This is a genomic window from Streptomyces sp. NPDC055962 (assembly GCF_042270185.1).
Taxonomy (GTDB): Bacteria; Actinomycetota; Actinomycetes; order Streptomycetales; family Streptomycetaceae; genus Streptomyces.
This window is the reverse complement of the sequence record NZ_JBHJYN010000016.1, coordinates 56,681-112,315: the sequence shown is the minus strand read 5'-3', so window position 1 is coordinate 112,315 and position 55,635 is coordinate 56,681. Positions and strand designations below refer to the sequence as shown.

At 72.8% G+C, this 55,635-nt stretch carries 54 protein-coding genes (2 of these 54 only partly in view); 33 read left to right on the top strand and 21 right to left on the bottom strand.

The features are described from left to right. The 3 genes from ACFC51_RS32185 to ACFC51_RS32175 all read left to right on the top strand — a co-directional run. Window positions 1-943 carry the 3' portion of a DMT family transporter gene (locus ACFC51_RS32185; RefSeq protein WP_376369214.1) on the top strand. 5 nt of this gene lie to the left of the window's left edge, so only the last 943 of its 948 coding nucleotides appear in the window; its start codon lies beyond the left edge, outside the window; it ends in the stop codon at window positions 941-943. A gap of 87 nt (window positions 944-1,030) precedes the next feature. Beyond that, on the top strand, window positions 1,031-1,549 hold the full coding sequence (locus ACFC51_RS32180; protein ID WP_376369213.1) for a DinB family protein: 519 nt from the start codon (window positions 1,031-1,033) through the stop codon (window positions 1,547-1,549). 94 nt (window positions 1,550-1,643) lie between these two features. Beyond that, window positions 1,644-1,811, top strand: a complete 168-nt coding sequence (locus ACFC51_RS32175; protein ID WP_376369212.1) for a hypothetical protein — start codon at window positions 1,644-1,646, stop codon at window positions 1,809-1,811. 15 nt (window positions 1,812-1,826) lie between these two features. Here ACFC51_RS32175 and ACFC51_RS32170 read toward each other — a convergent pair whose 3' ends face one another. After that, window positions 1,827-2,261, bottom strand: coding sequence for a PIN domain-containing protein (locus tag ACFC51_RS32170; protein WP_376532152.1), 435 nt, complete (start codon window positions 2,259-2,261; stop codon window positions 1,827-1,829). Then, window positions 2,258-2,500, bottom strand: a complete 243-nt coding sequence (locus ACFC51_RS32165; RefSeq protein ID WP_376369210.1) for a ribbon-helix-helix protein, CopG family — start codon at window positions 2,498-2,500, stop codon at window positions 2,258-2,260. The genes ACFC51_RS32170 and ACFC51_RS32165 overlap by 4 nt, the downstream gene beginning before the upstream one ends. A gap of 103 nt (window positions 2,501-2,603) precedes the next feature. Here ACFC51_RS32165 and ACFC51_RS32160 point away from each other — a divergent pair, with 103 nt between their 5' ends. Beyond that, window positions 2,604-2,966 (top strand): signal peptidase I, encoded by a 363-nt coding sequence (locus tag ACFC51_RS32160; protein ID WP_376532150.1) that lies wholly within the window; start codon window positions 2,604-2,606, stop codon window positions 2,964-2,966. 168 nt (window positions 2,967-3,134) lie between these two features. On the opposite strand, the gene ACFC51_RS32155 is transcribed toward ACFC51_RS32160, so the two are convergent. After that, complete coding sequence (locus ACFC51_RS32155; RefSeq protein WP_376532149.1) at window positions 3,135-3,437, bottom strand: hypothetical protein; 303 nt, start codon at window positions 3,435-3,437, stop codon at window positions 3,135-3,137. A 379-nt stretch (window positions 3,438-3,816) separates the two neighbouring features. On the opposite strand from ACFC51_RS32155, the gene ACFC51_RS32150 reads away from it, so the two are divergent. The 10 genes from ACFC51_RS32150 to ACFC51_RS32105 all read left to right on the top strand — a co-directional run bounded on the left by ACFC51_RS32150 (window position 3,817) and on the right by ACFC51_RS32105 (window position 15,023). Beyond that, window positions 3,817-4,623: a TIGR03084 family metal-binding protein gene (locus tag ACFC51_RS32150; protein WP_376369207.1), complete on the top strand. Its 807-nt coding sequence runs from the start codon at window positions 3,817-3,819 to the stop codon at window positions 4,621-4,623. After that, window positions 4,620-6,323 (top strand): acyclic terpene utilization AtuA family protein, encoded by a 1,704-nt coding sequence (locus ACFC51_RS32145; protein WP_376532148.1) that lies wholly within the window; start codon window positions 4,620-4,622, stop codon window positions 6,321-6,323. Before ACFC51_RS32150 ends, ACFC51_RS32145 begins: the two co-directional genes overlap by 4 nt. After that, window positions 6,320-7,915 carry an acyl-CoA carboxylase subunit beta gene (locus ACFC51_RS32140; RefSeq protein ID WP_376532146.1) on the top strand — a complete coding sequence of 532 codons (1,596 nt, stop codon included), beginning with the start codon at window positions 6,320-6,322 and terminating at the stop codon, window positions 7,913-7,915. Before ACFC51_RS32145 ends, ACFC51_RS32140 begins: the two co-directional genes overlap by 4 nt. A gap of 8 nt (window positions 7,916-7,923) precedes the next feature. After that, a complete protein-coding gene (locus ACFC51_RS32135) occupies window positions 7,924-9,987 on the top strand; it encodes a biotin carboxylase N-terminal domain-containing protein (protein ID WP_376532144.1) in 2,064 nt (687 codons plus the stop codon). Next, window positions 9,984-11,147: an acyl-CoA dehydrogenase family protein gene (locus ACFC51_RS32130; protein WP_376369203.1), complete on the top strand. Its 1,164-nt coding sequence runs from the start codon at window positions 9,984-9,986 to the stop codon at window positions 11,145-11,147. The genes ACFC51_RS32135 and ACFC51_RS32130 overlap by 4 nt, the downstream gene beginning before the upstream one ends. Before the next feature lie 83 nt (window positions 11,148-11,230). Then, window positions 11,231-12,808 carry a 4-coumarate--CoA ligase family protein gene (locus tag ACFC51_RS32125; RefSeq protein WP_376532142.1) on the top strand — a complete coding sequence of 526 codons (1,578 nt, stop codon included), beginning with the start codon at window positions 11,231-11,233 and terminating at the stop codon, window positions 12,806-12,808. Beyond that, window positions 12,805-13,539, top strand: a complete 735-nt coding sequence (locus ACFC51_RS32120; protein ID WP_376369201.1) for an enoyl-CoA hydratase family protein — start codon at window positions 12,805-12,807, stop codon at window positions 13,537-13,539. Before ACFC51_RS32125 ends, ACFC51_RS32120 begins: the two co-directional genes overlap by 4 nt. Next, window positions 13,527-14,129: a TetR/AcrR family transcriptional regulator gene (locus ACFC51_RS32115; protein WP_376369200.1), complete on the top strand. Its 603-nt coding sequence runs from the start codon at window positions 13,527-13,529 to the stop codon at window positions 14,127-14,129. Before ACFC51_RS32120 ends, ACFC51_RS32115 begins: the two co-directional genes overlap by 13 nt. Before the next feature lie 97 nt (window positions 14,130-14,226). Then, window positions 14,227-14,673 carry an SRPBCC domain-containing protein gene (locus ACFC51_RS32110; RefSeq protein ID WP_376532140.1) on the top strand — a complete coding sequence of 149 codons (447 nt, stop codon included), beginning with the start codon at window positions 14,227-14,229 and terminating at the stop codon, window positions 14,671-14,673. Beyond that, entirely contained in the window at window positions 14,670-15,023 is a 354-nt protein-coding gene (locus ACFC51_RS32105; protein WP_376532138.1) for an ArsR/SmtB family transcription factor, read from the top strand. The genes ACFC51_RS32110 and ACFC51_RS32105 overlap by 4 nt, the downstream gene beginning before the upstream one ends. 25 nt (window positions 15,024-15,048) lie before the next feature. Here the strand turns inward: ACFC51_RS32105 and ACFC51_RS32100 are convergent, their stop codons facing one another. Continuing rightward, entirely contained in the window at window positions 15,049-16,158 is a 1,110-nt protein-coding gene (locus tag ACFC51_RS32100; RefSeq protein ID WP_376532136.1) for a citrate synthase 2, read from the bottom strand. Between the two features lie 259 nt (window positions 16,159-16,417). Between ACFC51_RS32100 and pdxH the strand changes: the two genes are divergently transcribed. After that, window positions 16,418-17,050 (top strand): pyridoxamine 5'-phosphate oxidase, encoded by a 633-nt coding sequence (gene pdxH / locus ACFC51_RS32095; RefSeq protein WP_376377999.1) that lies wholly within the window; start codon window positions 16,418-16,420, stop codon window positions 17,048-17,050. A gap of 388 nt (window positions 17,051-17,438) precedes the next feature. Next, complete coding sequence (locus tag ACFC51_RS32090; protein ID WP_376532134.1) at window positions 17,439-18,824, top strand: PAS domain-containing protein; 1,386 nt, start codon at window positions 17,439-17,441, stop codon at window positions 18,822-18,824. Window positions 18,825-18,894: 70 nt separating this feature from the next. On the opposite strand, the gene ACFC51_RS32085 is transcribed toward ACFC51_RS32090, so the two are convergent. Then, window positions 18,895-19,650: an SIS domain-containing protein gene (locus ACFC51_RS32085; RefSeq protein ID WP_376378004.1), complete on the bottom strand. Its 756-nt coding sequence runs from the start codon at window positions 19,648-19,650 to the stop codon at window positions 18,895-18,897. Window positions 19,651-19,860: 210 nt separating this feature from the next. Between ACFC51_RS32085 and ACFC51_RS32080 the strand changes: the two genes are divergently transcribed. Then, complete coding sequence (locus tag ACFC51_RS32080; RefSeq protein WP_376378005.1) at window positions 19,861-20,553, top strand: metal-dependent transcriptional regulator; 693 nt, start codon at window positions 19,861-19,863, stop codon at window positions 20,551-20,553. Between the two features lie 732 nt (window positions 20,554-21,285). Further along, window positions 21,286-22,179, top strand: coding sequence for an alpha/beta fold hydrolase (locus ACFC51_RS32075; RefSeq protein WP_376532170.1), 894 nt, complete (start codon window positions 21,286-21,288; stop codon window positions 22,177-22,179). A 44-nt stretch (window positions 22,180-22,223) separates the two neighbouring features. On the opposite strand, the gene ACFC51_RS32070 is transcribed toward ACFC51_RS32075, so the two are convergent. From ACFC51_RS32070 to ACFC51_RS32060, 3 genes are read right to left on the bottom strand one after another with little or no spacing between them, the layout of a single operon-like run. Then, entirely contained in the window at window positions 22,224-23,867 is a 1,644-nt protein-coding gene (locus ACFC51_RS32070; protein WP_376378008.1) for a transporter, read from the bottom strand. Then, window positions 23,864-24,688 carry an ABC transporter ATP-binding protein gene (locus ACFC51_RS32065; RefSeq protein ID WP_376532132.1) on the bottom strand — a complete coding sequence of 275 codons (825 nt, stop codon included), beginning with the start codon at window positions 24,686-24,688 and terminating at the stop codon, window positions 23,864-23,866. Before ACFC51_RS32065 ends, ACFC51_RS32070 begins: the two co-directional genes overlap by 4 nt. Window positions 24,689-24,726: 38 nt before the next feature. Then, complete coding sequence (locus tag ACFC51_RS32060; RefSeq protein ID WP_376378014.1) at window positions 24,727-25,404, bottom strand: bifunctional DNA primase/polymerase; 678 nt, start codon at window positions 25,402-25,404, stop codon at window positions 24,727-24,729. Between the two features lie 255 nt (window positions 25,405-25,659). On the opposite strand from ACFC51_RS32060, the gene ACFC51_RS32055 reads away from it, so the two are divergent. Together ACFC51_RS32055 and ACFC51_RS32050 are read left to right on the top strand one after the other, a co-directional pair. Then, a complete protein-coding gene (locus ACFC51_RS32055) occupies window positions 25,660-27,042 on the top strand; it encodes a transcriptional regulator (protein WP_376378016.1) in 1,383 nt (460 codons plus the stop codon). Window positions 27,043-27,202: 160 nt separating this feature from the next. Then, window positions 27,203-28,663, top strand: coding sequence for a hypothetical protein (locus ACFC51_RS32050; protein ID WP_376532130.1), 1,461 nt, complete (start codon window positions 27,203-27,205; stop codon window positions 28,661-28,663). A gap of 57 nt (window positions 28,664-28,720) precedes the next feature. On the opposite strand, the gene ACFC51_RS32045 is transcribed toward ACFC51_RS32050, so the two are convergent. Further along, window positions 28,721-29,989 (bottom strand): ABC transporter substrate-binding protein, encoded by a 1,269-nt coding sequence (locus tag ACFC51_RS32045; protein ID WP_376532128.1) that lies wholly within the window; start codon window positions 29,987-29,989, stop codon window positions 28,721-28,723. 174 nt (window positions 29,990-30,163) lie between these two features. Between ACFC51_RS32045 and ACFC51_RS32040 the strand changes: the two genes are divergently transcribed. Beyond that, the gene (locus tag ACFC51_RS32040; protein WP_376378069.1) at window positions 30,164-30,610 is read left to right on the top strand and encodes a hypothetical protein; all 447 of its coding nucleotides are present in this window, start codon (window positions 30,164-30,166) and stop codon (window positions 30,608-30,610) included. A 28-nt stretch (window positions 30,611-30,638) separates the two neighbouring features. Then, window positions 30,639-31,538, top strand: a complete 900-nt coding sequence (gene purU, locus ACFC51_RS32035) for a formyltetrahydrofolate deformylase (RefSeq protein ID WP_376378023.1) — start codon at window positions 30,639-30,641, stop codon at window positions 31,536-31,538. A 30-nt stretch (window positions 31,539-31,568) separates the two neighbouring features. On the opposite strand, the gene ACFC51_RS32030 is transcribed toward purU, so the two are convergent. Continuing rightward, window positions 31,569-32,861 (bottom strand): maleylpyruvate isomerase N-terminal domain-containing protein, encoded by a 1,293-nt coding sequence (locus tag ACFC51_RS32030; protein WP_376378026.1) that lies wholly within the window; start codon window positions 32,859-32,861, stop codon window positions 31,569-31,571. Beyond that, the gene (locus tag ACFC51_RS32025; protein WP_376378029.1) at window positions 32,858-33,460 is read right to left on the bottom strand and encodes an RNA polymerase sigma factor; all 603 of its coding nucleotides are present in this window, start codon (window positions 33,458-33,460) and stop codon (window positions 32,858-32,860) included. Before ACFC51_RS32025 ends, ACFC51_RS32030 begins: the two co-directional genes overlap by 4 nt. Window positions 33,461-33,748: 288 nt before the next feature. Here ACFC51_RS32025 and ACFC51_RS32020 point away from each other — a divergent pair, with 288 nt between their 5' ends. The 3 genes from ACFC51_RS32020 (at window position 33,749) to ACFC51_RS32010 (ending at window position 35,859) form a co-directional block, all read left to right on the top strand. After that, window positions 33,749-34,123 (top strand): STAS domain-containing protein, encoded by a 375-nt coding sequence (locus tag ACFC51_RS32020; protein WP_376378033.1) that lies wholly within the window; start codon window positions 33,749-33,751, stop codon window positions 34,121-34,123. Window positions 34,124-34,205: 82 nt separating this feature from the next. Then, on the top strand, window positions 34,206-34,742 hold the full coding sequence (locus ACFC51_RS32015; protein ID WP_376378036.1) for an EF-hand domain-containing protein: 537 nt from the start codon (window positions 34,206-34,208) through the stop codon (window positions 34,740-34,742). A gap of 655 nt (window positions 34,743-35,397) precedes the next feature. Continuing rightward, on the top strand, window positions 35,398-35,859 hold the full coding sequence (locus ACFC51_RS32010) for an ATP-binding protein (RefSeq protein ID WP_376378039.1): 462 nt from the start codon (window positions 35,398-35,400) through the stop codon (window positions 35,857-35,859). A gap of 87 nt (window positions 35,860-35,946) precedes the next feature. Here ACFC51_RS32010 and ACFC51_RS32005 read toward each other — a convergent pair whose 3' ends face one another. After that, window positions 35,947-36,936: a GlxA family transcriptional regulator gene (locus tag ACFC51_RS32005; RefSeq protein ID WP_376532126.1), complete on the bottom strand. Its 990-nt coding sequence runs from the start codon at window positions 36,934-36,936 to the stop codon at window positions 35,947-35,949. A 254-nt stretch (window positions 36,937-37,190) separates the two neighbouring features. Between ACFC51_RS32005 and ACFC51_RS32000 the strand changes: the two genes are divergently transcribed. The 3 genes from ACFC51_RS32000 to ACFC51_RS31990 all read left to right on the top strand — a co-directional run bounded on the left by ACFC51_RS32000 (window position 37,191) and on the right by ACFC51_RS31990 (window position 40,421). Then, on the top strand, window positions 37,191-37,532 hold the full coding sequence (locus tag ACFC51_RS32000; RefSeq protein WP_376532124.1) for a DUF2809 domain-containing protein: 342 nt from the start codon (window positions 37,191-37,193) through the stop codon (window positions 37,530-37,532). Between the two features lie 66 nt (window positions 37,533-37,598). After that, window positions 37,599-38,939 carry an MFS transporter gene (locus tag ACFC51_RS31995; RefSeq protein ID WP_376378048.1) on the top strand — a complete coding sequence of 447 codons (1,341 nt, stop codon included), beginning with the start codon at window positions 37,599-37,601 and terminating at the stop codon, window positions 38,937-38,939. A gap of 135 nt (window positions 38,940-39,074) precedes the next feature. Next, entirely contained in the window at window positions 39,075-40,421 is a 1,347-nt protein-coding gene (locus tag ACFC51_RS31990; RefSeq protein WP_376378051.1) for a hypothetical protein, read from the top strand. A 55-nt stretch (window positions 40,422-40,476) separates the two neighbouring features. Here the strand turns inward: ACFC51_RS31990 and ACFC51_RS31985 are convergent, their stop codons facing one another. The 5 genes from ACFC51_RS31985 to ACFC51_RS31965 form a co-directional block, all read right to left on the bottom strand. After that, complete coding sequence (locus ACFC51_RS31985; RefSeq protein WP_376378054.1) at window positions 40,477-41,661, bottom strand: flavin-containing monooxygenase; 1,185 nt, start codon at window positions 41,659-41,661, stop codon at window positions 40,477-40,479. 90 nt (window positions 41,662-41,751) lie between these two features. Then, window positions 41,752-42,342 (bottom strand): hypothetical protein, encoded by a 591-nt coding sequence (locus ACFC51_RS31980; protein ID WP_376378057.1) that lies wholly within the window; start codon window positions 42,340-42,342, stop codon window positions 41,752-41,754. 10 nt (window positions 42,343-42,352) lie between these two features. Further along, window positions 42,353-43,264 carry a zinc metalloprotease HtpX gene (gene htpX, locus ACFC51_RS31975; protein WP_376378060.1) on the bottom strand — a complete coding sequence of 304 codons (912 nt, stop codon included), beginning with the start codon at window positions 43,262-43,264 and terminating at the stop codon, window positions 42,353-42,355. A 69-nt stretch (window positions 43,265-43,333) separates the two neighbouring features. After that, entirely contained in the window at window positions 43,334-43,999 is a 666-nt protein-coding gene (locus ACFC51_RS31970) for a pyridoxal 5'-phosphate synthase (protein ID WP_376378063.1), read from the bottom strand. A gap of 144 nt (window positions 44,000-44,143) precedes the next feature. Then, complete coding sequence (locus ACFC51_RS31965; protein ID WP_329231657.1) at window positions 44,144-44,791, bottom strand: TetR family transcriptional regulator; 648 nt, start codon at window positions 44,789-44,791, stop codon at window positions 44,144-44,146. Window positions 44,792-45,225: 434 nt separating this feature from the next. On the opposite strand from ACFC51_RS31965, the gene ACFC51_RS31960 reads away from it, so the two are divergent. Together ACFC51_RS31960 and ACFC51_RS31955 are read left to right on the top strand one after the other, a co-directional pair. Then, window positions 45,226-46,020, top strand: a complete 795-nt coding sequence (locus ACFC51_RS31960; RefSeq protein WP_376381246.1) for a VOC family protein — start codon at window positions 45,226-45,228, stop codon at window positions 46,018-46,020. A gap of 204 nt (window positions 46,021-46,224) precedes the next feature. Beyond that, a complete protein-coding gene (locus ACFC51_RS31955; RefSeq protein WP_376381249.1) occupies window positions 46,225-48,588 on the top strand; it encodes a PQQ-binding-like beta-propeller repeat protein in 2,364 nt (787 codons plus the stop codon). Window positions 48,589-48,603: 15 nt separating this feature from the next. Here ACFC51_RS31955 and ACFC51_RS31950 read toward each other — a convergent pair whose 3' ends face one another. Further along, window positions 48,604-49,275 (bottom strand): hypothetical protein, encoded by a 672-nt coding sequence (locus tag ACFC51_RS31950; RefSeq protein ID WP_376381252.1) that lies wholly within the window; start codon window positions 49,273-49,275, stop codon window positions 48,604-48,606. A 216-nt stretch (window positions 49,276-49,491) separates the two neighbouring features. On the opposite strand from ACFC51_RS31950, the gene ACFC51_RS31945 reads away from it, so the two are divergent. Then, window positions 49,492-50,028 carry a hypothetical protein gene (locus ACFC51_RS31945; protein WP_376532122.1) on the top strand — a complete coding sequence of 179 codons (537 nt, stop codon included), beginning with the start codon at window positions 49,492-49,494 and terminating at the stop codon, window positions 50,026-50,028. Between the two features lie 125 nt (window positions 50,029-50,153). Here the strand turns inward: ACFC51_RS31945 and ACFC51_RS31940 are convergent, their stop codons facing one another. The 3 genes from ACFC51_RS31940 to ACFC51_RS31930 form a co-directional block, all read right to left on the bottom strand. Beyond that, window positions 50,154-50,327 carry a hypothetical protein gene (locus ACFC51_RS31940; RefSeq protein ID WP_376374593.1) on the bottom strand — a complete coding sequence of 58 codons (174 nt, stop codon included), beginning with the start codon at window positions 50,325-50,327 and terminating at the stop codon, window positions 50,154-50,156. A 192-nt stretch (window positions 50,328-50,519) separates the two neighbouring features. Beyond that, window positions 50,520-53,489, bottom strand: coding sequence for a BTAD domain-containing putative transcriptional regulator (locus tag ACFC51_RS31935; protein ID WP_376532120.1), 2,970 nt, complete (start codon window positions 53,487-53,489; stop codon window positions 50,520-50,522). A 267-nt stretch (window positions 53,490-53,756) separates the two neighbouring features. After that, window positions 53,757-53,960, bottom strand: a complete 204-nt coding sequence (locus ACFC51_RS31930; protein WP_003967102.1) for a cold-shock protein — start codon at window positions 53,958-53,960, stop codon at window positions 53,757-53,759. Between the two features lie 287 nt (window positions 53,961-54,247). Between ACFC51_RS31930 and ACFC51_RS31925 the strand changes: the two genes are divergently transcribed. After that, window positions 54,248-55,126, top strand: coding sequence for a menaquinone biosynthetic enzyme MqnA/MqnD family protein (locus ACFC51_RS31925; protein ID WP_376374599.1), 879 nt, complete (start codon window positions 54,248-54,250; stop codon window positions 55,124-55,126). A gap of 390 nt (window positions 55,127-55,516) precedes the next feature. Beyond that, a protein-coding gene (locus ACFC51_RS31920) for a protein kinase (RefSeq protein ID WP_376374601.1) crosses the window boundary here: on the top strand, window positions 55,517-55,635 show its 5' portion. 1,552 nt of this gene lie beyond the right edge of the window; the window shows 119 of its 1,671 coding nt (coding positions 1-119); it begins with the start codon at window positions 55,517-55,519; the stop codon falls past the right edge of the window.

The following is a 55,635-nucleotide window of genomic DNA, read 5'->3' as shown; positions in this document are numbered from 1 at the left end:
CGACCCCCGCGTTGCCACAGAGTCGGCCGCAGCCGTCGCCGTCCCCGAGGCGGTGTCCGCGCTCGACGATCCGGGCCGCGGTCCGGCTCGTCGCGGCGCCGCGCTCGGTCCGGTCGCGCTGGTGGTGGCGGGCGGGCTCTCCGTCCAGTTCGGCGCGGCGGTCGCCGTCCTGCTGATGCCGAAGGCGGGCGCACTCGGCGTCGTCACCCTGCGTCTCGCCGCCGCCGCCCTCATCCTGCTGGTCGTCTGCAGGCCGAAGCTGCGGGGGCATTCGCGCGCCGACTGGGGCACCGTGGTCGCCTTCGGCATCGCGATGGGCGGCATGAACATGCTGTTCTACCAGGCCGTCGACCGCATTCCGCTGGGCGCCGCCGTCACCCTGGAGGTGCTGGGCCCGCTGGTCCTGTCCGTCGTGGCCTCGCGCCGGCTGGTCAGTCTCGTCTGGGCGGCCCTGGCGCTGGGTGGGGTCGTCCTGCTCGGCGGCGGGGGCTTCGACCGCCTCGACCCGGCCGGGGCGGCCTTCGCCCTGGGTGCGGGCGCCATGTGGGCGGTGTACATCCTCTTCAGCGCCCGTACGGGCCGCCGCTTCCCGCAGGCGGACGGACTGGCCCTGGCCATGGTGGTCGCGGCCGTCCTCTCGCTGCCGCTCGGCATCATGGAATCCGGCTCGAAGCTCGTGGTCCCGTCCACGCTGGCCCTGGGTCTCGCCGTGGCGCTGCTGAGCTCCGTCCTGCCGTACACCCTCGAACTCATGGCCCTGCGGCGGCTGCCCGCACCCACCTTCGCCGTCCTGATGAGCCTCGAACCGGCCATCGCGGCCACGGCGGGCTTCCTCCTCCTCGACCAGGCCCTCTCCTCGACGGACGCCCTGGCCATCGCCCTGGTCATCGGGGCGAGCATCGGCGCCGTGCGCAGCCAGGGGCGGAGATCCCGCAAGCGGTGAGCCCGCCGGCCCGGGTGTCCTTCCGTTCTCCTGCGCGGCCGGGCGTCCGATCCTAGGGTGGTCGCGACGGCCCACCTGGAGGAAATCATGCCGGAACGCGACGATCTGCTCGCGCTCGTCACCGATCAGCGCACCAACTTTCTCTACACCGTCGCGGAGCTCGACGACGCCGGGGCCCGCGCCCGGACGACGGTCAGCGAGCTGACCCTCGGCGGCCTCCTGAAGCACCTCGGACTCGTGCAGCGCAGCTGGCTCGACGTCGTCGAGGGCACCGCCCCCGCCAAGGTCGACTGGGCGGACCTCGACCCCGACGGCAACCGGATGACCGACGGCGAGACCGTGTCCGGGCTGCTGGAGGCCTTCCACGCGGCGGCGGCCGCGTTCGACCGCACGGTGCGGGAGGAGGCCGACCTCGACCGCGAGGTCACGCTGCCCTCGTACCCCTGGTCGCCCCCGGAGCCGGACGTCTGGACGGTCCGCCGCGTCCTGTGGCACATCTTCCGGGAGATCGCCCACCACAGCGGCCACGCGGACATCATCCGCGAGGCGCTGGACGGTGCCAGCACCACGGCGAAGATGGCCGAGGCGGCGTCGAAGGGGCAGTGACGATCTCCTCGCGCCCGCTCCCCGCGCGCGGCCGCCGTGCCCGGAGCGGACGCGAGGAGCACGATGGAAGGGAGCGAAGGAAGGAGGCCCGCGCATGGGAACCACCAAGGAGACCGAGGAGTACGCCGGGCTGTACTCCCACACCCCCTCCCAGGCCGAGGGCGAACGCGACGAGCCGGCGGAGCGCGGCCGGGCCTCCGAGACGCACCCCGACGTTCCCCGGACCGAACCCTCGCAGGCCGAGGGGGGCCGCGCGGAGTAGCGGTGGGGGCGTGGTTCAGGCGTCGACCGGAAGGATCCGGAACGCGGTCAGGCCGAGGGTGAGCGGTGTGATCGCCCGGAAGTCACGCTGGTCCAGTGTGAAGATGCGGTCCGTCCTGTAGCGGTCGGCGAGGACGACGCCGACCGCGTCCGCGAGGTCCAGCCGGAGTCCTTCGTACGTCTGACGCACCTCGTGCGCCGCTCTCAGATCGGCGGGCTTCAGGTCGGCGAGCCGGTACTGGCCGTCCGCCATGCGCGAGTTGAGTGCCTCCATCACCTGCATGGTGGCTGGGAAGCCGAGATCCCGGTGGACGAGGTGGTCCAGTTCCGTGACGACCAGCGGGGAGATGGCCAGTGTCTCGTCGGCGAGGATCTTCGCCGCACCGGCGTGCTCCGGCTGCGCGGAGTCGAAGGCCGCGTAGAGGGCGGAGGTGTCGGCGACGATGATCAACGGCGCGCCGCTCGTTCCTTGATGTGCGCGTACACCGCGTCGTCCATGGCCTCGGGGGTGAGGGGTCGCCCGCTGTCGAAGACCGGGAGCTTGTCGCTCCGCTTGGGTCGCTCCGCGTTGTCGAGGACCAGGGCGATACCCCGCCTGATGAGCTCCGCCTTGCTGACTCCGGTTGCCGACGCTTCGGCGTCCAGCCGTACTTCCAGCTCCTCCGGGAGGTACACCGTCGTCTTTATCATGGTTTCACCCTACCACCCTGCCCTACGTAGGGCAGGGTGGTAGTCGGAGTCGCGTGAGAGCACGCGGACCACGAAACGCCGGTCGCCTGTTACGTTCCGGATCATGGACGACGGTGTGTACGTGGGGCATGCGGCGGCGGACGCGGCCCTGGACCACGGGTGGCTGCTGGGTCACTTCAAGGACCCCTCCGACCCGCGCCACAGTGAGGCCCTGGAGATCAAGTGGGGCGTCCACCCGCAGGGCGACGAGCGGCCGGAGTGGGTGCGGGGCGAGGAGCGCACGGCGCTGCTCGTGCTCATCCGCGGGCGCTTCCGGATGCGGTTCCCCGAGCGGGAAGTGCTGTTGGAGCGCGAGGGCGACTACGTCGTGTGGGGCCGGGGCGTGGACCACTCGTGGTGTGCGGAGGAGGAGTCCGTGGTGCTGACGGTGCGCTGGCCCTCGGTCCCGGGCTACCGGGCCGGCTGACACATGCGGTGAGGGCCGGGGCGCGTCCGTGTGCCGGCCCTCCGTCCCCGGCTGCCGGCGCCGGCTGACGCGTGCGGTGAGCGCCGGAGTGAGTGTCCGTGTGCTGCCGCCCGGAATGAGTCCGTGTGCCGCCGCCTGGAGCGGCCGGGCGGCAGCACCCAGGGTGCATCAGACGGTCGTCGCCAGCCAGCCCACCTGCTCGACCGTGTGCTTGCCGTCGCTCTTGACGCCGGCGTTCACGTTGACCTCGTTGAGCCGGATCAGGAAGCCGCGCTCCGTCACGTCGTGCACACGGATGCCAGGTGTCTCCGGGCCGTTGAACGTCTGCGTCAGCGGCAGCACGATGACGTCCGACCCCGAGGGGAACGGGGTCGGGAACGAGACGCGGGTGAAGGTCGAGGTGTTGCCCCCCGACGTCTCGATCGCGCTGTCGGAGCTGAGGTCGACCTTGCCGGTCTGGAACGTCGCCATGACGTACTCCTGTACTTGGACTTCCGGTGCCGCTCCTGGGCGGCCACCGGCGACCTGTCCACCCGGCCCCCGCCCCATGCGGTCGTCCGTCTGACGAGTGATCGGATTCCGGCCGTGGAATGCGCGGGGAAGCGTGTCCGGGAGCCCGTACCGCAGAGGGCCCCGCGCGGACGCGGCCGGACGCGGGCGCCCGGATGCGGTGGTGCACGGTGGGTCGGGAACGTCTGAAACCCGCCCCTGGGCGGGTTTCCTGCCGCCGTGCGGCGCGGTGGGCGGAGAGGCGGGTCCGTCCGGAAGAAATCATGCAAGCACGCTTGCTTGTTTTATGGGCCGCTGGCATGCTCCGGGGCACACCGCCACGCCCCGAGGGGAGCGCACCGTGCCCGACGCATCGGCCGTGACCGCCGCCGTGCTCGACGACCTGCGTGAGGAGAGCGACGAACTCGACCTGCTGGTAGCCGGGTTGAGTGCGCCCGAGTGGTCCACGCCGACGCCCGCCGAGGGCTGGACCGTCGCCCACCAGATCGCCCACCTCAACTGGACCGACGAGGTGGCCCTGATCGCCGCCACCGGGCCCGACGCCTTCGCCGCCGAGGTCGACAGAGCCCTGGCCGCGCCCGGGTCGTTCGTCGACGAGGCCGCCGACGAGGCCGTCACCGCCCTCACGCCCCAGGCGCTGCTGGTGGAGTGGCGGGCCGGACGGGCACGGTTGCAGGAGGCCCTGCGCGCGGCCCCCGCCGGGACGAAACTGCCCTGGTACGGCCCGCCCATGAGCGTCGCCTCGATGGCGACCGCCCGGCTCATGGAGACCTGGGCGCACGGCCAGGACGTCGCCGACGCGCTCGGGGTGACCCGCAAGCCCACCGCCCGGCTCCGGCACGTCGCCAGGATCGGCGTACGGGCCCGGGACTACGCCTACGCCGTCCGGGGCCTGCGGCCCCCGGCCGAGCAGTTCCGGGTGGAACTGCGGGCGGACGACGGCGCACTGACCGTGTACGGGCCCGAGGACGCCGCCCAGCGGGTCACCGGACCGCTCCTCGACTTCTGCCTGCTCGTCACCCAGCGCGCCCACCGCGACGACCTCGCCGTCGAGGCGGTGGGCGACGACGCCGGGCAGTGGCTGGACATCGCGCAGGCCTTCGCCGGACCCGCGGGACCCGGCCGCACCCCGAAGGCGGGCCGATGAAGAGGCCGTTGCGCATAGGGAACGCGTCCGGCTTCTACGGCGACCGCTCGGACGCCGTGCGCGCCATGCTCACCGACGGGCCGCTGGACGTCCTCACCGGTGACTACCTCGCCGAACTCACCATGCTGATCCTCGGCCGGAGCCGTCTCAAGGACCCGAAGCGCGGCTACGCCACGACCTTCCTGCGGCAGCTGGAGGAGAGCCTCGGGCTCGCCCACGAGCGCGGCGTGAAGATCGTCACCAACGCCGGCGGGCTGAACCCGGCCGGACTCGCCGACGCCGTGCGGGAGCTGGCGGAACGGACCGGCGTACCCGTGCGCGTCGCGCACGTCGAGGGCGACGGCCGCCCCGTGCCCGAGGGCTTCCTCACCGCCAACGCCTACCTGGGCGGCGGGGGCATCGCCGCCTGCCTGCGGGCGGGGGCCGACGTCGTCGTCACCGGCCGCGTCACCGACGCCGCCCTCGTCAGCGGGCCCGCCGCCGCGCACTTCGGCTGGGGCCCGGACGCCCACGACGCCCTCGCGGGAGCCGTCGTCGCCGGGCACGTCCTCGAGTGCGGGACGCAGGCCACCGGCGGCAACTACGCCTTCTTCGGCGACCACGACGTCCGCCGCCCGGGGTTCCCGCTCGCCGAGATCCACGAGGACGGCAGCAGCGTCATCACCAAGCACGACGGCACCGGCGGGGTCGTCGACCTCGGCACCGTCACCGCGCAGCTGCTGTACGAGACCGGCGGCGCCCGCTACGCCGGACCCGACGTCACCGCCCGGCTCGACACCGTACGGCTCACGCAGGACGGACCCGACCGGGTGCGCATCGACGGCGTACGCGGCGAGGCCCCGCCGCCCATGCTGAAGGTCGGGCTCAACCGGCTCGGCGGATGGCGCAACGAGGTCGTCTTCGTGCTGACCGGCCTCGACATCGAGGCCAAGGCCCGGCTCGTGCAGGGCCAGTTCGCCGACGCCCTCGACCGGGCGGGCCCGAAGCCGGAAGAGGTGCGGTGGGAGCTCGCCCGCACCGACCGGGCCGACGCCGCCACCGAGGAGACCGCGAGCGCCCTGCTCAGGCTCGTCGTGCGCGACCCCGATCCGGAGGCGGTCGGACGCGCCGTGTCCGGGGCCGCCGTCGAACTCGCCCTCGGGAGCTACCCGGGCTTCCACGTGACCGCCCCGCCCGGGAAGGGCGCGCCCTACGGGGTGTTCGAGGCCGCGTACGTGCCGGCCGGCGAGGTCGAACACGTCGCCGTGCTCCCCGACGGGTCCCGGGAGACCGTGCCGGCGGCCGGCCCGTACCGGGAGCTCGCCGAGGTCGCCGAACCGGACCTGCCCGAACCGCTGCCCGCGGGGCCCACGCGTGCCGTGCCGCTCGGGCGGCTGGCGGGCGCCCGCAGCGGCGACAAGGGCGGGGACGCCAACGTCGGGTTGTGGGTCCGCTCGGACGAGGCCTGGCGGTGGCTGGCCCACGAACTGACCGTCGCCCGCTTCCAGGAGCTGCTCCCGGAGACCGCCGGACTCACCGTCGTACGCCACGTCCTGCCCCGGCTGCGGGCGCTCAACTTCGTCGTCCACGGCCTCCTCGGCGAAGGCGTCGCCGCACAGGCGCGCTTCGATCCGCAGGCCAAGGCGCTGGGGGAGTGGCTGCGCTCCCGCCACGTCACCGTCCCCGTGCAGCTGCCCGCCGACCCGGAGGTGACCGCATGACGGTCCTGTCCACCGCCCTCGACACCGCAGGGCCCGAGTACGCCGCCCACCGCGAGGCCATGCTCGCGAAGCTCGCCGAGCTGGAGACCGAGCACGCCAAGGCCCTGGCGGGCGGCGGCGAGAAGTACACGGCCCGCCACCGGGCGCGCGGCAAGCTCCTCGCCCGCGAGCGGATCGAGCTGCTCGTCGACCCCGACACCCCCTTCCTGGAACTGTCCCCGCTGGCCGCCTGGGGCAGCGACTACGCGACCGGTGCCTCGCTGGTCACCGGGATCGGCGTCGTCGAAGGCGTCGAGTGCCTGATCACCGCCAACGACCCGACCGTGCGCGGCGGCGCCTCCAACCCGTGGACCCTGAGGAAGGCCCTGCGCGCCAACGAGATCGCCTTCGCGAACCGGCTGCCCTGCATCTCCCTGGTGGAGTCGGGAGGCGCCGACCTGCCCTCGCAGAAGGAGATCTTCATCCCCGGGGGCGCCCTCTTCCGCGACCTCACCCGGCTCTCCGCCGCCGGAATCCCCACCGTGGCGGTCGTGTTCGGGAACTCCACGGCCGGCGGGGCGTACGTCCCCGGGATGTCCGACCACACCGTCATGATCAAGGAGCGGTCCAAGGTCTTCCTCGGCGGGCCGCCCCTGGTGAAGATGGCCACCGGCGAGGAGAGCGACGACGAGTCGCTCGGCGGCGCCGAGATGCACGCCCGTACCTCGGGCCTCGCCGACCACTACGCCGTCGACGAGCACGACGCGCTTCGCCAGGCCCGCAGGATCGTCGCCCGGCTCAACTGGCGCAAGGCGCACCCCGATCCGGGCCCCGCCGAGCCGCCGAAGTACGACGAGGACGAACTGATCGGGATCGTGCCCGGTGACCTCAAGATCCCCTTCGATCCGCGCGAGGTCATCGCCCGCCTCGTCGACGGCTCCGACTTCGACGCCTTCAAGCCGCTCTACGGCACCAGTCTGGTCACCGGCTGGGCGCGCCTGCACGGCTACCCCGTCGGCATCCTCGCCAACGCGCAGGGCGTGCTGTTCAGCGAGGAGTCGCAGAAGGCCGCGCAGTTCATCCAGCTGGCCGACCAGCGCGACATCCCGCTCCTCTTCCTCCACAACACCACCGGCTACATGGTCGGCAAGGAGTACGAACAGGGCGGCATCATCAAGCACGGCGCGATGATGATCAACGCGGTGGCGAACAGCCGGGTCCCGCACCTGTCCGTGCTGATGGGCGCCTCCTACGGAGCCGGCCACTACGGCATGTGCGGCCGGGCCTACGACCCCCGCTTCCTCTTCGCCTGGCCCAGCAGCAAGTCCGCCGTCATGGGCCCCCAGCAGCTCGCGGGCGTCCTCTCGATCGTCGCCCGCGCCTCCTCCGCCGCGAGGGGGCTGCCCTACGACGACGAGGCCGACGCCGGGCTGCGCGCCATGGTGGAGCAGCAGATCGAGTCCGAGTCGCTCCCGATGTTCCTCTCGGGGCGGCTGTACGACGACGGGGTCATCGACCCACGCGACACCAGGACCGTCCTCGGGATGTGCCTGTCCGCGATCCACACGGCACCGGTCGAAGGCGCGCGCGGCTTCGGCGTCTTCCGGATGTGAGGCAGAGGATGATCACCGCACTGCTTGTCGCCAACCGGGGCGAGATCGCCTGCCGGATCTTCCGCACCTGCCGTGAGCTGGGCATCGCCACCGTCGCCGTGTACTCCGACGCGGACGCCGGCGCCCTGCACGTACGGGAGGCCGACACCGCCGTACGCCTGCCGGGTTCCGCCGCCGCCGACACGTATCTGCGCGGCGACCTCGTCGTCGCCGCCGCGCTCGCCGCGGGCGCCGACGCCGTGCACCCCGGGTACGGCTTCCTCTCGGAGAACGCCGGCTTCGCCCGGGCCGTTCAGGACGCGGGACTCGTCTGGGTGGGCCCGCCGGTCAAAGCCGTCGAGCTGATGGCGTCCAAGACCCGGGCCAAGGAGCTGATGGCCGCCGCCGGGGTACCCCTTCTCGCCCCCGTCGACCCCGGGAGCGCCACCGCGTCGGACCTCCCCCTGCTGCTCAAGGCGGCGGCGGGCGGGGGCGGGCGCGGGATGCGGATCGTCCGGGAGCTCTCCGCGCTGCCCCAGGAGCTGACGGCCGCCTCCGCCGAGGCCGCCTCGGCCTTCGGGGACGGCGAGGTCTTCGCCGAGCCCTACGTGGAGCGGGGCCGCCATGTCGAGGTCCAGGTCATGGCGGACGGGCAGGGCACGGTGTGGGCGCTCGGCACCCGTGACTGCTCGCTCCAGCGCCGCCACCAGAAGGTGATCGAGGAGGCCCCTGCGCCCGGCCTCGACGAGGAGCTGCGGGGCATGCTGCACGACGCGGCGGTCGCTGCCGCGCAGGCGGTGGGCTACCGGGGTGCGGGGACCGTCGAGTTCCTCGTATCGGCTGAGGGGCGACCGTACTTCCTGGAGATGAACACCCGCCTCCAGGTCGAGCACCCGGTCACGGAAGCGGTGTTCGGCCTCGACCTGGTCGCCCTCCAGCTGCGTGTCGCGGAGGGCGGGCCGCTGCCCGCCGCTGCGCCACCGGCGCCGGCCGGGCACGCCGTCGAAGCCCGGCTCTACGCCGAGGACCCGGCCCGTGACTGGCAGCCGCAGACCGGAGCACTGCTCACCCTCGACGTGCCCGACGCCCCCGGCATCCGCCTCGACACCGGATACACCGGCGGCGACACGGTCGGGGTGCACTACGACCCGATGCTCGCCAAGGTCATCGCCCACGCCCCCACCCGCACCGAGGCCGTACGCCTCCTCGCGCGGGCCCTCGAACGCGCCCGCATCCACGGCCCCGTCACCAACCGGGAGCTGCTCGTACGCTCGCTGCGCCACCCCGACTTCGTCGCGGGGGACCTGGACACCGGCTTCTACGACCGGCACCTGGGCACCCTCACGGCGACCGGAACCCGCGGAGACGACGCCCGCCGCCTCGCCGCCACGGCGGCGGCGCTGGCCGCGGCCTCGGCCGCCGGCAGCGGACCGGGCCCCTCCCGCTTCGGGGCCTGGCGCAACCTCGCCTCGCAGGCACAGACCAGGCGCTACCGCGCCGAGCCCGACGGGGCCGAGTACGACATCGCCTACCGCACCGGCCGGGACGGCACCCCCGCACCCGTGACGGGCGAGCGGGTCCTCGCCGTCCGGCCGGACGCCGTCACCCTCGAAACGGGCGGTGTGACACGGCAGTTCACCGTCACCGCGCACGGCGCCCGCGTCCACGTGGACACGGCCGCCGGCGCGCACACCTTCACCGCCCTGCCCCGCTTCACCGACCCCGCCGAACGCACCGAACCCGGCTCCCTGCTCGCCCCCATGCCCGGCACCGTCGTACGTCTGGCCGACGGACTCGCCCCGGGCGCGCCCGTCGAGGCCGGGCAGCCGCTGATCTGGCTGGAGGCGATGAAGATGGAGCACCGCATCCTCGCCCCCGCCTCCGGCACTCTCACCGCGCTCCACGCCGCCCCCGGACTCCAGGTCGAGGTCGGCGCTCTGCTCGCCGTCGTACAGGACGCATCCACGCACGCATCCGAGGCGCCCACGCACGCATCCGACGCGCCCACGCACGCATCCGACGTGTCCGGCGCATCCGCGCCCGCATCCGCGCCCGCGCCCGCATCCGCGCACCAGGAGGAGACGACCCCATGAGCACCGTCCTCGAAACCGAAGAGCACAAGGCCCTCCGCGCCGCCGTCGCCGCACTCGGCAAGCGATTCGGGCGCGACTACACCACCGGCCTGGCCCGCAAGGGCGAACACCCCCGCGAACTCTGGGACGCGGCGGGCGAGCTCGGCTACCTCGGAGTCAACCTCCCCGAGGAGTACGGCGGCGGGGGCGGCGGCATGGCCGAGCTCTCCATCGTCCTGGAGGAGCTCGGCGCGGCAGGCAGCCCCCTCCTCATGCTGGTCGTCTCCCCGGCGATCTGCGGCACCGTCATCGCCCGCTTCGGCACCGAGGCCCAGAAGCGGGCCTGGCTCCCCGGTCTCTCCGACGGCTCGCTGACCATGTCCTTCGGCATCACCGAGCCGGACGCCGGCTCCAACTCCCACCGCATCACCACCACCGCGCGCCGGGACGGCGACGACTGGATCCTCAGCGGCCGCAAGGTCTTCATCTCCGGCGTCGACATATCCGACGCCACCCTGATCGTCGGCCGCACCGAGGACGCGAGGTCCGGCAGCCTCAAGCCCTGCCTCTTCATCGTCCCGCGCGAGGCCCCCGGCTTCACGCACACCCGCATCGACATGGAACTCCAGGCGGCGGAGAAACAGTTCGAGCTGGTCCTCGACGACGTACGCCTGCCGGCCGACGCCCTCGTGGGTGACGAGGACGCGGGTCTCCTCCAGCTCTTCGCCGGACTGAACCCCGAACGCATCATGGGTGCCGCCTTCTCCATCGGCATGGGCCGCTACGCCGTCGAACGGGCCGTGGACTACGCGAGGACCCGCACCGTCTGGAAGGGCGCACCCATCGGCTCCCACCAGGCCATCGCCCACCCGCTCGCCCAGGCGCACATCGAGCTGGAACTCTCCCGGCTGATGATGCAGAAGGCCGCGCGGCTCTACGACGAGGGCGACGACATCGGCGCGGGCGAGGCCGCCAACATGGCGAAGTACGCCGCGGCGGAAGCCTGCGTCAGGGCCGTCGACCAGGCCGTCCACACGCTCGGCGGCAACGGCCTGACCCGCGAGTACGGGCTCGCCTCCCTCATCACCGCCGCGCGCGTCTCCCGCATCGCACCCGTCAGCCGCGAAATGATCCTGAACTACGTCTCCCATCAGACCCTGGGCCTGCCGAAGTCGTACTGACCTGTCCGGCCGTGTCCCAGGTCTCCCCAACCGCCCCCGAAGGGGCGATTCTGGCTCTCCCACCCGCGTCGAAGGGGACCGCCATGGTGTTCCACAGCGAGTACGCAGACGTCCCGCCCCTCGAAACCCCCATCCACGAAGCCGTTCTCGGCACGGCCGCGGACTTCGGTGACACCCCGGCCCTGATCGACGGGACCAACGGGATGAGCGTCACCTACGTCCAGCTCGACACCTTCCACCGGCGTATCGCCGCGTACCTCGCCGAAGCGGGGCTGCGCAAGGGAGACGTCCTCGCCCTGCACAGCCCCAACACGATCGCCTACCCGCCCGTCTTCTACGGGGCGACGAGGGCCGGTGCCACCGTCACCACCATCCACCCCCTGGCTACTCCCGAGGAGTTCGCCAAGCAGCTCCAGGACTCGGCGGCCCGCTGGATCGTCACCGTCTCCCCGCTCCTGGACACCGCACGCATCGCCGCCGAACTCGCGGGCGGCATCCGGGAGATCTACGTCTGCGACCAGGCCGAGGGGCACACCTCCGTCCTCGACATGCTGGGCTCCACGGCCCCCGAACCCGAGGTCGCCTTCGACCCGGCCGAGGACATCGCCGTACTCCCGTACTCCTCGGGCACCACCGGCACCCCCAAGGGCGTCATGCTCACCCACCGCTCCATCGCCACCAACCTGGAGCAGCTGCGGCCCTTCGTGCCCCTCGGCGAGCGCGACCGCATCCTGGCCGTGCTGCCCTTCTTCCACATCTACGGGCTGACCGCCCTCATGAACGGCCCGCTCCGCTACGGAGCCACGGTCGTCGTCCTGCCCCGCTTCGACCTCGCCCAGTTCCTGGAGACGATCCAGACCCAGCGCATCACCGGCCTGTACGTCGCCCCGCCCATCGTCCTGGCCCTCGCCAAGCACCCGCTCGTCGGCGACTACGACCTCTCGTCGCTGGAGTACATCGTCAGCGCCGCGGCTCCCTTGGACGCCGAACTCGCCGCCGCGTGCTCCACCCGGCTCGGGGTCCCCGCCGTCCGGCAGGCCTACGGCATGACCGAGCTCTCACCCGGGACCCACGTCGTGCCGCTCGACGCCGAGAACCCGCCGCCCGGCACCGTCGGCAAGCTGCTGCCCGGCACGGAGATGCGGATCGTCTCGCTCACCGACCCCGGCATCGACGTCGGCAGCGGCGCCGACGGCGAGATCCTCATCCGCGGCCCGCAGGTGATGAAGGGCTACCTCGGCCGCCCCGACGCCACCGCCGCCATGATCGACGAGGACGGCTGGCTGCATACCGGGGACGTCGGCCGGGTCGACGGGACCGGCTGGCTGTACGTCGTCGACCGGGTCAAGGAACTCATCAAGTACAAGGGGTACCAGGTGGCCCCCGCCGACCTGGAGGCCCTGCTGCTCACCAACCCGTCAATCGCCGACGCCGCCGTCATCGGGGTCCGGGACGCCGACGGCAACGAGATCCCCAAGGCCTTCGTCGTCCGCCGCGCCGGCGCCGAGGCCCTCACGGAGGAGGACGTCATCGCCTACGTCGCCGGCCGCGTCTCCCCGTACAAGAAGGTCAGACGCGCCGAGTTCATCGAGGCCGTACCCCGCGCGGTGTCCGGCAAGATCCTGCGGCGCGAGCTGCGAGACCGGGAGAAGCAGCCATGACCCTGGCACCCCCGACCCACGACCGGGGCATCACCACCCTCACCCTCGACTCCCCGGCCAACCGCAACGCGCTCTCGGCCCGGCTCGTCGGCGAACTCGCCGAGGCGCTGGCCGGGTGCGCGGCCGACGACACCGTACGGGCCGTCGTCCTCACCCACACCGGCACCACCTTCTGCGCGGGCGCCGACCTGACCGCGCCACCGGAACCGGCGGCGTTCGTCGCGCTGATGCGGGCCGTCGTCGCCCTGCCCAAACCCGTCGTCGCCCGGGTCACCGGTCACGTCCGGGCGGGCGGCCTCGGGCTCCTCGGGGCCTGCGACATCTCGGCGGCCGGGCCGGACTCCACCTTCGCCCTCACCGAGTCCCGCCTGGGTCTCGCCCCCGCGGTCATCTCCCTGCCCCTGCTGCCACGCCTCGACCCGGGCGCCGCCGCCCGCTACTACCTCACGGGCGAGCGCTTCGACGCGGCGGAGGCGGCCCGCATCGGCCTCGTGAGCATCGCCGGTGAGGATGTGGACAAGGCGCTCGTACCGGTACTCGACGGACTCCGCAGGGCCTCCCCCCAGGGGCTGGCCGCGTCGAAGGAGCTGGTCACGGCTACTGTGCTGCAGAGTTTCGACAGTCACGCCGAAGACCTCATCGCCCGCTCGGCAGCACTCTTCGCCTCCGACGAAGCACGGGAGGGGATGACGGCCTTCCTGGAACGACGGGATCCCTCATGGGTGCTGTGACACCCCCCAGAACCCCCGCCGCGAAGTCGCCCAAGCAGGACCGCAGCCGCGCCACCCGCCAACGGCTGCTCGAAGCCGCGGTCGCCTGCCTCGCCGAACACGGCTGGGCGGGCTCCACGGTCTCCGTCGTCGCGGAGCGCGCCGGGGTCTCCCGGGGCGCCGCCCAGCACCACTTCCCGACCCGCGAGGACCTCTTCACCGGCGCCGTCGAGTACGTCGCCGAGGAACGCTCCGCCGCCCTGCGCGCCCTGCCCGTCCAGGGCCGCACGGCGGTGGTCGCCGCCCTGGTCGACCTCTACACCGGGCCGCTGTTCCGCGCCGCACTCCAGCTCTGGGTCGCCGCGTCCAACGAGGCCCAGCTGACACCCCGGGTCACCGAACTCGAAGCGCGCGTGGGCCGCGAGACCCACCGCATCGCCGTCGAGCTCCTCGGCGCGGACGAGAGCCGGCCTGGAGTGCGCGAGACCGTGCAGGGTCTCCTGGACATGGCCCGCGGCCTGGGCCTCGCCAACGTCCTCACGGACGACACGGCGAGGCGTCGCCGGGTCGTCGCCCAGTGGGCGGCCCTGCTCGACGACGCGCTGGGCTGACCCGGCCGGAATCACGCAACCATAAGGTTGCTCCTGGCCGCCGTACGTGCAACCCTGGAGTTGCACGCACTCGATGGCGGAAGCAGAGGAGTTTGTCGTGAGCGAGGACCGGATCGAACGCGAGACCCTGATCGCGGCCTCCCCGGAACGGGTCTGGTCGCTGGTGACCCGGCCCGGCTTCTGGGTGGCCGAGGAGGCGAGCCTGCCCGGCACCGTGGCGGAGGAGGGCGCGACCACCGTGGCGAAGAACGCCGAGTACGGCGACTTCCCGGTGTACGTGGAGAAGGTCGAGCCCGTGACGTACGTGGCCTACCGCTGGGCCAGCGCCTTCCCCGGCGAGGGGCTCGGCGAGGGCAACAGCACTCTCGTGGAGTTCACCCTCACACCGGAGGGCGACTCCACCAGGCTCCGCGTGGTCGAGAGCGGATTCGCCGCCCTCGCCGGCTCCGAGGAGCTCCGCGCCAAGGCGCACGAGGACAACACCGGTGGCTGGCCGCAGGTACTGGACGCGCTGAAGGCGCGGGCCGGACGGCAGGCGGCGTGACCGCAGGACCCGGAAGCGCGGCCGAAGGCGTCGAAGGCGTCCTCGGCGCGCTGGCGGACCCCATGCGGCGCCGCATACTCGACCTGCTCGCCGCGCAGGGGGAGGCCACCGCGACGACGCTCGCCGAGGCACTGCCCGTCTCACGCCAGGCCGTGGTCAAGCACCTCACCGTCCTGGACGCCGCCGGACTGGCGGCGGGCCGCCGGTCGGGGCGCGAGGTCCGGTACACCGTGCGGCCCGCCGCGCTGAACGCGACGGCGCGCTGGATGTCCGCCCTGGCCGGCGAGTGGGACAGGCGTCTGGACCGCGTCAAGCGGCTCGCGGAGCAGGCCGAGCGGGACGCGACCTGAGGCGCGTCCCGCGGTGCGGCCCCCGTCAGTTCCCCAGGTCCGCCAACTGGTCGAAGCCCGGGATCTCGTGGGGGTCACGGGTGCCCGGGCCGACGTACGTCGCCGAGGGGCGCACCAGACGGCCCGTCCGCTTCTGCTCCAGGATGTGCGCCGACCAGCCCGCCGTACGGGCGCAGCTGAACATCGACGTGAACATGTGGGCCGGGACCTCGGCGAAGTCCAGCACGATCGCCGCCCAGAACTCGACGTTCGTCGCCAGGACACGGTCGGGACGGCGGGCGTGGAGCTCCTCCAGGGCCGCCTTCTCCAGGGCCTCCGCCACCTCGAAGCGCGGGGCCGCCAGTTCACGGGCCGTGCGGCGCAGGACGCGGGCACGGGGGTCCTCGGCGCGGTAGACGCGGTGGCCGAAGCCCATCAGGCGCTCGCCCTTGTCGAGGGCCTGCTTCACGTACGCCGTGGCGTCGCCGGTCCGCTCGATCTCCTCGATCATGCCCAGGACGCGGGACGGGGCGCCGCCGTGCAGCGGACCGGACATGGCGCCCACCGCTCCGGAGAGGGCCGCCGAGACGTCGGCACCGGTGGAGGCGATGACGCGGGCGGTGAACGTCGAGGCGTTCATCCCGTGTTCGGCGGCCGACGTCCAGTAGGCGTCGACGGCCTTGACGTGCTTCGGGTCCGGCTCGCCGCGCCAGCGGATCATGAACCGCTCCACCACCGACTGCGCCTTGTCGATCTCGCTCTGCGGGACCATCGGCAGGCCCTGGCCGCGGGCCGACTGGGCGACGTACGACAGGGCCATCACGGCGGCGCGGGCGAGGTCGTCGCGCGCCTGCTCGGCATCGATGTCGAGGAGCGGCTTGAGGCCCCACACCGGCGCCAGCATGGCGAGCGCGGACTGCACGTCCACACGGATGTCGCCCGAGTGGACGGGGATCGGGAACGGCTCGGCGGGCGGCAGACCGGGGTTGAACGCCCCGTCCACCAGCAGCCCCCAGACGTTGCCGAACGACACATGGCCGACGAGGTCCTCGATGTCGACGCCGCGGTAACGGAGCGAGCCGCCTTCCTTGTCGGGCTCGGCGATCTCCGTCTCGAACGCGACGACTCCTTCAAGTCCGGGTACGAAGTCGGACATCGGGCGGCTCCCTCGACTCGGCGGCTGTGTGACGGCCACGAAGGCCTGACCACGATACTGGCGGGTTACCACGATGCGGGGAAGGGTGACGTCCGGCACAGCCCGTCGGCTCGCGGGACCGGAATTCCCACCCCTTACCGCCGGGGACACCGGCCCGCTGCGGCAGGATGGCCCCGTGCCCACAGCAGATGCCACTCCGTCTTCCGCTTCCGCCTCCTCTCGCACCCCGTCATCCGATTGCACCACCGATCCGGCCGCGATGCGCGAGCAGTACCGCTCCGAGGACTTCACCGAGAAGGACCTGGCCGCGGATCCCATGGACCAGTTCGCCCGGTGGTTCCGCCAGGTCGCGGGCGGCGGTGCGCTCCACGAGCCCAACGCGATGATCGTGTCGACGGCGGACTCCCGTAGCCGGCCGTCCTCCCGCACGGTGCTGCTGAAGCAGTACGACGCGCGCGGATTCGTGTTCTTCACCAACTACGGCTCCCGCAAGGCCCGCGAACTGGCGGAGAACCCGTACGTCTCGCTGCTCTTCCCCTGGCACCCGCTCGCCCGCCAGGTCTCCGTCACCGGCACCGCGGCGCGGGTGAGCAGGGAGGAGACCGTCGCGTACTTCCGCACCCGCCCGCACGGCTCGCAGCTCGGCGCCTGGGCCAGTGAGCAGTCGACGGTGATCGGCTCCCGGCAGGAGCTGGCCGAGCGCTACGACGAGCTGGCGGCCCGCTATCCGGAGGGCGAGAAGGTGCCGGCGCCGCCGCAGTGGGGCGGCTTCCTGGTCGTGCCGGACGCGATCGAGTTCTGGCAGGGCCGGGAGAACCGTCTGCACGACCGGCTCCGGTACGTCAGGGACACCCCCGACACGGCGTGGCGTGTGGAGCGGCTCTGCCCGTGAGCGCACGGCCGGTGCCCGGGAACGCAGGAACCCGCAGGCTCTGGTCCCTCCTTGCGGAGGAGCCGGCCGGATCTACCGGCGAGCCTGCGGGTCGGTGACTGCTCGGGTTTCGGCAGACAGCCTGCCGAGGTGCACAGTGTGCGACGACGGGCTGTCAGCCCGCAGCCACCTCACGAATCCGATAAGACTGCACTTTTCGGATCACCTCCTTTCAACGTGTGGCCCCAGCCTAGGAACCTCCCCCGCGACCGCACAACCGAATTAACGGGAATCCGGTGGACGCCGGATTTCCGGGAAGTGGCTGTGTGGTGGCTCACGTTCGAGTTCAATGGTCTGACGTGCGGCAATGCGGAACGCGAAGCGGAACACGCCCTGCGGGAGGTACGGAGTGAGTGCTTCCAGGAGCACCGGGACCACCGACGCGATCGGCCCCGACGAGGACCCGGAGCGGACGACCCCGGCGGTCATTCCCGGCTCCCGGCTCCTCGCCGCGCTGCTCGACGGGATGGACGCCGCCCTCTGCGCCTTCGACGCGCACGGCACCATCACCCACTGGAACCGTGAGGCCGAGCGCGTCCTCGGCTGGACCGCCGCGGAGGCGGTCGGGCGGCGCGGTTTCGCGGGGTGGGCCGTGCGGAGCGCGGACGCCGGGGACGTGCAGGGGCGGCTGCTGGCCGTCATGGACGCACCGGGGCGCCAGGTCCACGAGTTCGCGCTGCTGCGCAAGGACGGCGGACGCGTCCTGGTGCGCACCCAGTCGTCGGGGGTCCGCGGCGAGGACGGGAAGCCCGCCGGGGTGTACTGCGCGTTCAGCGAGGTGCACGCGCAGATCGATCTGGAGCGGTCGATCGCCCTCAGCGAGGCCCTGTTCGAGGACGCCTCCTGGGGTGTGGTCGCCGTCGACGTCGATCTGCGCCCGACCGTGGTCAACGCGTACGCCGCCCGTGCGCTGGGCGGCGGGCGCACCACGCTGCTGGGGCGCCCCCTGGGCGAGCTGATCGTGCAGGGCGTCGAGGACCTGGAGGGCGCGCTGCAGCACGTCCTCGCCGAGGGGGCCCCGCCTGCCCCGGCCGAGCTGTGGGTGACCCTGCGGACCTCCGAGGGGGACCGGCGGCGCTGCTGGCGCAGCGGCTTCCTGCGGCTGGCCTCGCCGCTCACGGAGGAACCGGTCCCGCTCGGGGTCGGGTGGCTGTTCCGCGACGTCACGGCGGCGAAGCTCGCCGAGCAGGACGCCGACCGGGTGCGCTTCCGCGCGAACCAGCTGCACCGGGCGGCCCGTCAGGCGGCGGAGTGCGAGGACCCGATGGAGGCGGCGACCACGTCGCTGGACTTCGCCCTGGCGGGGTTCGCCGACCACGTGGTGGTGGACCTGCTGGCGGACCTCGCGGCGGGGGAGCGGCTCGTACGGGCCGCGGCCACACCGTCCGACGCCCCGGGGCCGTGCCTGCCGGTCTCCGGCGGCCCGCTCCCGGTCCGGTACGCGCCGGGGCACCCGGCCCTCCAGGCCGTGGAGCGCGCGGGGTCCGTCCGGGCCGCCGCGCCCGCCGGGTCCGGCGCGGCATGGGCGGTGGAGCACCAGTGGCCCGGCGACTCGGTCCACGCCCTGTGCGCGGTGCTGCGGAGCCGGGGGCGGACACTGGGCGTGGTGACGTTCCTGCGCGCGGCGAACCGCAGCGCGTTCGAGCGTCCGGACGTGGTGTACGCGGAGAGCGTGGCCGTCCGGGTCGCCGCCGCGGTCGATCTGGCCCGTCTGACGGCCGAGCCGGGGCTCTGAGAGGCCGGAGGAGCGCCCCGGGGCCGGTGGAGGGCCGGGTGCCCGGTGCCGGTCGAAGAGGACCGGGCGCTCAGTGCCGGTAGAAGATGCGGTCCCCGTACTCCCGCATCACGCGCCCGTTCCACTCGTGCCCGCCGTCGACGTTGCCCGAGCGCAGCAGCGGCGGTTCGATCCCGCGGGCGACGAGCTCCTCCGCCGCCGTGGCCATCATGGCCTGCATCAGCGCACTGGTGACGACCGTCGACGCGGGCGCGAACGGCGCTTCGACGCCCTCGGCCGTCAGTTCCGCGTCACCGATCGCGATCTTGCTATCGAGCACGATGTCGCAGTGGTCCCGGAGGAATCCGCCCGAGGCGTGCCGCGACCTGGTGCCCGTGGTGTACGCGACCGAGGTGACCCCCACGACCGTCAGCCCCAGGGCCCGCGCGTTCTGCGCCATCTCCACCGGCAGCGCGTTGCGCCCGGACAGGGAGATGATCACCAGGAGGTCGCCCGAACGGGCCGGACTGGAGTCGAGCACGGCGCTCGCGAGACCGTCCACCCGCTCCAGCGCGGAGCCGAGGGTGGCCGGCATGACGTCGACGCCCACGGTGCCGGGCACGGCGAGCAGGTTCATCAGGGCGAGACCGCCCGCCCGGTAGACGACGTCCTGCGCGGCGAGCGAGGAGTGCCCGGCACCGAAGGCGAAGAGGCGGCCGCCGGCGGCGACGGTGTCGGCGATCGCGGCCCCCGCCGCCGCGACGGCTCCGGACTCCTCGTCGCGCACCCGCTCCAGCAGGCCGATCGCAGCGTCGAAGAACTGACCGGCGAGCTTGCTGTCGCTCATCGAGGAGGCCTTTCCGGCGGGGGTCTCGGGCCCGTGCGGTGCCCGTGTCGCGGATCACGTTGCGGTCTGGACCAGTGGGCTGTCAATAGGGCTCGGGACCGGCCCCGCGCACCGACTCCCGACTGCGGGGCACGGTTGTCCGTGCTATGCGTCAGAATTGGTGGAGGGCCATCGCACGACGACTTCATGTCACAGCATCGAGGGGCACGTATGTCCGGACTGATCGACACAACGGAGATGTATCTCCGCACCATCCTCGAGCTCGAAGAGGAAGGCGTGGTCCCCATGCGCGCCCGTATCGCCGAACGGCTGGACCAGAGTGGTCCGACGGTCAGCCAGACGGTGGCGCGCATGGAGCGGGACGGGCTGGTCCAGGTCGCGGGCGACCGCCATCTGGAGCTGACCGAGGAGGGGCGCCGCCTGGCCACCCGGGTGATGCGCAAGCACCGGCTCGCCGAGTGCCTGCTCGTCGACGTCATCGGGCTGGAGTGGGAGCAGGTCCACGCCGAGGCGTGTCGCTGGGAGCACGTGATGAGCGAGGCGGTGGAGCGCCGGGTGCTGGAGCTCCTGCGCCACCCGACGGAGTCCCCGTACGGGAACCCGATCCCGGGGCTGGAGGAGCTGGGCGAGAAGGCCGAGGCCGACCCCTTCCTCGACGAGGGCATGGTGAGCCTGGCCGAGCTCGACCCGGGCTCGGAGGGCAAGACCGTGGTGGTGCGCCGGATCGGTGAGCCGATCCAGACCGACGCACAGCTGATGTACACGCTGCGGCGGGCGGGCGTGCAGCCCGGTTCGGTCGTCAGCGTGACGGAGTCGGCCGGCGGGGTGCTGGTCGGATCCAGTGGGGAAGCGGCCGAACTGGACTCCGAGGTCGCCTCCCACGTCTTCGTCGCAAAGCGCTGACCAGCGCTTTCGTCGGGACCGGTGGCCTGCACGCATATGCAGGCGCCGGTGCCGATGCACGTGCAGATGTGAGCCGGTAAGCCCGCTTTCTGTTTTCCGCCCGGAATCGCAGCGCCCGGGCGAAACGCGTGCCAGGCTGTGGCCAGGCATATGACCTGAGGGTGCCGGCAGCGTCTGCCGCGCGGTCCGGGGAGGGAGCAGGGAATGCGCCCGTCGCACTGGCACGTGCACCGCGAGGTGACTGCCGGGCGCTCGTGCGCCCCCGTGCTCCCCGCCGCTCTCCCGGCCGTGCGGCCCGTTCGAATCTCCGCGCCCGTCCGCCGCTCCGCCCCCGTGACCGGTGGAGCGGCCACGGCCGCCGTCCTCGACCCCTCGCCGGTGGGCCCGCGCACCGCCCCGGCCGTCGGCCGCGCGGTGCCGGAGGGCCGCCATGGGCGCGGATCCATGTGTTCCGGAACAGGGGACGGCCCCGGCGCCCGAAGGCGCCGGGGCCGGTCCTCCCCTGCGCTGACCTGGAGCCCCGAGCTCTCGAGGTCAGTCCCCGCGGACCCCTGTCCCCGAGTGGTCCGCTTCCCGGAGAAGGTCTCCCCTGGGCGGCCGTCGTCAATCCTGAACCGCTGTCACTCAAACGTGGGATGTTGCGAGCCGGAAGCAGGTTTTCGAATAAGAGTTCGATAGTCTGGCGCGCAGGAACGCACGGTGATCGAGGACCAGAGGGGGGTGCCAGGACCTATGGTGCGGCGCATCGATGTGACCGGGTCGGACGGCGTGAGCCTCGCGGCCTGGGAGTTCGCCGATCCGCCCAAAGGGCGTCCGGAGGCCGGGCGGGCGCCCGGGATCTTACTGCTCCACGGACTGATGGGCCGGGCCACGCACTGGGCCTCCACCGCGCGCTGGCTCTCCGAACGCCACCGCCCGGTCGGCCTCGACCAGCGCGGCCACGGGCGCAGCGGCAAGCCGGCCGACGGCCCCTACACCCGTGACGCCTACGTCTCCGACGCCGAGACCGCGATCGAGGAGCTCGGGCTCGCGCCCGTCACCCTCATCGGGCACTCGATGGGCGCCCTCACCGCGTGGCAGCTCGCCGCGAAGCGTCCCGACCTCGTCAAGGCGCTGATCATCTGCGACATGCGGGCCTCCGCCCTCGGGGCGGCCTCCCAGCGCGAGTGGGAGGACTGGTTCAGGACCTGGCCGCTCCCCTTCGCGACACTCGCCGACGTGCGGAAGTGGTTCGGCGAGGACGACCCCTGGGTGGAGCGGCCCAACCCCTCCCGCGGTGAGTTCTTCGCCGAGGTGATGGCCGAGAGCGCCGACGGCTGGCGCCCCGTCTTCTCGCAGGAGCAGATGCTGACGTCCCGGGCCACCTGGGTCTACGACGCCCACTGGGAGGAGCTGGCGCAGGTGCGCTGCCCCACCCTGGTCCTGCGCGGGATCGAGGGGGAGCTCGGCAGGGCGGAGGCCCAGGAGATGGTCCGCGTCCTGCCGCGCGGGCAGTACGCGGAGGTGGAGGACGCCGGCCATCTCGTCCACTACGACCGGCCGGAGGGCTGGCGCAGAGCGGTGGAGCCGTTCCTGGAGCAGCTCGCCGAGGACGTCCGGGACGACCGGGAACCCGTCAGACCCTGATCCCCTGATCCCCGGCGCCCCGGCGCCCCGGCACCTCGGTTCCCTCAGCCCTTGCTGACCGCGGTCAGGATCTCCGGGAGCCGGTCCGCCACGCGCGGTGCCGCCAGCCGGACCCCCAGCCACCCGATGAACGCCCCGTACACCGCTCCCACCGGCAGCAGCAGCCACAGCTGGTCCTGACGGCCGGCCAGGTGCAGCCAGACCGTCAGCCCGATCACCGGCCCGCTGAGCACCGCGGACGCCACCATGCCGCTGAGGATGGAGATCCAGGCGAGCCCGCCCTGCCCCGGGACGACGTTCTTGAACGCCCCGTCCTGCGGGATCGAGTACGGGAACAGCGCCGACGCCACCGCACCCGTCGCCAGCATCGCGCCGAGCAGGGCGAACGACAGGCCCACGACACCCGGCAGCGCCGCCCAGTCGCCGAGGACCGCCGTGGTCACCACGGTCACCAGCACGGTGTACGGCAGGGTGATCAGCAGCAGGGCGAGCGCCCGCGCCCGCAGTTCGAGGTACGCGTCACGGGTCGAGGAGACCGACAGCGCCACCATCCAGAAGGCGGAGGTGTCCTGCCCGAACTGGTTGTACATCTGCATGCCGAGCATCCCGGCGGCGAAGCACGCGAAGTAGGCCGACCCGGTCCCCTGCACCGCGTTGAGCACCGGCACGATCAGGCCGATCGCGAGCGCCGTCACCCAGGACGCCTTGGTCTTCGGATCCCGTACGACGTACCGCAGGCTCCGCTGCATCACCGTCGTCGTACGCCCCTCGGGAAGCAGGGCGAAGAACCCGGAACGGTCTGCGCCGGACCGCTTGGCGGACGGTTCGGCGGCGGCGATCGTGGAGCCGTCCGGCGAGGTCATCAGCTTCGTCAGGCTCCGCTCCCACAGCCGCATCAGACCGGCGAGCGCCAGCACCGGGAGCAGCAGCTGCACGAGTGCCTCCCCGTACGCACCCTCGGAAGCCGACGCCACCGCCCCGAGCGCCGAGGCCGGCGGCAGCCAGCGCACCACGTCCGCGACGGGTTCCAGCGAGGAGAGCCCGCCCGCCCGGCCCAGGCTCTGGGCGGCGAAGTTGACGAACTGGATGCCCACCGCGATCACCAGCCCGCTGAGCACCGCCAGGTCGCGGCCCTTGCGCGAGGTCAGCAGACGGATGTTGGCCGTGGCGACGGACCGCGCCAGCGCCACGCAGACCAGCAGGGTCAGCGGCACGGCCGCCACCCCGAACGCCACCGCAGGTGCGCCCTGCGCCACCGCGATCACCGAGCCCAGGGCCAAGGCGAGGGTGAAGAGCGGCCCGATGCCGATCAGCGAGGCCACCAGCAGCGCCCCGATCAGGGGACGGGGCCGCAGGGGCAGCATCACCAGCCTGCTCGGGTCGAGGGTCTCGTCGCCGCTCGGGAAGAACAGCGGCATCACCGCCCAGCCCAGCGCCACCACCGCGGTCATCAGCACCACCAGCGTGTCCGCCTGCGCGTGGCCGCGGAGCGCGACCAGGCCGACGACCTGGCCCGCCGCCAGCAGCACGGTCACGACGAGCGAGGCGACATAGGCGGCCCGCCGTCCGGACGACTGGCGCAGCCCGTTGCGCAGAAGCGTCAGCTTGAGCCGTACGAAGACGGGGACGAGGCCCTGGCCGCGTACGGCCGGGACGCCGGTCCCCGCAGGAGCGTCCAGCACCGTCACCGGGCACCGCCCAGCCAGTCCAGGGACTCCCCGGTGTCCCGGACGCCCGCGCCGACCAGTTCGAGGAAGGCGTCCTGGAGGGAGGCCGCCTCGCCGCGCACCTCGGCCAGCGTGCCCTGCGCCCTGATCCGTCCCGCCGCCATCACGGCCACCCAGTCGCAGAGGGACTCGACGAGCTCCATCACATGGCTGGAGAAGACGACGGTCGCGCCGGAGCGGGTGTAGCGCTCCAGGACCCCGCGGATGGTCTGCGCCGACACCGGGTCGACGCCCTCGAACGGCTCGTCGAGGAAGAGCACCTCGGGGTTGTACAGCAGCGCGGAGGCCAGCCCGATCTTCTTGCGCATCCCGGTCGAGTAGTCCACGACCAGCTTGTGCTGGGACCCCGCGAGATCCAGGACGTCGAGCAGCTGGGTCGCCCGCTTGTCCACCTCGGCGCCCGGCAGGCCGCGCAACCGGCCCGTGTAGCCGAGGAGTTCACGGCCGGAGAGCCGCTCGAAGAGACGCAGCCCCTCCGGCAGCACCCCGATCCGGGACTTCACCTCGACCGGGTCCCGCCACACGTCGTGGCCGCCGACCTCGATGCGGCCCATGTCGGGCCTGAGCAGCCCGGTCACCATCGAGAGCGTGGTGGTCTTCCCCGCGCCGTTGGGGCCCACCAGGCCGATGAACCTGCCTGCGGGCAGGTCCAGGTCGATCCCTCCGACCGCCACCTGCTCCCCGAAGCGCTTCCACAGCCCTTCCACCCGCACGGCCGGTGGTGGGGCCGGAGCCCCGCCCGCCACGTCGGTCCCGCCCGCGCTGTCCGCCTGGTCCGGCATGGCACTGCCTTTCGATATCCCCGCCTGTGGGGACCACCCTACGAAAGACGGCTCCGGGCGTCGGCCGCTTCCCGGGCACAGGCGTACGCGAGCGGGCTGATCAGCTCGTCCGTGTCGGGCAGCCACAGGTTGGCGCGGGAGGGCCGACGGGCCCACTGCACCGCGCCCCGGCCGGCCAGCCGGGTCGGAGGCCCGGCCACGTAGTCGCCCTCGCCGCGCCCGACCATCCGGATCGCCCGTGCGTCCCAGCCCAGTTGCCGTACGAGCCCGGGTGCCTTGGCGGCCGCGCCCGGCTGGGCGAAGAACAGCATCCGCCGGTCCGGCGTCCGGGTCACCGGCCCCGGCGTGAGGCCCATCCGCTCCATCCTGGCCAGGGCCAGGAATCCGGCCGCCTCCGGCACGTCCAGGGCGTCGAAGGTCCGGCCGGCCGGCAGGAGGACCGAGGAGCCGGGCTGCCGGGACCACATCCGGCGGGCCGCGGCGGCGCTGCCGGTCGCCTGGCCCGCCCAGTCCGGCCGGGTGGGATGGGCCCCGGGGGCGCCGCAGGCGGCCTCACCGCACGAGCAGCGCTCCGACCCCCCGACGGCCACGAGCCAGGTGCCCGGGAACACGTCCCAGTGCCGCTCCTGGGCGTACCAGGCAGCGGCCTCGAGCAGCTGATCACTTCGCTGTTGGGGGACCTGGGCGGCTTCCGTCACTCCGATGGGCTCTTCCACGCACCACTCAACTACCGGCGTCACCCGGGGTTACGGGCGCGCGTGCGCCCTTCGCGAGGGATCGATCCTGCATATGGGGCGCACGGAGGCATGGGCGGGGGCGCGTGCGAGCGAGTGCACCGCTGCGGGGGTAACCACTTGCTGGACTGTGCCAACTCACCATCGCTCGTACCCGATACAGATGAATATGCGCATTTCTCGTGCCGTGCCGGGCAGTGATTGCTTCACTGAATCACTGCGGTCTCAGGGGGAAAAATGGCAGCCAGGCCTCTCGTCGCCCGTCAGCCGAACGAACGGCTCCAGACGCTCATCCAGGAGGCGGCGTGTTCCAACGCCGGCCTCGCACGCCGGGTCAACATGGTCGGCGCGGAGCGGGGGCTGGACCTCCGCTACGACAAGACGTCCGTGGCCCGCTGGCTCCGCGGGCAGCAACCACGCGGCAGGGCGCCCGGGATCATCGCCGAGGCGATCGGCCGCAAGCTCGGCCGCACCGTCACGATCGACGAGATCGGCATGGCCAACGGCAAGAGCCTGGCCTCCGGCGTGGGACTGCAGTTCGCCCCCACCGTGCTCGGCGCCATCGAGCAGGTCTGCGAGCTGTGGCGCAGCGACGTGGGCCGCCGCGACCTGCTCTCCGGGTCGGCCGTGGCCGCCTCCGCCCTGGTCGAGCCCAGCCGCGACTGGCTGATCACGGGCGCCGACCCGCAGGTGGCGCGGTCGGCCGGGAGCAGGGTCGGCATGCCGGACGTGGCGGCGGTGAAGGCGATGACGGCCGCCCTCGTCGACCTGGACCACCGCTTCGGCAGCGGACACGTCCGGCCCGTCCTGGTGCACTACCTCAACAGCGTGGTGTCCGGGCTCCTTTCGGGGTCCTACCGCGAATCGGTCGGCCGCGAGCTGTTCGGCGCGGTCGCCAGACTCACCGAGCTCGCCGGGTACATGGCCGTCGACACGGGCCAGCCGGGGCTGGCGCAGCGGTACTACATCCAGGCCCTGCGCCTGGCCCAGGCCGCGGGGGACCGGGCGTACGGGGGCTATGTGCTGGCCGCGTCGATGAGTCATCTCGCGGCGCAGCTCGGCAATCCGCGCGAGATCGCGCAGCTGGCGCGGGCCGCGCAGGAGGGTGCGCGGGGCCGGGTGACGCCGCGCGCGGAGGCGATGTTCCACGCGGCGGAGGCCCGCGGCCACGCGCTGATGGGCGACGCCCGGACCTGCCAGGTGGCGGCGGGCAGGGCGCTCGCGGCGCTGGACCAGGCCGACCCGGAGACGGGCGACGACCCCTCCTGGATCGCCCACTTCGACGCGGGGTACCTCGCCGACGAACTGGCACACTGCCACCGGGACCTGGGGCAGGCCGAGCCGGCGGCCCGGCGGGCGAAGGAGGCGCTGGCGGCGCTCCCGGAGTCCCGGACCCGGCGCCGGGGCATCGGACTCGTGCTGCTGGCCACGGCGCAGGTGCAGCAGCGCGAGGTGGAGCAGGCGTGCCACACCGGGCTGCGGGCGATGGAACTGCTGGGCACGGTGCGTTCCAGCCGGGGTGCCGAATATCTCGAAGACCTCCAGCAGCGGTTCGAGCCCTACGCCGACGAGCCCTCCGTCCGGGAGTTCGGCGCGAGGCTGGAGCTCCAGGCCGCCTGACCGGCCCCGTGGTCGAGTCGGCCATGAACAGCGCCGTGGGCGCCTCATGCGTTACCCGCGGTGTGAAGGGGTGGTGAGCGCCCTCGGGCGCTTGGCGCCGGACTGCGGCCACCCGGTAGCGTGAGCCGACGATTCCATAGGTTCACACGTAGGAGTCCCGGTGACGCAGAGCGGAGAGGGCGACGAGCCGCAGCTTCCCGCTGTACGGCCCGCGCACGAAGGTGTCGTGCTGCCCGCGGACGGTGGTGCCCCCTGGCACGCGGGGGGCCCGGCGGGCGGGCAGCAGGACCAGGCCGTCCCCGCGGGCGGGCAGCCGTGGGGCCGGCCCTGGGGGCCGCAGGACCCGCACCAGGACGGTCTGCCACCCGGGCAGCTGCCACCGGAGCAGCAGTACCAGCACGACCCGTACCAGCAGCAGCACGGGCAGTACCAGCCCCCGCAGCCGCAGTACGGCTACCCGCAGCAGTCTCATGACCCGTACCAGCAGCCGCAGGCGTACGCGCAGCCGCTGCCGCCCGAGGCGGGAGCCCCGGGGCCGGGAACGGGCCAGGGCGGGGACGCCGACGCGACGCAGTACATCGCACCGGTCCCCGGCGGCGCCTTCCCCGGCGGGCTGCCGCCCGAGCGCCAGGCGGACGCCACGCAGTACATGGGGCAGACCGCCGCGCACGGGCAGCCGTCCGACGCCGACGCGACCCAGTACATACCCCCGGTGCCCGGCGGTGCCCCGTACGGGATCCGGCCCGGCGCCCCCGGCGACCGGCAGCCGCCCGCGGAGTTCGACAGCCTCTTCCGCAACGAGGGGACCGCGGGCTCCACGCAGCAGATGCCCCGCTTCGACCCCGCACCGCAGCAGCCGCAGCGGACCCACCAGGGCGGCCCGCAGCAGCCGCAGGGCGGCCAGCCCTACGCGGCGGGTCCGCAGGGCCCCCACGACGGGTACGGAGGCCCCGGCGGGCAGGAGCCGGACGAGGGCCCGGGCCCGGCGCGCAGACGGTCCCCGCACATCCCGCTGATCGCGGCCGTCGTCGTCGGCTGCGCCGTCATCGGGCTCGGTGCGGGCGCCCTCATGAGCGGCGGCGACGACAGCCCCTCGGACGACAAGCAGCCGGTGGCCTCGCAGAGTTCGTCCGCCGGCGAGCCCTCCGCGCAGGCGGCCGATCCCGCGAAGCCGCAGGCCGAGGCACTCGACAAGCTGCTCGCGGACAGCAACAACAGCCGTTCGGCGGTGATCGGCGCCGTGGAGAAGATCAAGGCATGCCGGGCCCTCGACCAGGCGGCGAGCGATCTGAAGGGCGCCGCCCAGCAGCGCCGCGGCCTGGTGACCCGGCTGGAGGCGCTGAGTGTCGACAAGCTCCCGGCCGAGGCCGAGCTGAAGGCGTCCCTGACCACGGCCTGGCAGGCGTCCGCGGAGGCCGACGACCACTACGCGGCCTGGGCCGGTCAGGCCAAGAACGACAAGAAGGTCTGCAAGGGCGGTCACGCCCGCTCGACCGACGCGACGGCCCAGGCCAACGCGTCGAGCGGCGAGGCCACCACCGCCAAGCGGAAGGCCTCGGAGCTGTGGAACTCCATCGCCCGGAAGTACGGGCTGACCGAGCGCGCACCCACCCAGCTCTGACGCGCTGCCTCCGGCCCCGGTGTCCTCACCGCGGGCCGGAGGCGGCCGCGCGGCGGCTCAGCCCCCGGAGGGGGCGTTCACCAGGGTCTCCCTGACGTCCACGAAGCCCTCGCGCTCCGCGGTGAGGCGCCCGTTCCGGACCACCTGGAACGTCACCTGCCCGTTGACGATGCGCCCGTAGGCGGCCGTGCCGACCATGTCCTGGAAGCGCCAGCGCAGGACCGGGGTGAGGCCCCCGGTGTCCACCTCGGTGCCGCGGTTGAGGCTGACGGACATCGCGCCCGCCGTGATCTCGGGCGCGTCCATCGCCTCGATGACCGCCTTGAGCGCGGTGTACGCGATCCACGTGGTCTGCACGCCCGTGTCCGCGGGATCGATCCGGTTGTCCCCGAAGGCGTACGTGCGGATCACCTCACGCATCTCGTTCCAGCGGGCGTCTCCGGCCTCCGGGTACCAACCCGTGACGAGAGCACCCTCGAAGGGGCTGTGCGGCCCGCCCGTACGGTCGATGAGGCCTTGGCCGACGCTGCCGAGCACGGACGAGATCCGCACCGTGCTGCCCGAGGGCTCCAGGCGCCGGAAGGAGTCGAAGAACGTCTCCGTGCCCTTGCCCAGCACCGCGGTCACACAGCCGCCGCCCGCGTGGCCCAGGGCCTTCGCCGCCTCGGCGTCGTAGGACGTGGCTCCCTCGGCCGCGCTGATGTCGTAGGACGCGGCGCGTTCGCTCCGGCCGAGGCTCGCGTCCAGGAGACCGGGCATGGTGTCGCCGACCAGGGTGTCGGGCCGCACCAGCGACACGCGTTCGCAACCGGCGGCCAGCTGCTCGCCGTTGCCCGCGACGAGCGCGGGCTGCCCGCCGTTGACCGGGTAGGACAGGTAACTGGTGAACTCGTCGGCGGACGCGCCGTACCCGCCTATGTACGGGATGCCGGCCGCCTCCAGCGGAGCGAGGAAGGCCCGGCCGTACCGGCTGTACGAACCGACGACCGCCGCCACGTCCTCGTCGGCGGCCCGGCGCGCGCACTTCGAGGCCCCGGCCGCGCTGTCCTGCTCGTTGCAGGTGAGGACCCGCAGTTCGTGGCCGTCGATGCCGCCCTTCTCGTTGATCCAGCGGGCGTAGGTCCTGGCCATGGCCGGCATGCCCGCCATGTTCACGGAGTCGGCGCCGGTGGTGTCCGGGGCCCACGTCATCACGGTGACGGGCTCCCTGGAGCCCCCCGAGACTCCGGGGATCACCCCGCAGCCGGACATCAGCAGCGCCCCGGCCGCCACAGATGTGAGGACTTTGCAGGGGCGGGGAGGGGTGAGGCGTCGCCATCCGGTCATGGGCATGAACTTTTGCGGTTCGCGGGTAACGCCACGGTGTGCCGTGGTCAACACATGGTGACGCCGAGGTGAATTACGGGGGCCTGTGTGCGGCCTCCGGGAGGGAACGTACGATCGGCAACCGTGCAGCAAGGTTCGGAGAACACTTCCCGTCGCGGCCGTCGCTCCTCCACCATGGGCGGCATGCCGCTCAACGACATGCCGTGGTGGCGCTGGCGCAGCAACGTGCGCTCGGCGCTGCACATGCTCTCCGACCCCGTCTTCCACCACGAGTGCTGGCTCGCCGGCCGGGAGGGGTACGGCGACGTCACCGACGCCGTGTACCGCCTGGTCGAGGACACCTGGCTGGACAACTGGTCCGCCGAGAAATACGTGGGAACGATCTTCCGCGACACGGCCGAGGCCGCCCTCGTGGACGTCGCCGCCCTGCGGGTGCTGCGCATCATGCACCAGATAGGCGCCGACGCCCCCGTCTCCGCCTACCTGGAGCACCCGGGCTGGCAGGAGGCCGTCATGGCCGCCCGCGAGGCCCATGTGATGCTCGCCACCAACGACGGCGAGGACCCCGACACCCCGCCGCGGTCCCTCGACGTGCTCCGCATCATGACCAGATCGGCGTGATCCGCGGCCGGTGTGGCACCCTACGGGGATGACCGCGCAGCAGCCCGCCGAACCCGTACCCGCTGCCTCGGACGCCCCCGCCGAGCAGTACGTCCTCACGCTCGCCTGCCCCGACAAGCAGGGCATCGTGCACGCCGTGTCGAGCTATCTCTTCATGACCGGCTGCAACATCGAGGACAGCCAGCAGTTCGGCGACCACGACACCGGTCTCTTCTTCATGCGCGTCCACTTCTCGGCGGACTCCCCGGTCACCGTGGAGAAGCTGCGGGCCAGCTTCGCCGCGATCGGGGACTCCTTCCGGATGGAGTGGCAGATACACCGGGCGAGCGACCGGATGCGGGTCGTGCTGATGGTGAGCAAGTTCGGTCACTGCCTCAACGACCTGCTGTTCCGCTCCCGCACGGGCGCGCTGCCCGTCGAGATCGTGGCGGTCGTCTCCAACCACACGGACTTCGCCGAGCTCGTCGCCTCGTACGGCGTCCCCTTCCGGCACATCCCCGTGAACCGGGAGAACAAGGCCGAGGCCGAGGCGCAGCTGCTGGAGCTGGTCCGCGGGGAGAACGTCGAACTGGTGGTCCTGGCGCGGTACATGCAGGTGCTCTCCGACGATCTCTGCAAGCAGCTGAGCGGCCGGATCATCAACATCCACCACTCGTTCCTGCCGAGCTTCAAGGGCGCGAAGCCCTACCACCAGGCCCATGCGCGCGGCGTGAAGCTGATCGGTGCGACGGCGCACTACGTCACCGCGGACCTCGACGAGGGGCCGATCATCGAGCAGGAGGTCGAGCGCGTCGCGCACGGCGTCACTCCGGACCAGCTCGTGGCCATCGGGCGCGACGTGGAGTGCCAGGCGCTGGCCCGCGCCGTCAAGTGGCACGCGGAGCGCCGCATCCTGCTCAACGGCCGCCGTACGGTCGTCTTCGACTGATCCCGCGGGCCCCGCGCCCGCCCCGCCGTCTCAGAGGCGGCTGAGGGAGGCGGCGGCGAAGAGCACGTCGCGGATGGCCTCGCGGTCGCCCTCCTGGCCCGCCGCGGCCTCGACCGGCAGCACGTGACCGGCGACCAGCCGGCAGAACTCGACCCCGTCGAGCGCGACCTGCGCGACCGTGAGGGCGGAGGAGCCGAGGGCCGCCGGTGAGTCCAGGGGGATGTACCAGTCACCGCCGCCGCGGCCCTCGACCTCCAGGTGGAGCGAGCGGCCCGGGGACCCCGCGGTGACCAGATGGCGGGCGGGTGACGCCAGCCCCGCGCGGCGCCGCTCGGCCAGCGTGGCGGGCAGCAGCCGGGCCGCCAGGTCGATCATCCGGTGGAGGTGGGCGGGGGCCGGCGGATCGTACGGGTAGTCCACGGCGTCCGCGATGTCGCCGCCGTGCACCCAGCACTCGAAGGCCCGCTCCAGGAGCGAGTCCTGCAGCGGGAGGGCGAAGTTCCCGTACGGGACGGAGAGCTCCGCGACGCCGCGGCCGGCGAACGAGACCGTACGGACGAGGGAGTGGCTCTGGTCGCGCCAGGGCTCCCGTACGGCCCGGGTGGGCGGCCGGAGCGCGGCCGACCAGTACGACTCGGTGCGCTCGGTCGGTGTCGGCGGCAGGCTCCCGTCCCCCTTCCCCAGCGGGTCGTCCAGGCCGAGCGCCCTGGACACCAGTCCGTCGACGGCCATGAGGTGACCGATCACCCCGGCGACCGTCGTCTTGCGGTTCACCTGCCGGTCGTCCTCGAACCACTTCAGCCGGACCGGCGCGTGCCACTCCGAGTCGCCGATGTCCCGCAGCAGCGCGTCGAGCCGCGCGGTCTCCGCGTCGTAGGGTGCGGCCCAGGACGGGACCGGGATGCGCGCCGGGCGGCGGCCCAGGCAGCCCTCCAGGACCCGGGACCTGAGCATCGGGTCCAGGTCCAGCGTGCCGTCGGTGTGCAGCAGTCCCACGGCGTCGCGCAGGCGCAGCGCCTCGTCGGCGCAGGGCGCGCACGCGGTGAGGTGGTCCTCGACGGCCGAGGTCTCCTCCGCGGAACAGGCGGCGAGGGCCCATGCGCCGAGAAGGGACTTCAGCACTCTGTGGGGGAGCGCCCTGGCAGGCGGATCCGGTGGCTCCGGCGGCAGGGGAGGGCCCGGAGGCTCCGGCGGCCGCGAGCCTCCGGAGGAGACGGCCGGAGGGAGCCTCTCCTGGTCGTCCGCGGCCGCCCGGGGCCCCGGTATGCGCCGCTCCACCGGCCGGTCCCCGTCGCGGCCGCCACCGCCGTGGTTCCCGTTCACGCCGTGGGCCCGTAGCCGGGAGGCGCCGCGTCCGCCGGGAGGCGGGTGTTCGCGGTGGAGAGCAGCTGGAGCCCGAGCCGCAGCCGGCGCCTGGCCTCGTCCCCGGTGACGCCGAGATCGGCGGCCGCCTGCCGGTAGTCCCGGCGCTGGACGTAGGCGAGTTCGAGCGCGGCGCGCAGGGGTGCGGGCATGGAGGCGACGATGTAGTCGGCGCGGGCCGCGGCGGTGGCCTTCCGTACCCGGTGCTCCAGCTCCTCGGCCGAGCCGTCGACGTCACCGCCCGGGCCCTCGCCGTCGGGGCCGGCGTGGTCGCGGTCCGTCCCCCGCAGCCGCCGCACCGACTGGCGGTGGGTGAGGCGCGCCACCCAGGAGCGCATCGAGCCGTGCTTGGGATCGTAGGCGTCGGGGTTCTCCCAGACGTAGCCGAAGACGTCCCGCGTCACCTGGTCCGCGGCGTCCTCGTCGTCGAGCATGCGGTGGGCCTGGCTGTGCACGAGGGCGGCGAACCGGTCGTAGAGCTCGCCGAGGGCCGCCGCCTCGCCGCGCGCCAGCCGCTGCTGCATGCGGCGGTCCCAGCGCGGTGGTGCGTCCTTCACCATCCAGCCCCCAGCCCTGTGCCTCTCGTCACGTCGAATGTAGTCGTCGGCACAGTCGGGGCATGCACCTTTCCGGCAAGTACGTCCCTCGAGTGGCGCCGAATGATAGGGAACGCTTCACCCCTTGCCTCTTCCTGATCGGGTAAACGATCCTGAAGTGATCATTTCTGCATGAATCCTGCACCGGCTCCGGGTGTGGAAGGGTGTTTCGCGGGCGGGTACGCGGGCAGCCGCGAGGAGGAACGGAATCCTCCGGATCCTCCGGAGCCCCGGAACGAGAGGCCGAGTCGCGTGACGCTGAAGGTGTACGAGACCGAGCAGGACGCGTGGACCGTGCTGCGGATCCACGGCGAGCTCGACCTCGTGAGTTCACCCGTCGTGCGTCAGTCCGTCCACGGGGCGGTGGCCGCGGGGCGGCACGACGTCGTCCTGGACCTCTCCGGTGTGCTCTTCTGCGACTCCAGCGGCGTCGGCGTCCTCATCGCCTCCCGCCGCCTGATGAAGTCCTGCGGCGGACGGCTGCGGCTGATCCTCCCGGCCCGCGGCGCCGTCGACGGCTCGCACGTCAACAAGGTGCTCGGCGCGCTGGGCGTCCGACGGCTCTTCGACGTCTACCCCGACGCCGACGCGGCCACCGACGACGATTCCCGGCCGCTCACCGCGTGACACGGCGGATCGTGGCGAGGCCGTCACCTCGCTGACGGGAGTCAGTGACACGTGACGCCGTCCGGCGTCGTACGCTCCCCGCATGGACAGCGCAGAGTACGAGCGCAAGATCGCGCACCGCTTCGCCGCCTTCGACCAGGACGGCAACGACTACATCGACCGCGCCGATTTCAACGCCGCCGCGGCCCGTCTGCTCGCCGAGTTCGGCACGACGGCCCGCTGCGACCGGGGCCAGTCGCTCTACACGGGGGCCGAGGCCTTCTGGCAGGGCATGGCCGGCATCGCCGACGTGGACGGGGACCAGCGGGTCACCCGGGAGGAGTTCGTCGGCGGAGCCGTGAAACGGCTGCGTGACAACCCCGAACGCTTCGCGGAGATCGCAAGGCCCTTCCTGCGCGCGGCGATCGCCGTCGCCGCCGGCGAGGACCTCGAGGGCGGCGTACCCGTGGCCGCTCCGGTCGCCGCGGTGGAGCGCGCCCTGCGCGTCCTGGGCGCGGCGGACGACATCGCGAGCGTCGCGGCCCGGAGCCTGGACACCGACCGGGACGGCCGGATCGCGGAGGCGGAGGCGGTCGCCGCGTTCTCCGCGTACTTCACGGTGATCGAACCCGACGCGTAGCGGTTCCGCCCGGTCCGGAGGCGTCGGTACCGGCCCCGGCTCCGAGCACGGGATGCGCGGTGCAGGTGGCGGCGGCGGGTCCGGGGGTGCGCGGTGGCGGTCCGGGGCGTGCGTCAACACGCCGAAGATGGTGAGCAGTTCGCGCCCGCCCGGTACCCGGCCTGCCGCCCGCACCGGGCGGGCCGTGGAGGCGGGCGCGGGACAGTCGTGGCTGACCGGAGGCGTACGGATCGTGCGCCGGGGGTCACGCAACGCATCCGGGCGCGGGGCGTGCGCCCGGGGCGGCCTGTCACCGGGCGGAGTCGACGGCCCTCACTCGGGTACGCTCCGTGGGATGCGAGTGGCACAGGAACCGAAGGGTCCGGGTGCGCCCCACGGGGCGGCCCCGGATGGCGCACGGTGCCCTGCCCACTCTCCATGGAGCTGCGGCCGGGCCGCCGGGGACGGGGTCCCCGGGATGCCGGCGCGCTTCTGTTCGACTCTCCGCAGCGCGCGTCGCACAGTATGGACCACGCGTACTCCTTCGCGCTGGAATATGCCCGAAGCGCTTGTTGCGGTGACTGTACGTCAACCATGCTGTCTCGCAGGGGAGTCACGTTCCGTGACCCTGAGGAGGCGCGAGGCGATGTGTCCGCCGGTTCGGATGGTGTGAGCGGTGCAGGTGCTTCAGGTTCAGCTGGAGGTCGGGCCGGATCCCGCAGAGGTGGGACGGGCCCGCAGATGGGCGCGGTCGCGCCTGGTCGGGTCCGGGATGGAGGACGACGAGCCGCTCGCGGAGACGCTCATCCTGCTGATCTCGGAGCTCGTCACCAACGCGGTCGTCCACACGGGCTGTCCCGCCGTCCTCAGGATGCTGTTCGGCTCGTCGAATCCCACGGGCTCCGCGGGCACGGTGCGGGTCGAGGTGGCCGACACCAGCTGCCGCCCGCCCCAGCCGCGTCACGCCGCGGGTGAGGACACCGGCGGCCGCGGCCTGGAGCTGGTCGACGGCCTGGCCGACCGCTGGGGCTGGCAGCCGGAGGGCGCCGGCAAGCGGATCTGGTGCGAGGTCGACCGCGGCGGACCGGTGATGATCCCGGTGGTCCAGGAGCAGCCCGGCGACCGGGCCAGGCTCTGAAGCGGTTTCTCAGCGGTCCGTCAGTGGTCCCTCGGGCGGTCCAGCAGCGGTCCCTCGGCGGTCCGCCAGCAGTCCGTGAGCCGTCCCTCAGCGGTCCGTGAGCGTCGACCGGAAGGTCCGCCGGTAGACCGTGGGCGACACCCCCAGGGCCGCCTGCACGTGCTGGCGCAGGGAGGTGGCCGTACCGAAGCCGGAGCCCCGCGCCACCTGGTCGACCGACAGGTCCGTGGACTCCAGCAGATGCCGCGCCCGCTCCACCCGCTGCCGGGTGAGCCACTGCCCCGGGCTGATGCCGACCTCCTCGCGGAAGCGGCGGGTGAAGGTGCGCACGCTCATCGCGTCCTGGCTCGCCATGTCGCGCAGCAGGATCGGCTGGTCGAGCCGCCCGAGTGCCCAGGCCCGCGCGGCCGTCGTCGTGGCGAGCCCCGGCTCGGGCATCGGGCGCCGGACGAACTGGGCCTGGCCGCCGTCGCGATGAGGGGGCACGACCGTGCGGCGGGCGACGTCGTTGGCGACGGCTGTGCCGTGGTCGCGGCGCACGATGTGCAGGCAGAGGTCGATCCCGGCGGCCACGCCGGCCGAGGTGAGCACGTCGCCGTCGTCGATGAACAGGACGTCCGGGTCGACGCGGACCTTCGGGAAGAGCCGCTGGAAGTGGTCGGCCGAGGACCAGTGCGTGGTGGCGGGGCGCCCGTCGAGAAGTCCGGCCGCCGCGAGGACGTAGCCGCCCGTGCAGATGGAGACCATCCGGGTGCCCGGTCCGATGTACGCGAGCGCGTCGGCCAGTTCGTCGGTGAGCCGGCCTTCCTCGTGGACGGGTCCGAGTTCGTACGACGCCGGGACGACGACCGTGTCGGCGGTGGCGAGCGCGGCGGGGCCGTGCTCGACCATGATGCTGAAGTCCGCGTCGGTGCGGACCTGGCCCGGCGGCCGGACGGAGCAGGTCACGACGGAGTAGAGCTCCTCACCGGCGGCGGGTGGCTCCGCACTCCGCGCCCGGCCGAATATCCTTTGCGGAATGCCCAGTTCGAAGGGGATCACCCCGTCGAGCGCGAGGACGACCACGCGGTGGCGCATACGGACTCCCGTTCTCCCGCGGACTGCGTGCTACCGGGTGCGGCCTGATAAACGTACCGGTCATGAACGACAAGCCGACCGTGAGCGCAGCTGTCCCCCCGACCGCGCCAGTTGCCCCAGCTGCGCCAGTTGCCTCAGCTGAACCAGTCCCTCCGACTGCACCGGTTCCCCCGCCGCCCTCGGTCGTCCCGGCCACATCCGTCCCTCCGGCCGCATCCGTCCGCGCGGCGGCGGTCGCGGCGGCGCTCGTCACCGTGGCGGCGGGCCTCGGTGTGCGCGCGGCGGCCGGCGGGGACGTGGCGAAGTACACGGGCGACGCCCTCTACACCGTGCTGATCCACACCCTCGTGGTCCTCCTGGCCCCCCGGGTGCGGCCGCTGACCGCCGCGGGAGCCGCCCTCGCCGTCAGCTGGGTGGTGGAGCTGGCCCAGCTCACGGGCGTACCGGCCGATCTGGCCCGGCGGAGTGCGGTGGCACGGCTGGTGCTCGGCTCCACGTTCAACGCCCCGGACCTGCTCTGGTACGCCGTGGGAGCGGCTCTGGCCTGGGCCGTCCACAGCCGACTGGTGCGCGGGCGTGCCCTCGCGCGCCCCTGACCCGGTGGCCCGATCCCTGCGAAGCGTGTCCTTCCGGCCACTCGCCCGGGGGCGGCACGCGGCCGAATGCTGGGCGGCGTGACCCAGACAACCGACGGCGCGCCGGTCGAGAGCGCTCCTCAAGGCCCCTCCCGCCCGCGGACACGCCGCCCGCGGATCCACCGCGCGTGGATCGTCGCCGCCGTCACCTTCGTGACGATCATCGGCGGCGCCGCCTTCAACTCCCTGCCCGGCCTGCTCATCGACCCCCTCCACACCTGGTTCGGCTGGTCACGCGGCGAGATCGGTCTCGCCGTCTCGATCGACATGGCGCTCTACGGGCTGACCGCGCCGTTCGCGGCCGCGCTGATGGACCGGTTCGGCATCCGCCGGGTCGTGGTCGTCGCGCTCAGCGCGGTCGCGGCCGGAGCGCTGGCGAGCTACTGGATGACCGAGGTCTGGCAGCTGATGCTCTACTGGGGCCTGCTCGTCGGCCTCGGCACCGGCTCGATGGCCATGGCGTTCTCGGCGACCGTCACCAACCGCTGGTTCGTCGCCCGCCGCGGACTGGTCACCGGGATCCTGACCGCGGCCGGGGCCTCCGGACAGCTGATCTTCCTGCCGCTGTGCGCCTGGATCGTCGACAGGCACGGCTGGAGGCCGGCCACGGTGACGGTCGCGATGGCGGCGCTCGTCGTCGTCCCGTTCGTCTGGCTCCTGATGCGTGACCACCCGGCAGACATGGGCCTCGCCCCGTACGGCGGCGCCTACGTGGAGAAGCCGGCCCCCGCGCGGGGCGCCGCGGGCCGCACCGTGCGCGTCCTGTTCGACGCGGCCCGTACGGGGCCGTTCTGGCTGCTGGCGGGGTCGTTCGCGATCTGCGGGGCGTCCACCAACGGCCTGATCCGCACCCACTTCGTGCCTTCCGCCCACGACCACGGCATGGCGATCACTGCTGCGGCCTCGCTGCTGGCCGTGATCGGCGTCTTCGACATCATCGGCACCGTCTTCAGCGGCTGGCTCACGGACCGCTTCGACGCCCGCAGACTCCTGGCCGTCTACTACGCGCTGCGCGGTGTCTCGCTGTTGTTCCTGCCGATGCTGATGGCCCCGGCGGTGCATCCGCCGATGGTCTTCTTCATCGTCTTCTACGGCCTGGACTGGGTCGCCACGGTCCCGCCGACCCTGGCCCTGTGCCGGGAGCAGTACGGCGAGGACAGCGCGATCGTCTTCGGCTGGGTCCTGGCCTCGCACCAGGTCGGCGCGGCCCTGGTGGCGTTCCTCGGCGGTGTCGTCCGGGACGTGACCGGCTCGTACGACCTCGTCTGGTACGCCTCCGGAGCGCTGTGCGCGACGGCGGCCCTGATGGCCCTGATGATCCGCCGCGGACGGACGGCCGATCCGGGACTCCCCGCCGTGGCCGCCTGATCCCCGCCAGGACGGGACCGGCGCACAACCCCGGGCGCGGGGCGCACAACCCCGGACGTTCCTTGATCGTCCAACTTCCGCCGGAGACAAGCGTGTCGCCGGCGGGAGAGCCCCGTGCCCAGTCACTGGAGAACCATGAGACCCGTCTCTGTCCATCCCTTCGTACGCCTCGGCGTGTGCGCCGTCGCAACCGCCGGAGTCCTGCTGGCGGGGGTGTCCGCGCCGGCGTCGGCCGCGGAGACCGACCAGCTGTGGATCAACGCGCCGTCGGAGAAGAACCTGCAGGCCGGCGCCGGGACCGGCACCCCCGTCGACGTGGGCCTGTACCACGACAACGAGAACTTCACCGTCACGGACGGCCGCCTCACCGTCGACGTCTCCGGCCTCGCCGGGGTGGCCGAGGTGACCTGGCCCGGGAACTGCGCGCCGAGCGGGACGACCGCTGTGTGCACCGTCCCCCAGGTGCCCGCGATCGGGGCGGACTACAGCCCCCAGGTGCGGCTCCAGGTCCGCGCGGCGGACGGCGCCCAGGACGGCGCACACGGTCGCATCACCTACGCCGCGACCGCCACGGGCGGCCCCGACGGGACGCTTGAGGCCCCCCGGGACTCCTTCGACACGGCGTTCACCGTCGGATCCGGCCCGAACCTCGTCCTGGGCGGCCTCGCCCCGGTCGACGGCATCGCCCCGGGCTCCGCGTCGATCGTGCCGCTCACGGTGACGAACGAGGGCAACGAGCCCGCCCAGGGGTTCACCCTCGGCATGGTCGCGTCCTACGGCCTCGGCTTCGACTCGGCGTACGACGCCTGCGTCTACACGGAGGCGGGCGGCGAGGACGGCCCGCCCTCGTCCCACGCCCAGTGCTCCTTCGGCCAGGTGCTGGAGCCCGGTGACAGCTTCACGCTGCCGGAGCCGCTGTGGATCGCGGTCAGGGACCACGCCCTCCGGGAGCGCCTCGACCTCCACGTCGAGCCGGCCGGCGGAGCCACCGACCTCGACACCGAGGACAACTGGGGCATCGTCGCGGTGAACGCGGCCGGCACCGCCGACTTCGCCGTGCGCGGCTCCAAGGTGACCGGCGCCGTCGGGGAGACCGTGAAGGCCGCCCTCACCTTCAGCAACAAGGGGCCGGCCTGGATCGGCAACCTCGGTTCGGGCGACGCGGTCGCCCTCGTCGACTTCACGGTGCCCGAGGGCGTCACCGTCACCGGCGCGCCCGCCTCGTGTCAGCCGCGCACGCTGTCCGGCGGCTACCACCCGGGCCGGCTCGGTGCCCCCCGCTACGTGTGCGACATGCCGTACTGGGTGCTGGAGGACACGGTCCGCACCTTCCGCTTCAGCCTCCGCGTCGACACCGTCGTCCCCGGGGCCCAGGGCCGGGTGGCCCTGAAGCCGGTGATCACCGGCACGGGCTTCCCCTTCGACCCGAAGCCGGGCAACAACAAGGGCTGGGTCACGGTGAATCCGCTTCCCGCGGTGTGACGCAGAGCCGCCGAGGGTCCGGACCACGGAGCCGTCCGGACCCTCGGCGGCACCCTCAGAGCTCGGCCAGCTTCCCGGCTATCCTCCGCGCGTCCCGCGCGATCTCGCGGAGCATGCCGCTGATCGGGTTGGTGAAGCCGGTGAAGTAGAGGCCCGGAGCGCCGTCCGGGGTGCGGGCGCCCTGCACCGAGGGGCGGCCCCGGGCGTCCAGTACGCCGAGGTGGCCGACCAGGCCCTCCAGGGCCCGCTCGTAGCCGGTCGCCGCGACCACCGCGTCCGGGGTGATCCGGGTTCCGTCGGCCAGGACCACCGTGTCCCCGTCGAACGACTCGACGGCCGCCACCGGCGCCACCCGGCCGCTCTTCACCGCGTCGATCAGCCCGACGTCCTGGACGGGGATCGCGCCCTCCTTCACCCGGGAGTAGAGGCCCGTGTCCGGGCGGGGAAGTCCCTGATCCGCCAGGTCGGGGACGGAGACGCGGCTCATCAGGCGCCCGGCCACGTCGACGAGCCGGACGGGCAGCCTGCGGACCAGGACGGCGGTCGCCTGGGCGGGCCAGCCCGCGGTGGAGCGGCGCACGATGTGCGGGACCGTGCGGACCGCGATCCGCACGCGGGAGGCGCCGCCCTCGACCAGGTCCACGGCGATCTCCGCACCGGTGTTGCCGATGCCCACGACGAGCACGTCCCTGCCCGCGTACGGGGCGGGACTGCGGTACTCCGAGGCGTGCGTCAGCTCGCCCCCGAAGCCCTCGCGGCCGGGCCAGCCGGGCACCCGCGGTGTGTGGTTGAAGCCGGTGGCCACCACCACCGCCCGCCCGGTGAGCACCCGGCCGCCGGTGGCACTCAGCTGCCAGCCGGAGCCGTCGGCGGTCCGGTCGATCCGGGAGACCTCGACGCCCGTCACCACTTCCAGTTCGTGGTGCTCGGCGTACTTCTCCAGGTAACGCACCATGTCGTCGCGCGAGACCCAGCGCCCGAACCGGCGGGGCATCGCCAGCCCCGGAAGCGCGGACCAGCGGCGGATCGTGTGCAGGTGCAGCCGGTCGTAGTGGCGGCGCCAGGACGCGCCGACGTGACCGGACTTCTCCAGCACCACCGCGCGTACGCCGTGCTCCCGCAGAGCGGCGGCGACGGCGAGACCGCCCGGTCCGCCGCCGATCACGTAGACCGGCCGGCCGTCGGTGCGGTCGACGGAGGCGGAAAGGGCGTCATCGGTGGGGGAAGTGCGTTCGGGCATGGTTCGGAGCGTAATGGGACATGGACATGATGGGTTCCGGTCCGGACGGGAATCGGTTGCGAAATGATCACGGGTGCCCGGATCCGCCGTTCAGAGACCGGGGGCGCCCCACACCGGGAACCAGCGGGAGAGATCGCCCTCCACCCGGAGGTCGTCGCCGAGCACCGCACGCACCTGGAGCTCGCGCTGGTTGTCGCGCCTCTCCCCGCCGCCCGTCGCCGGGGCGAACGGATAGAAGGTGCCCCGTTTGTAGAGGTACACCAGCGCCAGCGCGCGCCCCTCCGGATCGCGGAACCCGATCAGCGAGCAGAGCAGATGCGGGCCGAAGCCGCCGTCCCGGAGAAGGGTGTTGACCGCGTGCAGGTCGTTGACCAGGGCGGCCGTGCCCTCGCCGCCGGGTTCCTGGCGGGCCAGCAGCCAGGTGTAGCCGTAGGCGTCCTGGCTGAACTCCACGGGGACACCGCCACGCCCGGTGTCCGCGTCGAGCAACTCCCGTACGTCCTCCCGGACACGGGCGAAGGTACCGCCCTCCACCCCCGCGAAGCAGACCGAGCCCAGCCCGGTCGGTGCGAAGCCGGTGCCCGCCTGGAGGGTGAGCGCGGCGGACGGAACGGCGAAGAGCTGGTCCAGGTCGGGGCGGACCGGCCTGCTGCGCCCCAGGATGCTGTCGAGCAGTCCCACGGGAGCTCCTTCACGGGTGGGAGAGGCCGGCCGAGATGCGGGCCAGCTGGTCCAGGCGCTGTTCGAGGGTCGGGTGGGAGGAGAGCAGCCGGCCCAGGCTCTCCTTCGACGCGAAGGCGGGCACGAAGTAGAAGGCGTTGTACGGCTCCGCCTTCCGCAGGTCCTCCGTCGGGATCCGGGCCATCTGACCGCTCACCTTGGTGAGGGCGGAGGCGAGGGCCGAGGGGCGGCCGGTGAGCAGGGCGGCCGTGCGGTCGGCGGAGAGCTCGCGGTAGCGGGAGAGCAGCCGGGTCAGCAGGAAGCTCAGGGCGTAGACGACGGCGCTGATCAGCGGGATGAGCATGATGATGATGCCCGCGGGGTCGTTGCCCCGGCTGTTGCGGGCGAAGCCGCCCCACAGGGCGACCCGGGTGACGACCCCGGCGAGGACGCCGAGGAAGGACGCGATCGTCATCACCGCCACGTCGCGGTGCGCGACGTGCGACATCTCGTGGGCGAGGACGCCCTCCAGTTCCTCGGGCTCCAGCCGGCGCAGCAGACCCGTCGTGGCGCAGACCAGGGCCGTCTTCTCGCTGCGGCCGGTGGCGAAGGCGTTCGGCACGTCGCTCCGCGCCACGGCCACCCGGGGCTTGGGCATGTCGGCGAGGGCGCAGATCCGGTCGATCGCGCCGTGCAGCTCCGGTGCCTCCTCGGGGGTGACCTCGCGGGCGCCCATGCCGTACGCGGCGATGCGGTCGCTGAACCAGAACTGGGCGACGAACAGACCGCCCGTGACGATCAGGACGACCGGCCAGGCGCCGCGCAGGACGGCGAGGAGCACGCCCACGAGGACGACGTACAGCAGACCGATGAAGAACATGGTGCTCACCATGCGGGTGGTCAGACCGCGGTCCGGGGCGTAACGGGAACGGGCTCGTGCCATGTGGTGCCTCCAGCAGCTCACCTGACTCCCATAGTGCCCCTTTCCCGTAGAAACCGTGTGAAGGGGGCATCAGGGCCAGAGGAGCTCGCGGATCCAGCCCGTGCCGCCTCGGCGGTAGCGCAGCCGTACGTGCCGCCGGCGGTCGTCCCCCTGGAAGAACTCCACCTCCTGCGGCTCGACCACGTACCGCGTCCAGCTCTCCACCTCGGCGTCCGGTTCGGCCCGCGCCCGTTCCCAGGCGGCCCCGGAAGCGCGTTCGAGGTCCTCGGGTGCGGGCAGCACCTCGCTCTGGGACCCGGTCAGCGCCGAGGCGAGGGCGCCGGTGGACCGGGCCCGCAGGTCGGCCCGGCTCTCCTCGCGGCTCGTCGGGACGGCCGTGCCCCGGACGCGCACCTGGCGGCCCTGGGCGGGCCAGTAGAAGCCGAGTGCCGCGTGGGGGCGGGCGGCGAGCTGGCGGCCCTTGGCGCTGGTGGCATGGGTCGCGAAGTGCCAGCCGCGCTCGTCCGCGTCGTGCAGCATCAGGGTGCGGACGTCGGGCCGGCCCTCGGCGTCCGCGGTCGCCAGGGTCATGGTGTGCGGTTCGGTCTGCCCGGCCGCCACCGCCTCGGCGAACCAGGCGTGGAAGAGCGGGAGGGGCGCGGCGGGCGCGTCCGACGGATCGAAGCGGGGGAGGGGGGCGTCCCAGACGCGCTGCGTGTGGAGCAGGTCGCGGAAGTCCTTCTGTGCATCGCTCATGGGCCCATTCCACCGCCTCGCGGCCCGGTGCGGAAACGCCGACGGCGGACCACGGGTGTGGTCCGCCGTCGGCGCGACAGGACGGGGGGAGCCGCGGGGTGCGCGGCGCCCGGCGTGTGCGGGGGAGTCGGGGGCTGCCGGGGCCTACCTGACCGGCTTCTTGCCGGTGATGCCCAGATGGACCAGCAGGGCGAGGTTCGGACGGAGTTCGGCCTGCTTCACACCCCAGGTGGTGAAGCCCTTCTGGTGCGAGGCGACCCCGGCCAGCATGACGACCAGGGAGCCCGCCACCGCGGCGGGACTGACGTCCTTGTCGACCTTGCCCTTGGACTGGAGCTCCTTGACGGCGTCCGTCAGGGAGTTGGTGACCGAGTTCAGGACCTTCATGCGGATCTTGTAGAACCGCTTGTCCCCCTCGGCGGCGCCGAGGTCGACGACGCGGAGGATCGCGTCGTGACGGCGCCAGAAGTCGAGGAATCCCTCGACGAGTTCTTCGGAGGCCTGCCAGCCGGCCTTGCCGACCCAGGAGCGGCCGCCGACCAGTTCGGTCAGTCCGGCACCTTCCTTGGCCATTTCCTCGGCGAGTTCGAGAACGGCGCCCTCGACGTCGGGGAAATACTGGTAGAAAGTCGCGGGTGAAGTCCCCGCCTTCCGGGCCACGTCGATGACTTTGACGTCCCGGTACGGCGAGGAGCTGAGCATCTCGCTGAGGCAGTCGAGCAGCTTCTGCCGCGTCGCCTGGCCTCGCCGACCAGCCACGCGGCCGTCGACGGTGCGTACTTGTCCTGTCATGCCGTCAGCTTACCGAGGGGTGATCCGAGCGCGATCTGACCGACTGCAAATGGGGAACGCCCCAGTGCGGACGGGGTGGACAGCGCAATTCCCCGTGGTCCGCGCGGCCTTTTCCGCGCGGAATTCGCACAGGAGGAAGTCGCCGGCAGGGCTTTGCCGAATGGCCCGTGTATCCGCCCGGGGGAGGGCCCGATGGGATCTTGTTATCAACAGCCTGTGGATAACTTCGGTGGACAACCTGTGTCCACGTCGGTCGCAGAAGCTTCACGATTCGGGCAAAAGTTCTATTCGGGCCGCCCGGGGCGCGCTGTGCGGCCCCCGACGCTACGTTGAGTGTGACGGGCGTCACGGCTGCCCTGCCGCGGCCCACGGTTGATCCACAGAGGCACCGCCACGGGCCGTCGCGACCTCACTGCCACGGAAGGACCCGGGTCATGGCCGTATTCGCGCAGTCCGCGCCGTGCTGGGTGGATGTGCAGCTCTCCGACCTGGAGGCCGGCAAGCGCTTCTACGGCGGGCTCTTCGGCTGGACCTTCCACGCGGGTGACGGCATGCCCTTCGCCGACGCGTACAGCGACGGCAGGCTCGTGGCCGCGCTCGCCGCCAAACAGGACGGGCGCATGCCCACGACCTGGGGCGTCTACTTCTCCACCGACGACATCCGCGCCACCGTCGCCCTGGTCCGCACGGCCGGCGGACAGGTGATCACCGATCCGGTGCGGGCCGGCGCCGCCGGGGTCCTCGCCCAGGCGGTCGACCCCGGCGGCGCGGTCTTCGGCCTCTGGCAGGCGGACGGGCGCGCGGGCTTCGAGAAGCAGAACGAGCCGGGCGCCTTCTGCTGGACCGAGGTCTACACCCGGCAGCCGGAGCGGGTGGACGCCTTCTACGAAGAGGTCTTCGGCTTCCTGGGGACCGACATCGAACTGCCGGGCGAGGCCGGGACGACGGAGGACTTCCGGGTCTGGTCGCCCGCCGGGACCGAGCCGGGCGAGGACACCGCGGTCGGCGGACGCGCGCTCCTCACGGACGCCTTCCCCGCGATGCTCCCCAGCTACTTCCTCACCTACTTCGCCGTCGCCGACTGCGACCGCACCGTCGAGACCGCCGCCCGCCTCGGTGGCCGGATCACGGCCCCGCCCCTGGACATCCCGTACGGGCGGATGGCGGTCCTCCAGGACGATCAGGGTGCGGCTTTCGCCGTGCTCCAGCCGGCCGAGCTGCTGCCGTAGCCGTCCCGGAGCCGCCGCGGAGCTGTCCTGAAAGGGGTGGAGTGCCACAAGACACCCCGATCCGCCCCCGGGTTCGCAACCGGGGCCCGAGCCAGGAAGAATCAGGGTGCGCACCGCCAAGTGGTGCCCAGTGGTGAGACGCTGCACAGGGCGGGATTTCGCGGGCTTCTGTTCCTGAGGTCCGTACGGGGAGGTGGCAGGCAAGTGGAGCAGCTGACGCAGCATGACCCGAGGCGGATCGGCCCGTTCGAGGTGCTGGGACGGCTCGGGGCCGGCGGCATGGGGCTGGTCTATCTGGCGCGGTCGGCGTCGGGCCGACGGGTGGCGATCAAGACGGTCCGCACGGAACTGGCCGAGGACCAGCTGTTCCGGGTCCGCTTCACGCGTGAGGTGGAGGCCGCTCGCGCGGTCAGCGGCTTCTACACGGCCGCCGTGGTCGACGCCGACCCGAGGGCCGCAGTGCCCTGGCTGGCCACCGCGTACGTCCCCGCCCCCTCCCTCGAGGAGATAGTGAGTGAGTGCGGGCCGATGCCGACGCAGGCCGTGCGCTGGCTGGCCGCCGGGATCGCCGAGGCGCTCCAGTCGATCCACGGGGCGGGCCTCGTCCACCGGGACCTGAAGCCGTCCAACGTCCTCGTGGTCGAGGACGGGCCGCGGGTCATCGACTTCGGTATCGCGTCCGGCGTCTCCAACACCCGCCTGACCATGACGAACGTGGCGGTGGGCACACCCGCCTACATGTCTCCGGAGCAGGCCCGTGACTCGCGCAGCGTCACCGGCGCGAGCGACATCTTCTCGCTGGGCTCGACGCTCGTCTTCGCGGCGACGGGCCACGCGCCCTTCCACGGGGCGAACCCGGTCGAGACCGTGTTCATGCTGCTGCGGGAGGGCCCCGACACGGAAGGGCTCCCCGACGACCTGCGCCCGCTCATCGAGTCCTGCATGCAGATGGACCCCAAGCGGCGGCCCAGCCCGGCGGACCTCCAGTCCCAGCTGGCCCCGCACCTGTTCGCCTCGGGCAGCGACGACAGCGGCACCGCGTCGGCCTGGCTGCCGACCGTCGCCACCGCGATGATCGAGCAGCGCCGCGGCGGCGGCCGGACCGTCACCGTCGCCCCGGCCCCCGTGGCCGTGCCCCCGCCCCCGCAGCAGCCCCCGCCGGGTGCGGACGGTGCCTGGCGCGGCGGCGGTGACCTGCGGACCGCCCCCGCCCCGGTGTCCGCGCACGACGGCGGGCCCGTACGGCTGGCCGGCGCCCAGGTGCCGATCGGGCCCGGCCCGCGCCCCGTGGACGTACGCGGACCCGCCGCCGCGCACGCCGACCCGGCCACCGGCTGGGTGCGCGCGCCGGGCGGCCGGAGCGCCGTCACGCCCCCGACGGCTCCGGTGCCCGCACCCGCGCAGGCCCCGGACACCGCGCCCGCCGCGCCGGAGCGCTGGCGGCCGTGGCGGTTCCGTATGTCGAACGACGTGTGGGGCACCCCCGTCGTGGTGGGTGATCTGCTCTACGTGACGTCGTTCGAGGTCCACGCCCTGGACGTCGGCAACGGGCGCCGCCAGTTCAAGACCCGCGACGTCGCCTGGTCGATGGCCGTCGACGGGGGCCGGATCCACGCGTCGGACGGACCGTCCCTCTACGCCCTGGACGCGGCGACCGGCGCCGAGCGGTGGCGGCTCTCGACCGACGCGTGGGTGTACTCCCTCAAGGCCGACCGGGGCACCGTCCTGACCGGGACGCGGGGCGGCGGCGTCCAGGCGTGGGAGGCGTCCAGCGGCGAGAAGCTGTGGGAGACCTCCGGCGTCCAGACGGACTTCGAGACGGCGGAGGCCGGACCCGTCATCCACGACGGCACGGTCTACCTGTGGCAGGACGCCCGGCTGCGGGCCGTCGACGCGCGCACCGGCAGCGAGCGGTGGTCCTACCCCGTCGGCGACGCCGCCTCCTGCGGCGGCGTGCCGGTCCGGCTGACCCCCGCGCCCGACGGCTTCGTCTACGTCGCGGCGGGGACCCGCGTGCTGGCCGTGGACGCGGTCTCCGGCCGGGTGCGCTGGCACTTCGAGTCGCCCGCCGTCTTCCTCTCCCCGCCGGCCTTCGCGCCGGGACCGGCCGTCACGGGCGGCGGGGTCTACCTCGCCGACTACCTGGGCACCGTCTACGCGCTGGACGCCTCGACCGGCAAGGACCGGTGGCGCATCGCCACGGAGGCCCGGAAGTCCGCCGAGTCCGTGCTGGTCACGGGGGGCAACGTGCACGTCGGCAGCGGCAGCGCCCTGTACACCCTGGACGCGGTGACCGGCACGCCGAAGTGGCGTTTCGCCGCGGGCGGCGAGGTCGTCGGCGCACCGGTGGTCGCGGACGGCCGGGTCCACTTCGGATCGGCGGACCACGTGCTCTACACGCTGGACGCGGCGGGTGGCCAGCTCCGCTGGAAGCTGGCCACGGGCGGCGAGATCACGGGCTCCCCGGTCGCGCAGGGCGGCGTCGTGTACGCGTGCAGCAAGGACCGCTGCGTGTACGCCCTGGACGCGCTGAAGGGCACGGGGACGGGGAACAGGGCGCGCGCCTGAGCCCGGGGAAGCCTCTCAGGGGTGGGGCGGGTGGTACCGGTCCCGGTCCTGCCGCTCCCCCTCGTCGGGGTACTGCACGGGGTACTCGGCGGTGTCCTCGTCGGCGGGCGACGCCCGGTGCCTGCCTGGCCCGGTGTACGGATCCGCCTCGGGCTCCGGAGCCTGGGACGTGTACGCGGCGGGACCCGGCTCCTGCGTCGGAGGCCAGGTGTCCGGGCGGTCGTCCGGCGGCACGGGATACGGCTCCGGGGCGTTCCGGCCGGGGCGCGCGGCCCGGCGGCGCCCGGACATCAGCAGTGAGCCCAGCAGGATCAGGAGACCGCCCGCCAGCGCCTGGGCCACACCCCAGCCGAGGCCGGACCCGTCGCCGTCGAGGACCAGGCCGCTCTCCGCCCGACCGAGCCGGACCATCCAGAACACGGTGAAACCGAGTACGACCAGACCGGCGAGGGCGACCGCCGAACGCGAGCGGAGCACGACCCCCACGAGGGTCAGCAGCGCGGCGAAGAGGAACGGCAGCAGGATCGAGGCCATCACCGACGAGGAGACGTCGGTGATGCCACCGAACAGGTCCTGGATGCGGTAGTCCCGCCCGAGGCGGGTGTCGTACCAACGGCGGAACGGGCTCTGCACGGCCGCCGCCGCTCCCACGAGGGCGACGACGGCGCCGAGGACATTGCGGATCATCGACAGCCTCCCGGGCCGGGGCGCGCGCGGCTGTGCGCACCGCTCCCGCGCTCGACGCTACGCCCGGCCGATCCCGCCTGCCATCGGAGACCATGACCAGACCGTGACAGGGTCATGACGGGACCACGGGTGAGGGCCGGGAATGCTGTGCGTTACGGTGTCGCGCGGTCGTGCGACGGCCGGGAACCGACGACGACAGCGAGGGGGGCTGCATCGATGATGCGGCGACAGATGAGGTTCGCGGCCGTACTGGTCGTGGTGGTGCTCGCGCTCACCGGATTCTCCACGTCCAGCCACGGAGGCAAGAGCGGGAAGAGCCGCAGCAGTGGCTCCGGGGGTGGAGGATGCTCCAACTCGAAGAAGAGCAACGGAAGTTATCACCACTATGACGACGATGACGACTACGACAGCTCGTCGAGTTCGTCCGGCGGCTCCACGTACGAGTCGGCCACGCCCGGCCCCACCGCCTCGGACGCCCCCGTGGTCCGCGTCGTCCGCTGCGCCCAGCCCAGGAAGGGCAAGCGTAAGGCGGTGACCTCCTCGACGGTCGAGATCCGTTCGACGGCATCGACCGAACAGACCTACGAGGTCGACGTGACGTTCGTGGACGCCAAGGGGCTGACCGTCGACACCGGCGAGGCGACGGTCGACCTCGTGTACGGCGACACCGAGACCGTGACGGTGAAGATGGACAGCCCGGGCCTGGTCTCCCGTGTGAAGCGCTGCGTGGTCACGGCCGAATCGACCTTCTGAACGCCCCGCACGTGAGCAGGGGCCCGAGCCGTACGGCTCGGGCCCCTGCTCACGTGTCCGGACATGCAGCGGCCGCGACGGCTCCCCCTCCGCGCCGCCGCGGCCGCTCCCCCGTGCGGGAAGGTCTACTTCGCCGGCTCGCTCGTGGCGTGGGCGTCCTGGGTGGTGAGCTCCTCACCGGTGGCGTGCGCGTCCGCCGGCTTGAGCGGCGAACCGGTGGCGTGGGCGTCCTTGGTGGTGATCTCCTCGCCGGTGGCGTGCGCGTCCGCGGGCTTGAGGATGTCGCTCTTGTCGGCCATGCAGCTCAACTCCTGAAAAGGTGGTTACCACGGATGGGGAGCTCGCCCGGCGGTTCCCCCGTGGATCGCCGGGCGGGCTCCCAGGGCCGATCACCCTAACGGTGAGGCCACTCGCCGATCCGTCTGCCCCCCGACGCGACGGATCGATGAGTAGAGAGTGCCGCGGGGCGATAAACGATTGATGAACGCCGGTCAGGAAGCCTTGGTGACAGGAGCCGGGGCCAGGAGTTCCCGCACCGAGGCGGCTTCGGGGGACCCGAGCTCGTCGAAGACCGAGAGCGCCTCGTTCCAGCAGACCTGGGCGCGGTCCGTCTGGCCGATGCCGGCGAGCCCCCGGCCCAGTGTGGTCAGCACGTTCGCACGGCGCCACTCGCCCCCGATCCCTCGCAGGATCGCCAGCGCGTGCTCGGCGTGGGATGCCGCGTGGGCGGGCTGACGGATGGTGAGGTGCAGCTCCGCCAGCCGGAACAGGGTCATTCCGTGCCAGAGCTGCTGCCGGCTGTCCCGGAATATCGCCATCGCCTCGGTGAGCGCCTGCTGCGCCGAGGCCGTCCGCCCCGTCCCGGTGAGCGCCAGCCCCAAGGCGTACTTCCCGTTGGCCAGACGCAGCGCGAGACCCGAGGTGTCCGCCTCGTAGATGCTGACGCCCTGCTGGGCGAGGTCCACGGCGCTCGTGGTCCGTCCCGTGGCCAGATGGACCCGGGAGAGGTTGCACAGCGCCGAGGCCTCACCGGGCTTGTTGCCGTCCGCGCGGAAGGCGGCCAGCGCTTCGCTCAGATGGTTCTCGGCGTCGGCATGCCGGTTCTCGTACAGGGCGATGATCCCCCGCTGGTTCGGGACCTGTCCGAGGGCGACCGGGTCGTCGGCCAGCCTGCCGAGCTCCAGTGCGCGCCGGGCCTCGGTCTCGGCCTCCGCGAACCGTCCGGACACGCTGAGGGCGTGCGTCAGCATCGTCCGGGCCCGGCCCTCGGCCTGGGCGTCGCCCGCTGTCCGCGCCGCGTCGCTCACCGCCTTCGCCGCGGTGGCGAACTGGTGCGAGTCGGCACCGGATTCCCCCAGGTCCACCATGGCCATGAGCAGATCGGCGGCGCGTCGTGGCATGCCGGAGCCCGCGGACTGGGCCGCACAGGCCAGGAGCCCGCTGGATTCGGAGAAGAGCCAGTCCAGCGCGGCCTCACGGACCTGGAACACGAGCCCGGGATAGGCGGTGCGCGAGAAGTGGTCGAGCACGCGCTCCCCCGGACGCTCCAGCGCGTACACCCCCGCAGCCGTCGCCAGGTAGAAGTCCAGCAGCCGGGAGAGCGCCAGCTCCCTCTCCACCGGCGGCTGTTCGTCCCGTTCCGCGCACGCGCGCGCGTAGAGGCGCACCAGGTCGTGGTAGCGGTAGCGGCCCGGGGCGGCCGACTCCAGGAGGCTGGTGTCGACCAGGGTCTCCAGGAGGTCCTCCGCGGTGCGGGGGTCCAGGTTCAGGAGGGCGGCGGCCGCCGCGAGGGAGATGTCCGGGCCGTCCGCCAGGCCCAGGAGACGGAAGGCGCGGGCCTGTGCCGGCTCCAGCTGGCCGTAGCCGAGCTCGAAGGTGGCCTTCACCGCGAGGTCGCCGGCCTGGAGCTCGTCGAGGCGGCGGCGCTCGTCGGCGAGCTTCGCGGCCAGCACCGAGACCGTCCAGGTGCGGCGGGCCGCCAGCCGGGAGGCGGCGATACGGATGGCCAGGGGGAGGAAGCCGCACGCGGCCACCACGTCCAGCGCGGCCTCGCGCTCCGAGCGGACGCGCTCGTCGCCGACGATCCGGGTGAAGAGCTGGAGCGCCTCCTCGGGGGACATCACGTCCAGGTCCACGAGGTGCGCGCCCGCCAGGTCGACCATGCGGACCCGGCTGGTGACCAGGGCCGCGCAGCCCTCCGTGCCGGGGAGCAGGGGCCGGATCTGGGCCGCGTCGTGGGCGTTGTCGAGCAGGACGAGGACGCGGCGGCCGTCGAGCGCGGAGCGGTAGAGGGCTGCCCGCTCGTCCAGGGAGTCCGGGATGGCGGAGTCGGCGGTGCCCAGCGCGCGCAGGAACGCCCCGAGGACGGTCTCGGGCTCCGCGGCCCGGGCGCCCGCCCCCTGAAGGTCGACGTACAGCTGGCCGTCCGGGAAGTGCCGGCGCGCCTGGTGGGCGACGTGCACGGCGAGGGTCGTCTTGCCCACGCCGCCGATACCGGCCAGCGCGGAGACGGCCATGACGGAGCTCTCGGCACTGACCAGCTGGTCGCCCAGTTCGCGCACGAACGCGGCGCGGCCCGTGAAGTCCGGGACGGTGGCGGGGAGCTGCGCCGGCCGGAGCGGGGCGGCCGCGGCCGCGGGCTCGTCCGCCGGGCGGGCCAGCTCCTCGTCGGCCCGCAGGATCCGCTGCTGGAGCTGGGCGAGTTCAGGGCGCGGGTCCACGCCCAGTTCCTCGGCGAGCAGCCGACGGGTGTCGGCGTACACCGCGAGCGCCTCGGCCTGCCGGCCGCTGCGGTACAGGGCGACCATCAGCAGTTCGCGCAGCCGCTCACGCAGGGGGTGCGCCGCGGTGAGCGCGGTCAGTTCGGAGACGGCCTCCGCGTGGCAGCCGACCTCCAGGTCGAGGTCGAGGCGGGTCTCGGTGAGCTGGAGCCGCCACTCCTCCAGGCTGCTGCGCTGGTTCTCCGCGTACGGGCCCGGGAGGGAGGCGAGCGCCTCTCCGTCCCAGAGGCCCAGCAGTTTGTTGATCAGGGTGCGTGCCTGGCAGCGGTCCCCGCCGCCGCGGACCTTCTCCGCCTCGGCGGCGAGGTCCTGAGCGAGCGTCAGATCCAGTGCCTCACGGGGGATCCGGACCGCGTAGCCGCCGGACTCGCTGACGAGGGTGTCCTGGCCCAGGGTCTTGCGGAGCCTGGACGCGTACGTCCGTACCGTGGCCAGGGCCTGGGACGGGGGGTCGTCCCCCCAGAGGGCGTCGATGAGCTCGGCGGCGGTGGCCGTGCGGCCGTCGCGCAGGAGCAGGGCGGCCAGCAGGGCGCGTTGCTGCGGGGAGCCCGACGGCAGGGGCTCGCCGCCCCGCCAGGCGCGTACGGGGCCGAGCACGGTGAAACGGAGCCGGTCCCCGGCCTGTTCCCGAGGCGCGCGTTGCTCCGGAACGCGCACGCCCGGCCCCTTGTCGCGGTCCATGATGCCCCCTGTCCTGCTCGCCCCGCCGGTCCTGCCGGTCCCGCCGCACCGTACCGCTGGTACCAGACTCAACAGTCTGCCTTGTGAGGGGCGGGCTCGTCAGCATCGGGTGACGCTCTGCACAGGCCCTGAACATGTCCGGGCCCGGTCGCGGCCGCTGTGACCTGCGGGGCCCGGACAAGGCAGGAGCCCCGTTCCTCCGCCGGGGCGGGGGAGCGGGGCTCCTTGGGTACTGCTCACTCGGCCGCGATCGGCCGACCCGGGCAACTAGGCCGGGGTGACGTTCTCAGCCTGCGGACCCTTGGGACCCTGAGTGACGTCGAAGTTCACGACCTGGTTCTCCTCGAGGGAGCGGAACCCGGACGCGTTGATCGCGGAGTAGTGGACGAAGACATCCGGGCCGCCGCCGTCCTGGGCGATGAAGCCGAAGCCCTTTTCAGCGTTGAACCACTTGACGGTTCCGGTAGCCATAAAGCCCTCCTTGGGCCAAAGGGTTGCCCTGCTCCAGAACCTGCAAACAAGTCTGAAAACTACAAAAGCCTGCGGGTTACATGCTCCGCAGGCTCTGTACTGCAAGGGAAACCAAACTGCAACTTGCGGGCGAGCCTAGCACGCAGTGTGCGGGGAGCGGTAGAGGGAAAGATCACTTCACCCGGATGTTTGATCGGGGCGTCGGAGAGGTGACGGACAAGGGCTCCGGAGGGCACTCGGGACGCCCCGATGAAGCGGGCCGGCAGAGGCAGGTCTAGCCTCGCGATGTGGACAATTCAACCGTCTCTCCCGTAGAAGGCGACGACCGTCGCAGCAGGCCGCGCGTCGGCCACATCCAGTTCCTGAACTGCCTCCCCCTCTACTGGGGCCTGGCACGGACGGGGACCCTGCTCGATCTGGAGCTCTCGAAGGACACCCCGGAGAGACTCAGTGAGCAGCTGGTCGCGGGCGACCTCGACATCGGGCCCGTCACCCTGGTCGAGTACCTGCGCAACGCCGACGACCTGGTGGCCCTGCCCGACATCGCCGTCGGCTGCGACGGCCCCGTCATGTCGTGCGTGATCGTGTCCCAGCTCCCCCTGGAGCAGCTGGACGGGGCCCGGGTGGCCCTCGGCTCGACCTCGCGCACCTCCGTACGGCTGGCCCAGCTGCTGCTCTCGGAGCGGTACGGCGTCGCCCCCGACTACTACACCTGCCCGCCGGACCTCGGGCTGATGATGCAGGAGGCCGACGCGGCCGTCCTTATCGGCGACGCGGCGCTGCGGGCCAACCTGCACGACGCCCCCAGGCTCGGACTCCAGGTCCACGACCTGGGCGAGATGTGGAAGGAGTGGACGGGGCTGCCGTTCGTCTTCGCGGTCTGGGCGGCGCGCAAGGACTACCTGGCCTCCCACCCCGAGTACGTGGAGAAGGTGCACGAGGCGTTCCTCGCCTCCCGCGACGTCTCGCTGGAGGAGGTCACCAAGGTGGCCGAGCAGGCGGCGCGCTGGGAGGCCTTCGACGCCGAGGTGCTGGAGCGTTACTTCACCACCCTGGACTTCCGCTTCGGCCCGGACCAGCTGGCGGGGGTGCGCGAGTTCGCCCGGCGGACCGGCCCGACGACCGGTTACCCGGCGGACGTCAAGGTCGAACTGCTCGGCGGCTGACACCGGCGGCCCGGGAATGGTGCGGGAGGGAAGGGGAATCCCGCGCCCTTCCGGGCCTTCCCGTCCGGGTGTCCTTTACCTCTGACGCGGCCCTGACGCATGGCTCCGGCATTCCGTTCCCGGGAAAGGGCGCGAATGTCCGGAGTTCCGTGACGGAGACCTCCTCCGGGCACCCGCGGGGGAATAGCGGACGACGCGCGGAAGCCCTTCCGGTTTCTCTCCGGTGAACCCCGGCCTACGTGGACGAACGGCGTATTCACGCCTTTCCGAGTGGCGAAATCCCTGCTTCGTGCCCATAGGGGCGATATCGGCTCACGGGGTCTCCGTGACCCCGTGAGCCGGGCGCCCTAGGCTGCGGTCCGAGTCCCGGGGTCCACAGGGGGAGACCGTATGCAGCCGCTGGAAGCCGGCGAACCGCACACCATCGGCGCCTACCGGCTGCTGGGCAGGCTCGGTGCCGGCGGGATGGGCCGCGTCTACCTGGGCCGCAGCGCCGGCGGCCGTACCGT

Excerpts from the sequence above, each read along its gene's own strand:
- ACFC51_RS32120 (WP_376369201.1), top strand. The coding sequence starts at position 12,805 with ATGACCCTGGCACCCCCGACCCACGACCGGGGCATCACCACCCTCACC.
- pdxH (WP_376377999.1), top strand. The coding sequence starts at position 16,418 with ATGCGCGAGCAGTACCGCTCCGAGGACTTCACCGAGAAGGACCTGGCC.
- ACFC51_RS32125 (WP_376532142.1), top strand. The coding sequence starts at position 11,231 with ATGGTGTTCCACAGCGAGTACGCAGACGTCCCGCCCCTCGAAACCCCC.
- ACFC51_RS32075 (WP_376532170.1), top strand. The coding sequence starts at position 21,286 with ATGGTGCGGCGCATCGATGTGACCGGGTCGGACGGCGTGAGCCTCGCG.
- ACFC51_RS32065 (WP_376532132.1), bottom strand. The coding sequence starts at position 24,688 with ATGCCGGACCAGGCGGACAGCGCGGGCGGGACCGACGTGGCGGGCGGG.
- ACFC51_RS32015 (WP_376378036.1), top strand. The coding sequence starts at position 34,206 with ATGGACAGCGCAGAGTACGAGCGCAAGATCGCGCACCGCTTCGCCGCC.
- ACFC51_RS32100 (WP_376532136.1), bottom strand. The coding sequence starts at position 16,158 with ATGTCCGACTTCGTACCCGGACTTGAAGGAGTCGTCGCGTTCGAGACG.
- ACFC51_RS31930 (WP_003967102.1), bottom strand. The coding sequence starts at position 53,960 with ATGGCTACCGGAACCGTCAAGTGGTTCAACGCTGAAAAGGGCTTCGGC.
- ACFC51_RS32055 (WP_376378016.1), top strand. The coding sequence starts at position 25,660 with ATGGCAGCCAGGCCTCTCGTCGCCCGTCAGCCGAACGAACGGCTCCAG.
- ACFC51_RS31940 (WP_376374593.1), bottom strand. The coding sequence starts at position 50,327 with ATGGCCGACAAGAGCGACATCCTCAAGCCCGCGGACGCGCACGCCACC.
- ACFC51_RS32005 (WP_376532126.1), bottom strand. The coding sequence starts at position 36,936 with ATGCGCCACCGCGTGGTCGTCCTCGCGCTCGACGGGGTGATCCCCTTC.
- ACFC51_RS32135 (WP_376532144.1), top strand. The coding sequence starts at position 7,924 with ATGATCACCGCACTGCTTGTCGCCAACCGGGGCGAGATCGCCTGCCGG.
- ACFC51_RS32160 (WP_376532150.1), top strand. The coding sequence starts at position 2,604 with ATGGACGACGGTGTGTACGTGGGGCATGCGGCGGCGGACGCGGCCCTG.
- ACFC51_RS32085 (WP_376378004.1), bottom strand. The coding sequence starts at position 19,650 with ATGAGCGACAGCAAGCTCGCCGGTCAGTTCTTCGACGCTGCGATCGGC.
- ACFC51_RS32175 (WP_376369212.1), top strand. The coding sequence starts at position 1,644 with ATGGGAACCACCAAGGAGACCGAGGAGTACGCCGGGCTGTACTCCCAC.
- ACFC51_RS32130 (WP_376369203.1), top strand. The coding sequence starts at position 9,984 with ATGAGCACCGTCCTCGAAACCGAAGAGCACAAGGCCCTCCGCGCCGCC.
- ACFC51_RS32165 (WP_376369210.1), bottom strand. The coding sequence starts at position 2,500 with ATGATAAAGACGACGGTGTACCTCCCGGAGGAGCTGGAAGTACGGCTG.
- htpX (WP_376378060.1), bottom strand. The coding sequence starts at position 43,264 with ATGGCACGAGCCCGTTCCCGTTACGCCCCGGACCGCGGTCTGACCACC.
- ACFC51_RS32025 (WP_376378029.1), bottom strand. The coding sequence starts at position 33,460 with ATGGTGAAGGACGCACCACCGCGCTGGGACCGCCGCATGCAGCAGCGG.
- ACFC51_RS32045 (WP_376532128.1), bottom strand. The coding sequence starts at position 29,989 with ATGACCGGATGGCGACGCCTCACCCCTCCCCGCCCCTGCAAAGTCCTC.
- ACFC51_RS32155 (WP_376532149.1), bottom strand. The coding sequence starts at position 3,437 with ATGGCGACGTTCCAGACCGGCAAGGTCGACCTCAGCTCCGACAGCGCG.
- ACFC51_RS31990 (WP_376378051.1), top strand. The coding sequence starts at position 39,075 with ATGAGACCCGTCTCTGTCCATCCCTTCGTACGCCTCGGCGTGTGCGCC.
- ACFC51_RS31950 (WP_376381252.1), bottom strand. The coding sequence starts at position 49,275 with ATGATCCGCAATGTCCTCGGCGCCGTCGTCGCCCTCGTGGGAGCGGCG.
- ACFC51_RS32080 (WP_376378005.1), top strand. The coding sequence starts at position 19,861 with ATGTCCGGACTGATCGACACAACGGAGATGTATCTCCGCACCATCCTC.
- ACFC51_RS32115 (WP_376369200.1), top strand. The coding sequence starts at position 13,527 with ATGGGTGCTGTGACACCCCCCAGAACCCCCGCCGCGAAGTCGCCCAAG.
- ACFC51_RS31960 (WP_376381246.1), top strand. The coding sequence starts at position 45,226 with ATGGCCGTATTCGCGCAGTCCGCGCCGTGCTGGGTGGATGTGCAGCTC.
- ACFC51_RS31965 (WP_329231657.1), bottom strand. The coding sequence starts at position 44,791 with ATGACAGGACAAGTACGCACCGTCGACGGCCGCGTGGCTGGTCGGCGA.
- ACFC51_RS31995 (WP_376378048.1), top strand. The coding sequence starts at position 37,599 with ATGCTGGGCGGCGTGACCCAGACAACCGACGGCGCGCCGGTCGAGAGC.
- ACFC51_RS32180 (WP_376369213.1), top strand. The coding sequence starts at position 1,031 with ATGCCGGAACGCGACGATCTGCTCGCGCTCGTCACCGATCAGCGCACC.
- ACFC51_RS31985 (WP_376378054.1), bottom strand. The coding sequence starts at position 41,661 with ATGCCCGAACGCACTTCCCCCACCGATGACGCCCTTTCCGCCTCCGTC.
- ACFC51_RS31970 (WP_376378063.1), bottom strand. The coding sequence starts at position 43,999 with ATGAGCGATGCACAGAAGGACTTCCGCGACCTGCTCCACACGCAGCGC.
- ACFC51_RS32145 (WP_376532148.1), top strand. The coding sequence starts at position 4,620 with ATGAAGAGGCCGTTGCGCATAGGGAACGCGTCCGGCTTCTACGGCGAC.
- purU (WP_376378023.1), top strand. The coding sequence starts at position 30,639 with ATGACCGCGCAGCAGCCCGCCGAACCCGTACCCGCTGCCTCGGACGCC.
- ACFC51_RS32140 (WP_376532146.1), top strand. The coding sequence starts at position 6,320 with ATGACGGTCCTGTCCACCGCCCTCGACACCGCAGGGCCCGAGTACGCC.
- ACFC51_RS31935 (WP_376532120.1), bottom strand. The coding sequence starts at position 53,489 with ATGGACCGCGACAAGGGGCCGGGCGTGCGCGTTCCGGAGCAACGCGCG.
- ACFC51_RS32040 (WP_376378069.1), top strand. The coding sequence starts at position 30,164 with ATGGGCGGCATGCCGCTCAACGACATGCCGTGGTGGCGCTGGCGCAGC.
- ACFC51_RS31945 (WP_376532122.1), top strand. The coding sequence starts at position 49,492 with ATGATGCGGCGACAGATGAGGTTCGCGGCCGTACTGGTCGTGGTGGTG.